General features: G+C 44.1%; 59 protein-coding genes, 9 tRNA genes, 6 rRNA genes and 1 pseudogene (2 of these 75 cut by a window edge). 65 read left to right on the top strand and 10 right to left on the bottom strand.

Translation table 11 applies throughout. The features are described from left to right. From J6836_RS16525 to birA, 7 genes are all read left to right on the top strand, one after another. Nucleotides 1-28: transfer RNA gene (locus J6836_RS16525), tRNA-Ala, on the top strand (it extends 48 nt beyond the left edge of the window). A gap of 222 nt (nt 29-250) precedes the next feature. After that, a 23S ribosomal RNA gene (locus tag J6836_RS16520) occupies nt 251-3159 on the top strand. Between the two features lie 142 nt (nt 3160-3301). Further along, nucleotides 3302-3417 (top strand): 5S ribosomal RNA (gene rrf / locus J6836_RS16515). 45 nt (nt 3418-3462) lie between these two features. Then, nucleotides 3463-3538, top strand: a tRNA-Thr gene (locus J6836_RS16510). Between the two features lie 26 nt (nt 3539-3564). Then, nucleotides 3565-3680 (top strand): 5S ribosomal RNA (gene rrf, locus J6836_RS16505). A 176-nt stretch (nt 3681-3856) separates the two neighbouring features. Continuing rightward, nucleotides 3857-4891: a UDP-N-acetylmuramate dehydrogenase gene (gene murB, locus J6836_RS16500; RefSeq protein ID WP_219245010.1), complete on the top strand. Its 1035-nt coding sequence runs from the start codon at nt 3857-3859 to the stop codon at nt 4889-4891. Then, nucleotides 4888-5862, top strand: a complete 975-nt coding sequence (gene birA / locus J6836_RS16495; protein ID WP_219245009.1) for a bifunctional biotin--[acetyl-CoA-carboxylase] ligase/biotin operon repressor BirA — start codon at nt 4888-4890, stop codon at nt 5860-5862. The genes murB and birA overlap by 4 nt, the downstream gene beginning before the upstream one ends. A gap of 37 nt (nt 5863-5899) precedes the next feature. On the opposite strand, the gene coaA is transcribed toward birA, so the two are convergent. Further along, nucleotides 5900-6850 (bottom strand): type I pantothenate kinase, encoded by a 951-nt coding sequence (coaA, locus tag J6836_RS16490; protein WP_219245008.1) that lies wholly within the window; start codon nt 6848-6850, stop codon nt 5900-5902. Nucleotides 6851-7277: 427 nt separating this feature from the next. Between coaA and J6836_RS16485 the strand changes: the two genes are divergently transcribed. The 38 genes and pseudogenes from J6836_RS16485 to J6836_RS16300 form a co-directional block, all read left to right on the top strand. Further along, a tRNA-Thr gene (locus J6836_RS16485) sits at nt 7278-7353 on the top strand. Between the two features lie 15 nt (nt 7354-7368). Further along, nucleotides 7369-7453: transfer RNA gene (locus tag J6836_RS16480), tRNA-Tyr, on the top strand. Between the two features lie 74 nt (nt 7454-7527). Beyond that, nucleotides 7528-7602, top strand: a tRNA-Gly gene (locus J6836_RS16475). A gap of 6 nt (nt 7603-7608) precedes the next feature. Beyond that, nucleotides 7609-7684 (top strand) — tRNA-Thr (locus J6836_RS16470). A 118-nt stretch (nt 7685-7802) separates the two neighbouring features. Beyond that, nucleotides 7803-8987: an elongation factor Tu gene (gene tuf / locus J6836_RS16465; RefSeq protein ID WP_219245007.1), complete on the top strand. Its 1185-nt coding sequence runs from the start codon at nt 7803-7805 to the stop codon at nt 8985-8987. A 240-nt stretch (nt 8988-9227) separates the two neighbouring features. Continuing rightward, nucleotides 9228-9971, top strand: a complete 744-nt coding sequence (locus tag J6836_RS16460; protein WP_219245006.1) for an SDR family NAD(P)-dependent oxidoreductase — start codon at nt 9228-9230, stop codon at nt 9969-9971. Nucleotides 9972-10064: 93 nt separating this feature from the next. Beyond that, nucleotides 10065-10265, top strand: a complete 201-nt coding sequence (gene bfd, locus J6836_RS16455; protein ID WP_219245005.1) for a bacterioferritin-associated ferredoxin — start codon at nt 10065-10067, stop codon at nt 10263-10265. A gap of 125 nt (nt 10266-10390) precedes the next feature. Continuing rightward, entirely contained in the window at nt 10391-10864 is a 474-nt protein-coding gene (bfr, locus tag J6836_RS16450) for a bacterioferritin (RefSeq protein ID WP_219245004.1), read from the top strand. Nucleotides 10865-11210: 346 nt separating this feature from the next. Then, on the top strand, nt 11211-11522 hold the full coding sequence (gene rpsJ, locus J6836_RS16445; protein WP_001181005.1) for a 30S ribosomal protein S10: 312 nt from the start codon (nt 11211-11213) through the stop codon (nt 11520-11522). Nucleotides 11523-11554: 32 nt separating this feature from the next. Beyond that, complete coding sequence (rplC, locus tag J6836_RS16440; RefSeq protein ID WP_219245003.1) at nt 11555-12184, top strand: 50S ribosomal protein L3; 630 nt, start codon at nt 11555-11557, stop codon at nt 12182-12184. A 16-nt stretch (nt 12185-12200) separates the two neighbouring features. Further along, nucleotides 12201-12806, top strand: coding sequence for a 50S ribosomal protein L4 (gene rplD, locus J6836_RS16435; protein WP_219245002.1), 606 nt, complete (start codon nt 12201-12203; stop codon nt 12804-12806). Beyond that, a complete protein-coding gene (gene rplW, locus J6836_RS16430; protein WP_219245001.1) occupies nt 12803-13105 on the top strand; it encodes a 50S ribosomal protein L23 in 303 nt (100 codons plus the stop codon). Before rplD ends, rplW begins: the two co-directional genes overlap by 4 nt. A gap of 19 nt (nt 13106-13124) precedes the next feature. Beyond that, complete coding sequence (gene rplB, locus J6836_RS16425; protein WP_219245000.1) at nt 13125-13949, top strand: 50S ribosomal protein L2; 825 nt, start codon at nt 13125-13127, stop codon at nt 13947-13949. Nucleotides 13950-13963: 14 nt separating this feature from the next. After that, nucleotides 13964-14242, top strand: a complete 279-nt coding sequence (rpsS, locus tag J6836_RS16420) for a 30S ribosomal protein S19 (RefSeq protein ID WP_004265426.1) — start codon at nt 13964-13966, stop codon at nt 14240-14242. Between the two features lie 15 nt (nt 14243-14257). Continuing rightward, the gene (gene rplV, locus J6836_RS16415; protein WP_206086916.1) at nt 14258-14590 is read left to right on the top strand and encodes a 50S ribosomal protein L22; all 333 of its coding nucleotides are present in this window, start codon (nt 14258-14260) and stop codon (nt 14588-14590) included. Nucleotides 14591-14607: 17 nt separating this feature from the next. Then, the gene (gene rpsC / locus J6836_RS16410) at nt 14608-15309 is read left to right on the top strand and encodes a 30S ribosomal protein S3 (protein ID WP_004907131.1); all 702 of its coding nucleotides are present in this window, start codon (nt 14608-14610) and stop codon (nt 15307-15309) included. Nucleotides 15310-15321: 12 nt separating this feature from the next. Further along, complete coding sequence (rplP, locus tag J6836_RS16405; RefSeq protein ID WP_004265436.1) at nt 15322-15732, top strand: 50S ribosomal protein L16; 411 nt, start codon at nt 15322-15324, stop codon at nt 15730-15732. After that, on the top strand, nt 15732-15923 hold the full coding sequence (gene rpmC / locus J6836_RS16400) for a 50S ribosomal protein L29 (RefSeq protein WP_206086917.1): 192 nt from the start codon (nt 15732-15734) through the stop codon (nt 15921-15923). Before rplP ends, rpmC begins: the two co-directional genes overlap by 1 nt. After that, the gene (rpsQ, locus tag J6836_RS16395; RefSeq protein WP_042847566.1) at nt 15923-16177 is read left to right on the top strand and encodes a 30S ribosomal protein S17; all 255 of its coding nucleotides are present in this window, start codon (nt 15923-15925) and stop codon (nt 16175-16177) included. Before rpmC ends, rpsQ begins: the two co-directional genes overlap by 1 nt. A 176-nt stretch (nt 16178-16353) precedes the next feature. Further along, nucleotides 16354-16725 (top strand): 50S ribosomal protein L14, encoded by a 372-nt coding sequence (gene rplN, locus J6836_RS16390; RefSeq protein WP_004265449.1) that lies wholly within the window; start codon nt 16354-16356, stop codon nt 16723-16725. A 10-nt stretch (nt 16726-16735) separates the two neighbouring features. After that, nucleotides 16736-17050: a 50S ribosomal protein L24 gene (rplX, locus tag J6836_RS16385; RefSeq protein ID WP_047756683.1), complete on the top strand. Its 315-nt coding sequence runs from the start codon at nt 16736-16738 to the stop codon at nt 17048-17050. A gap of 15 nt (nt 17051-17065) precedes the next feature. After that, nucleotides 17066-17605 (top strand): 50S ribosomal protein L5, encoded by a 540-nt coding sequence (gene rplE, locus J6836_RS16380; protein WP_206086918.1) that lies wholly within the window; start codon nt 17066-17068, stop codon nt 17603-17605. 12 nt (nt 17606-17617) lie between these two features. Next, entirely contained in the window at nt 17618-17923 is a 306-nt protein-coding gene (gene rpsN / locus J6836_RS16375) for a 30S ribosomal protein S14 (protein WP_004265458.1), read from the top strand. 29 nt (nt 17924-17952) lie between these two features. Continuing rightward, nucleotides 17953-18345, top strand: a complete 393-nt coding sequence (rpsH, locus tag J6836_RS16370) for a 30S ribosomal protein S8 (protein WP_004907134.1) — start codon at nt 17953-17955, stop codon at nt 18343-18345. 14 nt (nt 18346-18359) lie between these two features. Beyond that, the gene (rplF, locus tag J6836_RS16365; protein ID WP_219244999.1) at nt 18360-18893 is read left to right on the top strand and encodes a 50S ribosomal protein L6; all 534 of its coding nucleotides are present in this window, start codon (nt 18360-18362) and stop codon (nt 18891-18893) included. 9 nt (nt 18894-18902) lie between these two features. Further along, nucleotides 18903-19256: a 50S ribosomal protein L18 gene (gene rplR / locus J6836_RS16360; protein ID WP_006657021.1), complete on the top strand. Its 354-nt coding sequence runs from the start codon at nt 18903-18905 to the stop codon at nt 19254-19256. Between the two features lie 14 nt (nt 19257-19270). Further along, nucleotides 19271-19771 (top strand): 30S ribosomal protein S5, encoded by a 501-nt coding sequence (rpsE, locus tag J6836_RS16355; RefSeq protein ID WP_006657022.1) that lies wholly within the window; start codon nt 19271-19273, stop codon nt 19769-19771. Nucleotides 19772-19777: 6 nt separating this feature from the next. Then, complete coding sequence (gene rpmD, locus J6836_RS16350) at nt 19778-19957, top strand: 50S ribosomal protein L30 (protein ID WP_004265475.1); 180 nt, start codon at nt 19778-19780, stop codon at nt 19955-19957. Nucleotides 19958-19960: 3 nt separating this feature from the next. After that, nucleotides 19961-20395 carry a 50S ribosomal protein L15 gene (gene rplO, locus J6836_RS16345; protein WP_206086920.1) on the top strand — a complete coding sequence of 145 codons (435 nt, stop codon included), beginning with the start codon at nt 19961-19963 and terminating at the stop codon, nt 20393-20395. A 7-nt stretch (nt 20396-20402) separates the two neighbouring features. Then, entirely contained in the window at nt 20403-21728 is a 1326-nt protein-coding gene (gene secY, locus J6836_RS16340; RefSeq protein ID WP_004265481.1) for a preprotein translocase subunit SecY, read from the top strand. A 45-nt stretch (nt 21729-21773) separates the two neighbouring features. Further along, nucleotides 21774-21890, top strand: coding sequence for a 50S ribosomal protein L36 (gene rpmJ / locus J6836_RS16335; RefSeq protein ID WP_206086922.1), 117 nt, complete (start codon nt 21774-21776; stop codon nt 21888-21890). Nucleotides 21891-22035: 145 nt separating this feature from the next. Beyond that, complete coding sequence (rpsM, locus tag J6836_RS16330) at nt 22036-22392, top strand: 30S ribosomal protein S13 (protein WP_004907144.1); 357 nt, start codon at nt 22036-22038, stop codon at nt 22390-22392. Between the two features lie 16 nt (nt 22393-22408). Then, a complete protein-coding gene (gene rpsK / locus J6836_RS16325) occupies nt 22409-22798 on the top strand; it encodes a 30S ribosomal protein S11 (protein WP_004388621.1) in 390 nt (129 codons plus the stop codon). A 37-nt stretch (nt 22799-22835) separates the two neighbouring features. Further along, entirely contained in the window at nt 22836-23456 is a 621-nt protein-coding gene (gene rpsD / locus J6836_RS16320; RefSeq protein ID WP_004265487.1) for a 30S ribosomal protein S4, read from the top strand. A gap of 25 nt (nt 23457-23481) precedes the next feature. Continuing rightward, complete coding sequence (locus J6836_RS16315) at nt 23482-24471, top strand: DNA-directed RNA polymerase subunit alpha (RefSeq protein WP_206086923.1); 990 nt, start codon at nt 23482-23484, stop codon at nt 24469-24471. 37 nt (nt 24472-24508) lie between these two features. Next, nucleotides 24509-24895 carry a 50S ribosomal protein L17 gene (gene rplQ / locus J6836_RS16310; RefSeq protein ID WP_014657271.1) on the top strand — a complete coding sequence of 129 codons (387 nt, stop codon included), beginning with the start codon at nt 24509-24511 and terminating at the stop codon, nt 24893-24895. Nucleotides 24896-25030: 135 nt separating this feature from the next. Continuing rightward, a complete protein-coding gene (zntR, locus tag J6836_RS16305; RefSeq protein WP_219249538.1) occupies nt 25031-25447 on the top strand; it encodes a Zn(2+)-responsive transcriptional regulator in 417 nt (138 codons plus the stop codon). 31 nt (nt 25448-25478) lie between these two features. Next, nucleotides 25479-25649: pseudogene (locus J6836_RS16300) on the top strand (alternative ribosome-rescue factor A); the annotation flags it as partial. Between the two features lie 30 nt (nt 25650-25679). Here J6836_RS16300 and mscL read toward each other — a convergent pair. The 5 genes from mscL to def form a co-directional block, all read right to left on the bottom strand. Further along, nucleotides 25680-26090: a large-conductance mechanosensitive channel protein MscL gene (mscL, locus tag J6836_RS16295; RefSeq protein WP_219244998.1), complete on the bottom strand. Its 411-nt coding sequence runs from the start codon at nt 26088-26090 to the stop codon at nt 25680-25682. A 110-nt stretch (nt 26091-26200) separates the two neighbouring features. Then, on the bottom strand, nt 26201-27577 hold the full coding sequence (trkA, locus tag J6836_RS16290; protein ID WP_219244997.1) for a Trk system potassium transporter TrkA: 1377 nt from the start codon (nt 27575-27577) through the stop codon (nt 26201-26203). Between the two features lie 33 nt (nt 27578-27610). Further along, entirely contained in the window at nt 27611-28897 is a 1287-nt protein-coding gene (rsmB, locus tag J6836_RS16285) for a 16S rRNA (cytosine(967)-C(5))-methyltransferase RsmB (RefSeq protein WP_219244996.1), read from the bottom strand. Nucleotides 28898-28964: 67 nt separating this feature from the next. Continuing rightward, on the bottom strand, nt 28965-29912 hold the full coding sequence (fmt, locus tag J6836_RS16280; protein ID WP_219244995.1) for a methionyl-tRNA formyltransferase: 948 nt from the start codon (nt 29910-29912) through the stop codon (nt 28965-28967). A 28-nt stretch (nt 29913-29940) separates the two neighbouring features. Then, nucleotides 29941-30462 carry a peptide deformylase gene (def, locus tag J6836_RS16275; RefSeq protein WP_219244994.1) on the bottom strand — a complete coding sequence of 174 codons (522 nt, stop codon included), beginning with the start codon at nt 30460-30462 and terminating at the stop codon, nt 29941-29943. Nucleotides 30463-30594: 132 nt separating this feature from the next. Here def and dprA point away from each other — a divergent pair, with 132 nt between their 5' ends. Genes dprA through J6836_RS16250 form a run of 5 tightly spaced genes read left to right on the top strand, consistent with a single transcriptional unit; the run spans nt 30595 to nt 33920 of the window. Next, nucleotides 30595-31686 (top strand): DNA-processing protein DprA, encoded by a 1092-nt coding sequence (dprA, locus tag J6836_RS16270; RefSeq protein WP_219244993.1) that lies wholly within the window; start codon nt 30595-30597, stop codon nt 31684-31686. Nucleotides 31687-31717: 31 nt separating this feature from the next. Next, complete coding sequence (locus J6836_RS16265) at nt 31718-32257, top strand: DNA topoisomerase family protein (RefSeq protein ID WP_219244992.1); 540 nt, start codon at nt 31718-31720, stop codon at nt 32255-32257. A gap of 12 nt (nt 32258-32269) precedes the next feature. Then, on the top strand, nt 32270-32839 hold the full coding sequence (tsaC, locus tag J6836_RS16260) for an L-threonylcarbamoyladenylate synthase type 1 TsaC (RefSeq protein WP_219244991.1): 570 nt from the start codon (nt 32270-32272) through the stop codon (nt 32837-32839). 5 nt (nt 32840-32844) lie between these two features. Beyond that, nucleotides 32845-33663: a shikimate dehydrogenase gene (aroE, locus tag J6836_RS16255; protein ID WP_219244990.1), complete on the top strand. Its 819-nt coding sequence runs from the start codon at nt 32845-32847 to the stop codon at nt 33661-33663. Beyond that, nucleotides 33660-33920 carry a DUF1488 domain-containing protein gene (locus J6836_RS16250; RefSeq protein ID WP_219244989.1) on the top strand — a complete coding sequence of 87 codons (261 nt, stop codon included), beginning with the start codon at nt 33660-33662 and terminating at the stop codon, nt 33918-33920. Before aroE ends, J6836_RS16250 begins: the two co-directional genes overlap by 4 nt. Here J6836_RS16250 and J6836_RS16245 read toward each other — a convergent pair. Continuing rightward, a complete protein-coding gene (locus J6836_RS16245) occupies nt 33896-34441 on the bottom strand; it encodes a gamma carbonic anhydrase family protein (protein ID WP_219244988.1) in 546 nt (181 codons plus the stop codon). The two genes, J6836_RS16250 and J6836_RS16245, sit on opposite strands and share 25 nt — an antisense overlap. A 603-nt stretch (nt 34442-35044) precedes the next feature. Between J6836_RS16245 and J6836_RS16240 the strand changes: the two genes are divergently transcribed. From J6836_RS16240 to J6836_RS16215, 6 genes are all read left to right on the top strand, one after another. Next, nucleotides 35045-36585: ribosomal RNA gene (locus tag J6836_RS16240) — 16S ribosomal RNA — on the top strand. A gap of 132 nt (nt 36586-36717) precedes the next feature. Further along, nucleotides 36718-36793, top strand: a tRNA-Glu gene (locus J6836_RS16235). A 245-nt stretch (nt 36794-37038) separates the two neighbouring features. Further along, nucleotides 37039-39947 (top strand): 23S ribosomal RNA (locus J6836_RS16230). 141 nt (nt 39948-40088) lie between these two features. Then, a 5S ribosomal RNA gene (rrf, locus tag J6836_RS16225) occupies nt 40089-40204 on the top strand. Together the 16S, 23S and 5S rRNA genes with 3 tRNA genes alongside form the textbook arrangement of a ribosomal RNA operon. 62 nt (nt 40205-40266) lie before the next feature. Continuing rightward, nucleotides 40267-40343, top strand: a tRNA-Asp gene (locus J6836_RS16220). Nucleotides 40344-40351: 8 nt separating this feature from the next. Further along, a tRNA-Trp gene (locus tag J6836_RS16215) sits at nt 40352-40427 on the top strand. Between the two features lie 453 nt (nt 40428-40880). Here J6836_RS16215 and hdfR read toward each other — a convergent pair. Further along, complete coding sequence (gene hdfR / locus J6836_RS16210) at nt 40881-41726, bottom strand: HTH-type transcriptional regulator HdfR (RefSeq protein ID WP_219244987.1); 846 nt, start codon at nt 41724-41726, stop codon at nt 40881-40883. Between the two features lie 112 nt (nt 41727-41838). Between hdfR and J6836_RS16205 the strand changes: the two genes are divergently transcribed. Next, nucleotides 41839-42177 (top strand): DUF413 domain-containing protein, encoded by a 339-nt coding sequence (locus J6836_RS16205; RefSeq protein WP_206083048.1) that lies wholly within the window; start codon nt 41839-41841, stop codon nt 42175-42177. A 75-nt stretch (nt 42178-42252) separates the two neighbouring features. On the opposite strand, the gene J6836_RS16200 is transcribed toward J6836_RS16205, so the two are convergent. Continuing rightward, nucleotides 42253-43779, bottom strand: a complete 1527-nt coding sequence (locus J6836_RS16200) for a YifB family Mg chelatase-like AAA ATPase (RefSeq protein ID WP_219244986.1) — start codon at nt 43777-43779, stop codon at nt 42253-42255. A gap of 480 nt (nt 43780-44259) precedes the next feature. Between J6836_RS16200 and ilvL the strand changes: the two genes are divergently transcribed. The 6 genes from ilvL (at nt 44260) to ilvA (ending at nt 50837) form a co-directional block, all read left to right on the top strand. Beyond that, a complete protein-coding gene (gene ilvL / locus J6836_RS16195) occupies nt 44260-44361 on the top strand; it encodes an ilv operon leader peptide (protein WP_071524553.1) in 102 nt (33 codons plus the stop codon). Between the two features lie 131 nt (nt 44362-44492). Beyond that, nucleotides 44493-46139 carry an acetolactate synthase 2 catalytic subunit gene (gene ilvG / locus J6836_RS16190; protein ID WP_219244985.1) on the top strand — a complete coding sequence of 549 codons (1647 nt, stop codon included), beginning with the start codon at nt 44493-44495 and terminating at the stop codon, nt 46137-46139. Beyond that, entirely contained in the window at nt 46136-46405 is a 270-nt protein-coding gene (gene ilvM, locus J6836_RS16185) for an acetolactate synthase 2 small subunit (protein WP_219244984.1), read from the top strand. Before ilvG ends, ilvM begins: the two co-directional genes overlap by 4 nt. Nucleotides 46406-46416: 11 nt before the next feature. Then, entirely contained in the window at nt 46417-47343 is a 927-nt protein-coding gene (locus J6836_RS16180; RefSeq protein WP_219244983.1) for a branched-chain amino acid transaminase, read from the top strand. Between the two features lie 67 nt (nt 47344-47410). Then, complete coding sequence (gene ilvD / locus J6836_RS16175; RefSeq protein WP_219244982.1) at nt 47411-49261, top strand: dihydroxy-acid dehydratase; 1851 nt, start codon at nt 47411-47413, stop codon at nt 49259-49261. 1 nt (nt 49262) lies between these two features. Further along, on the top strand, nt 49263-50837 hold the full coding sequence (ilvA, locus tag J6836_RS16170; RefSeq protein WP_219244981.1) for a threonine ammonia-lyase, biosynthetic: 1575 nt from the start codon (nt 49263-49265) through the stop codon (nt 50835-50837). Here ilvA and ilvY read toward each other — a convergent pair. Further along, the gene (gene ilvY, locus J6836_RS16165) at nt 50829-51725 is read right to left on the bottom strand and encodes an HTH-type transcriptional activator IlvY (RefSeq protein ID WP_219244980.1); all 897 of its coding nucleotides are present in this window, start codon (nt 51723-51725) and stop codon (nt 50829-50831) included. The genes ilvA and ilvY overlap by 9 nt on opposite strands. Before the next feature lie 177 nt (nt 51726-51902). On the opposite strand from ilvY, the gene ilvC reads away from it, so the two are divergent. Further along, a complete protein-coding gene (gene ilvC / locus J6836_RS16160) occupies nt 51903-53378 on the top strand; it encodes a ketol-acid reductoisomerase (RefSeq protein ID WP_219244979.1) in 1476 nt (491 codons plus the stop codon). 667 nt (nt 53379-54045) lie between these two features. Next, nucleotides 54046-55831: the 5' portion of a DNA helicase Rep gene (gene rep / locus J6836_RS16155; protein ID WP_219244978.1), read on the top strand. It continues 239 nt past the right edge of the window; the window shows 1786 of its 2025 coding nt (coding positions 1-1786); its start codon is at nt 54046-54048; the stop codon falls past the right edge of the window.

The following is a 55831-nucleotide window of genomic DNA, read 5'->3' as shown; positions in this document are numbered from 1 at the left end:
AGCGGTTCGATCCCGCTTAGCTCCACCATAAATTTTCTGATTATTCAGAATAGATTAGTCAACTAGTCTATTGCGAATAATTATGCTCTTTAACAATCTGGAACAAGCTGAAAATTGAAAACAACACACATTGTTTATCGCTTAAACAATGTGAGAGTCTCTCAAAAATCTCAACTTGAAGATGTTGTCAACAGACACGAAACCGTCGGGTTTTGCGTCGACCGACATAAAAGACACCTTCGGGTTGTGAGGTTAAGCGACTAAGCGTACACGGTGGATGCCTAGGCAATCAGAGGCGATGAAGGACGTGCTAATCTGCGAAAAGCGTCGGTAAGGTGATATGAACCGTTATAACCGACGATGTCCGAATGGGGAAACCCAGTGCAATTCGTTGCACTATCGTTTGATGAATACATAGTCAAACGAGGCGAACCGAGGGAACTGAAACATCTCAGTACCTCGAGGAAAAGAAATCAACCGAGATTCCCCTAGTAGCGGCGAGCGAACGGGGAGCAGCCCAGAGTCTTAATCAGCATTAGCATCAGGAGAACGGTCTGGAAAGGCCGGCAGTAAAGGGTGATAGCCCCGTATCCGAAGGTGTTAGTGTTGTGAACTCGACGAGTAGGGCGGGACACGTGTTATCCTGTCTGAATATGGGGGGACCATCCTCCAAGGCTAAATACTCCTGATTGACCGATAGTGAACCAGTACCGTGAGGGAAAGGCGAAAAGAACCCCGGCGAGGGGAGTGAAATAGAACCTGAAACCGTGTACGTACAAGCAGTGGGAGCCTTGATTTATCAGGGTGACTGCGTACCTTTTGTATAATGGGTCAGCGACTTATATTCTGTAGCAAGGTTAACCGTATAGGGGAGCCGTAGGGAAACCGAGTCTTAACTGGGCGAATGAGTTGCAGGGTATAGACCCGAAACCCGGTGATCTAGCCATGGGCAGGTTGAAGGTTGGGTAACACTAACTGGAGGACCGAACCGACTAATGTTGAAAAATTAGCGGATGACTTGTGGCTGGGGGTGAAAGGCCAATCAAACCGGGAGATAGCTGGTTCTCCCCGAAAGCTATTTAGGTAGCGCCTCGTGAACTCATCTTCGGGGGTAGAGCACTGTTTCGACTAGGGGGTCATCCCGACTTACCAACTCGATGCAAACTACGAATACCGAAGAATGTTATCACGGGAGACACACGGCGGGTGCTAACGTTCGTCGTGAAGAGGGAAACAACCCAGACCGCCAGCTAAGGTCCCAAAGTCATAGTTAAGTGGGAAACGAAGTGGGAAGGCTCAGACAGCCAGGATGTTGGCTTAGAAGCAGCCATCATTTAAAGAAAGCGTAATAGCTCACTGGTCGAGTCGGCCTGCGCGGAAGATGTAACGGGGCTAAACTATGCACCGAAGCTGCGGCAGCGATATGTAAATATTGTTGGGTAGGGGAGCGTTCTGTAAGCCTGTGAAGGTGTGCTGTGAGACATGCTGGAGGTATCAGAAGTGCGAATGCTGACATAAGTAACGATAATGCGGGTGAAAAACCCGCACGCCGGAAGACCAAGGGTTCCTGTCCAACGTTAATCGGGGCAGGGTGAGTCGACCCCTAAGGCGAGGCAGAAATGCGTAGTCGATGGGAAACGGGTTAATATTCCCGTACTGGTGATAATTGCGATGGGGGGACGGAGAAGGTTAGGCTGGCCGGGCGACGGTTGTCCCGGTTTAAGGATGTAGGCAGGTGAATTAGGCAAATCCGGTTCACTATATGCTGAGGTCTGATGACGAGTCACTACGGTGGCGAAGTAGCTCATACCCCGCTTCCAGGAAAAGCCTCTAAGCTCTAGATTATCATTAATCGTACCCCAAACCGACACAGGTGGTCAGGTAGAGAATACTCAGGCGCTTGAGAGAACTCGGGTGAAGGAACTAGGCAAAATGGTGCCGTAACTTCGGGAGAAGGCACGCTGGCATTAGGTGAAGTGGTTTACCCATGGAGCTGAAGCCAGTCGCAGATACCAGCTGGCTGCAACTGTTTATTAAAAACACAGCACTGTGCAAACACGAAAGTGGACGTATACGGTGTGACGCCTGCCCGGTGCTGGAAGGTTAATTGATGGGGTTATCCGTAAGGAGAAGCTCTTGATCGAAGCCCCAGTAAACGGCGGCCGTAACTATAACGGTCCTAAGGTAGCGAAATTCCTTGTCGGGTAAGTTCCGACCTGCACGAATGGCGTAATGATGGCCAGGCTGTCTCCACCCGAGACTCAGTGAAATTGAACTCGCTGTGAAGATGCAGTGTACCCGCGGCAAGACGGAAAGACCCCGTGAACCTTTACTATAGCTTGACACTGAACATTGAGCCTTGATGTGTAGGATAGGTGGGAGGCTTCGAAGCGTGGACGCCAGTCTGCGTGGAGCCAACCTTGAAATACCACCCTTTAATGTTTGATGTTCTAACGTTGCCCCGTTATCCGGGGTGCGGACAGTGTCTGGTGGGTAGTTTGACTGGGGCGGTCTCCTCCCAAAGAGTAACGGAGGAGCACGAAGGTTGGCTAAGCATGGTCGGACATCATGCGGTTAGTGCAAAGGCATAAGCCAGCTTGACTGCGAGAGTGACGGCTCGAGCAGGTACGAAAGTAGGTCTTAGTGATCCGGTGGTTCTGAATGGAAGGGCCATCGCTCAACGGATAAAAGGTACTCCGGGGATAACAGGCTGATACCGCCCAAGAGTTCATATCGACGGCGGTGTTTGGCACCTCGATGTCGGCTCATCACATCCTGGGGCTGAAGTAGGTCCCAAGGGTACGGCTGTTCGCCGTTTAAAGTGGTACGCGAGCTGGGTTTAGAACGTCGTGAGACAGTTCGGTCCCTATCTGCCGTGGGCGTTGGAAGATTGAAAGGGGCTGCTCCTAGTACGAGAGGACCGGAGTGGACGCACCACTGGTGTTCGGGTTGTCATGCCAATGGCATTGCCCGGTAGCTAAGTGCGGAAAAGATAACCGCTGAAAGCATCTAAGCGGGAAACTTGCCTTGAGATGAGTCTTCCCTGACCCTTTAAGGGTCCTAAAGGAACGTTTAAGACTAAGACGTTGATAGGTTGGGTGTGTAAGCGTAGCGATACGTTGAGCTAACCAATACTAATGAACCGTGAGGCTTAACCTGACAACACCGAAGGTGTTTTAGAGAGATTGAGTTGATTTTCAAAGAACGTGAGAAGCCGAAAGGCGAAGGACACACAGCTTGTTCAAGATTGAAGTTCTGGTTTAGTGAGAAATGATGCTAAACGGGAACGAAACCGAATTTGTCTGGCGGCAATAGCGCGGTGGTCCCACCTGACCCCATGCCGAACTCAGCAGTGAAACGCCGTAGCGCCGATGGTAGTGTGGGGTCTCCCCATGTGAGAGTAGGGAACTGCCAGACATTAAATTTAAAGGTTGTGTCAGTACTAACTGACCGCACCATATTGCTGATATGGCTCAGTTGGTAGAGCACACCCTTGGTAAGGGTGAGGTCCCCAGTTCGAATCTGGGTATCAGCACCATATAATCGGCATTTAAAAAGAATTTACCTAGCGGCAATAGCGCGGTGGTCCCACCTGACCCCATGCCGAACTCAGTAGTGAAACGCCGTAGCGCCGATGGTAGTGTGGGGTCTCCCCATGTGAGAGTAGGGAACTGCTAGGTTTTAAATATAAGAAGCCACCCATTGGGTGGCTTTTTGCTTTTCAGCATTTGTAAAAAACAAATAAAACCTTCCATAATAAGTCTGAAATTATCTTATTTTATTATTCTTGCTACCCACGATTAAGTCTGGCTGATAGACTTACTTCATTATCGTTATATTTTCCCTGAAGGTAGTAATGAACCCAACTTCTGAACTCAAACCATTCAATAGTTTTGGTATTGATGCAAAAGCATTGTCAGTTTTTATAGCAGAGAATAAACAATCTCTTCACCAACAATGGATTAAAGCAAAAAATAATAATCTGCCTATATTGCTACTTGGTGGGGGCAGTAATGTTTTATTTGTAGAAAATTTCGAAGGGGTCGTTATCGTTAATCAGTTAAAAGGAATTGAAATTACTGAGTGTGACGATTATTGGTATGTGCACGTTCAAGCCGGTGAAAATTGGCATCGGCTTCTAGAAACGTTATTACAAAAAGGCATCCATGGTGCAGAAAATCTTGCTTTGATCCCAGGGTGTGCGGGATCTGCACCAATTCAAAATATCGGCGCTTATGGTGTTGAGCTGAAAGATATTTGTGATTATGTAGACATTCTGTCACTTGAAACTAATCAGGATTCACGTATTGCGGCGAGTGATTGCCAATTTGGTTATCGCGACAGTATTTTTAAACACAAGTATCAGCATGGCTATGCGATTGTTAGTGTGGGGTTGAAATTTGCTAAAAAATGGCAGCCTAAGCTTACCTACGGTGACTTAATACAATTTAATCCTGAAACAGTAACACCTAAGCAGGTTTTTGATGCGGTTTGTCAAACTCGTAGAAGCAAGTTACCTGACCCTACAGTAACTGGCAATGCAGGGAGCTTCTTTAAAAACCCAGTTATTTCGGCTGAAAAGGCGGCAAAAATTAAGCAGGAAAACCCAAGTTGTCCTCAATATACCCAATCTGACGGTAGTGTTAAATTGGCGGCTGGCTGGCTTATTGACCAGTGTGGCTTGAAAGGACATGAAATAGGTGGTGCAGCCGTTCATACTCAGCAGGCACTTGTTTTAATTAATAAACATAGAGCGACAGGGCTTGATGTTGTTAACTTAGCAAAATACGTTAGCCAAAGTGTAGCGAAGCGTTTTGATATTATTTTAGAACCGGAAGTTCGATTTATTGGCCGTCATGGCGAGGTTAACGCAATGGATTATATTCGATGAAAGAGACATCAACTCCTTTACAGCTAATAGATATTTTAGCGGATGCCCAAATACACTCTGGCGAACAGCTTGGTGAAAAGCTTGGAATGAGCCGAGCTGCAATCAATAAGCACATTAAAACGTTGCGTTCATGGGGTTTGAGCATCGAAACGGTGACGAGTAAGGGATATAAGCTGCCTTACCAAATAAACTTACTGAATAAAGATAGCATCAAACAACACGTTAATGACGTCAATATCATTGTGGAACCTGTCATTGATTCTACGAATCAATATATGCTCGAACGAATCCCAAGCTTAACATCGGGGGATACTTGCCTTGCTGAATATCAAAGTGCAGGTCGAGGTAGAAGAGGCCGCCAATGGATCTCTCCCTTTGGCTGTAATTTGTATTTATCTATGTATTGGAAGTTAGACCAAGGCCCAGCGGCTGCGGTTGGTTTGAGTCTCGTAGTTGGAATAGTGATTGCAGAAACTTTAAATAAAATAAGTAAAGAAAAAGTAAAAGTGAAATGGCCAAACGACCTGTATATGAATGATAAAAAACTTGCGGGTATTTTGGTTGAATTAACGGGTAAAACAGGCGACGCAGCTCATATTATTATTGGTATGGGCATTAATATTGGAATGAATAAAACTAATATTGAGAATACGAATACAATAACACAAGAGTGGGCGTCATTGAGAGATGAGGTTGAAGATATAGAGCGAAATGAATTATCGGCTAATATCATTCAAGCACTAAAAGAGTCATTGATTTTATTTGAAAAAGAAGGATTAAAACCGTTTTTAGATAGATGGTTTAAACTTGATAACTTTTTAAATCGTAAGGTTAAGTTGCTGATTGGTAATGATATTATATCTGGTGTGGAACGTGGGATTAATGACCAAGGTGCTTTGCTATTACAAAAAGATAATGGCGAGATAATTCCTTATATTGGTGGTGAAATATCACTACGACCAAACGAATAATATATATTGGCCGAGAGTTATTCGGCCAATATGATTTTTATTTTCTTAGTCTGACATTTTGAATTGAGTGGTTTTCACCTTTAGTCATTATTAAACTAGCTCGCTCCTTGGTTGGTAAAATATTCTCTTCAAGATTTAGTCCATTTATTTCATCCCAAATAGAGCCAGCAATGTTTATCGCTTCCTCTTCGCTCAATTTAGAATAACTATGAAAATATGAATCGGGGTCAGAGAATGCGCCTTGTCTAAACTTAAGAAAACGACCAATATACCACTGTTTTAACAAAGCAGGAGCGGCATCGACATAAATTGAAAAATCAACAAAGTCAGAGACAAACACATGGTGTGGATCTTGTGGGTAATCCATGTCGCTCTGTAGGACATTAAGTCCTTCAAGAATCAAAATATCTGGTTGATCAATAATTTGCTCTTGGTCAGGAACAATATCGTAGGTTAAATGGGAATAGACAGGCGCATGCACATTTCGCGCTCCTGACTTAATTTGAGAAACAAAGTTAACCAGCTTTCTCATATCATAAGACTGTGGAAAACCTTTTTTCTTCATAATATTCCGATCCTTTAATACTTGGTTCGGATGAAGAAAGCCATCTGTTGTAATTAAATCAACTTTACGGTGTTCAGGCCAACGGGTTAGCAGAGCTTGTAATAAACGTGCTGTTGTACTCTTGCCTACAGCGACGCTACCAGCGATACCGATGATATAAGGTACTTTTGCTTCATTAGTCCCTAAAAACTGCTCTAGGACAGCCTGACGACGTAAGTTAGAACTAATATAAAAATTCAATAATCGCGATAAAGGTAGATAAATTTCAATAACATCTTCCATTGAAAGCTCTTCGTTAATCCCTTTTAACTCGAGAAGCTCACTTGATGTTAATGTCAAAGGGACGGAATCACGTAATGTTGCCCAATGCTCTCTATCAAATTCTAAATATGGCGTAGTAATAAAATTTTCGTTCTTTTTCATAAACCAACATCTGCCTATTTTGTGCAGGTTGGACAGGTTGCCTAAACACCCGTATCCAAAAAATTTGCTAGCATCATAGCGAGTGATGGGGGGGAGGCGTAGGTTTTTTTATAATATTTGTGAATTTTTTTTGAATTACATAAAAAAAATATCCATTTTTGCTGGAAAAATAACCGATTAATCAGAGTGCTAAAACTGTGATAGGGGCTAAAAAATAATATTTAATATGAATTGTATAGATTATCGGGCTTTACGGAACGAAGAATAATGGATTATAGTTAACAGCTGTTGTTGATGTTTTAATCTTAAAACAGTTAAAAAATCAACAAAATTACAAAAAACGAACAAAATGTAAGCAAACGAACAAAAAATTAAATTTTTTTGTTGCAACATGCGCTCACTCTTCCTAGAATGCGCAGCACTTGATGCCGGCATAGCTCAGTTGGTAGAGCAACTGACTTGTAATCAGTAGGTCCCGAGTTCGACTCTTGGTGCCGGCACCATTAAAAATTTGGATAGGTGGGATACCCAAGCGGCCAAAGGGAGCAGACTGTAAATCTGCCGTCACAGACTTCGAAGGTTCGAATCCTTCTCCCACCACCATTCCCAAGAAGCTTTCCTTTAGGAAACTTCAAGGAAAAGTTTTACAGCTGATAACTCAGGTAGCCGAGTTCATTGCGGGCATCGTATAATGGCTATTACCTCAGCCTTCCAAGCTGATGATGCGGGTTCGATTCCCGCTGCCCGCTCCAAGATGTGCTGATATGGCTCAGTTGGTAGAGCACACCCTTGGTAAGGGTGAGGTCGGCAGTTCGAATCTGCCTATCAGCACCACTTCCCTTATGTTCTCAATTATCTCCCTGATTTGTCTCCTGAAAAAAACAAGCGAAATAATTTCTTGCTTGGTTGATGTGGTTTAACCACCGATTCCGTGTCTTAGAGGGACAATCTAATGTCTAAAGAAAAATTTGAACGTTCAAAACCGCACGTTAACGTTGGTACTATCGGCCACGTTGACCACGGTAAAACTACTCTGACAGCAGCTATCACTACTGTTCTGGCTAAAACTTACGGCGGTTCTGCTCGTGCATTCGACCAAATCGATAACGCACCAGAAGAAAAAGCGCGTGGTATCACCATCTCTACTTCTCACGTAGAGTACGATACTCCAACTCGCCACTACGCACACGTAGACTGCCCAGGACACGCCGACTATGTTAAAAACATGATCACTGGTGCTGCACAGATGGACGGTGCAATTCTGGTTGTTGCTGCGACTGATGGCCCAATGCCACAAACTCGTGAGCACATCCTGTTAGGTCGTCAGGTTGGCGTTCCTTACATCATCGTGTTCCTGAACAAATGTGACATGGTTGATGACGAAGAACTGTTAGAATTAGTTGAAATGGAAGTTCGTGAGTTACTGTCTCAGTACGACTTCCCAGGCGACGACACTCCAGTTGTTCGCGGTTCAGCTCTGAAAGCGCTGGAAGGCAACCCAGAGTGGGAAGCGAAAATTGTTGAATTAGCAGGTTACCTGGATTCTTACATCCCAGAACCAGAGCGTGCAATTGACCGTCCGTTCCTGCTGCCAATCGAAGACGTATTCTCAATCTCAGGTCGTGGTACAGTAGTAACAGGCCGTGTTGAGCGTGGTATCGTTAAAGTTGGTGAAGAAGTTGAAATCGTTGGTATCAAAGAAACGGTTAAAACAACTTGTACTGGCGTTGAAATGTTCCGTAAATTACTGGACGAAGGCCGTGCGGGTGAGAACGTTGGTGTTCTTCTGCGTGGTACTAAACGTGAAGAAATCGAACGTGGTCAAGTTCTTGCTAAACCAGGTTCAATCAAGCCACACACTAAATTTGAATCAGAAGTATATATTCTGAGCAAAGATGAAGGTGGTCGTCACACTCCATTCTTCAAAGGTTACCGTCCACAGTTCTACTTCCGTACAACTGACGTAACAGGTACTATCGAACTGCCAGAAGGCGTAGAGATGGTAATGCCAGGTGATAACATCAACATGATCGTTACCCTGATCCACCCAATCGCGATGGACGACGGTTTACGTTTCGCAATCCGTGAAGGTGGCCGTACTGTAGGTGCGGGTGTTGTTGCAAAAATCATTGCATAATACATAGCATCACAAAGTTTTAAAGAAGGGCACCAGTTTGGTGCCCTTTTTACATCCTCTGGCATCCCTCTTCTAATGATTTAACTTCCCTGTAGAAATTGTTCCCCATAGAAAAAATTACAATTAGTTATTAAATATCAATCTGTTGCGCTCATCACAAAATGGAAACTTATGTGTCGGTAAATACACCATAAGTTGGAATAAGACTATCCTTAAATCAAATTAGATAAGGAGAATAAAATGATTTCATTTGTGAACAAGGTTGGAATTGTGACTGGAGGAACGAGTGGGATAGGTCTTGCCGCTGCTGAGAAATTTTTATCTCTAGGTGCATCTCTAATAATTACAGGCACAAATATACAGCGGGGAATTGAAACCGAAAGAATGTTTAAAGCGAAAGGTTATGCAGTCAAGTTTATTAAAGCTGATACGTCAAGAGAAAGTGATAACGATGAACTTATACAACAAGCACTTAATGAATATAGTTCTATTGATTTTCTCTTTGCAAATGCAGCTATCATAATGGCTGAACTAGCAGATAAATTATCTTTAGATAATTGGCAAAAGCAGTTGGATACCAACCTTACTGGCCTTTTTTTAAGTAACCGAACAGTTATTAGGTATTGGTTGAAAAACAAACAAGCTGGAGCAATTGTTAATTGTAGTTCAATTGTTTCTTTTGTTGGCCAACCTCAATTAGCGGCTTATAGTGCTACAAAGGGTGGCGTTAAATTACTTACCCAAACGCTAGCGCTTGATTATGCAGAGCATAATATTCGTGTAAATGCAGTTTGCCCAGGTTACATTGATACTCCTCTTCTCGACTCTGATGTTTTTGATAAAGCAAAATTGGCCTTACTTCACCCAATGAAAAGATTAGGGACGCCCGAAGAAGTTGCTAATGTTGTTGCTTTTCTTGCAAGTGATGCTGCTTCCTTTGTAACTGGGTCATCGTACCTTGTAGATGGCGGATTTACAGCATAGACAGAAGGCGGTGTAAATAATCTGTAATGGCAATTGAAATACGAATCATTTTTATTTAAAGTATGTGTATATAATTTACACAGGCTAAAAAATATGTACGTTTGTCTTTGTGAAGCCATTACAGATAAGCAAATCAGAAATGCGGTAAGGAAATACCAAGTTACCTCATTAAAAGGGTTGCGCCAAGTATTGCCTGTCGGTCGTGAATGTGGAAAGTGCATTCGGCAAACCAGAGCGATTTTGCAACAAGAGCTCGTTCATCTAGAAGAGATTTGCGCTATTGAAGTTGCATAGTCACGAGCCCTCCAAATTATCTTCCAATTAGTTTATTACCTTTTGTATAAATGATTGTGTAAAAATTACTCTGCTAATCAATTTCAGTACTACACTTATAAGACTGGAAGCGATGGAGGGTAAAAATGAAAGGCGATAAAAAAATGATAGCCCACCTTAATAAATTGTTGGGCAATGAGCTAGTCGCAATTAACCAATATTTTTTACATGCACGTATGTTTAAAAATTGGGGGCTTACTCGTCTTAATGAGATGGAATATCATGAATCAATTGATGAAATGAAACATGCCGATAAATATATCGAACGTATTCTTTTCCTTGAAGGTATTCCTAACTTACAAGACTTAGGTAAGCTAAATATCGGCGAAGATGTGGAAGAAATGCTTAAGTCAGATTTAGAGCTTGAACTTGATGGCGCAAAAAATTTAAAAGAGGCAATTAAGTACGCAGATTCTATTCATGATTATGTCAGTCGAGATTTGATGATTGAAATCTTATCTGATGAAGAAAATCATATCGATTGGATAGAAACACAGTTAGATTTAATTGTTCGTTTAGGTATTCAAAATTATCTGCAAGCCCAAGTTATCGAAGAGTAGGGGTTGTAAGTTCAACCTTATATGAAATTTTTTGATTTATACAAGCGCCTAATTTCTGTTCTTATCAGAGTTGGGCGTTTTTTCGTTATAATGAGCAGAAAATTCGCACATATTTTCCCCGATTGCTTGCGTTTCACAATAATTTACGTATAATGCGCGGGCTTACTGATGAGTAAGCCCTAATTTATTAGGACTGAAATATCAGTATTGAGTTAACGATTTGTTGCTCATTTAGACAATACTCCCGATATGGGGGTTACACCAAGACGATTACACTCTCCCATCAATCGAAATGGGTACGAGGAGTAATCATTTACGTTTATAAAATAGTTGGAGCTCTGGTCTCATGCAGAACCAAAGAATCCGTATCCGCCTTAAAGCTTTTGATCATCGTTTAATCGATCAATCAACTGCGGAAATCGTAGAGACTGCTAAGCGCACTGGTGCGCAGGTACGTGGTCCTATCCCGCTGCCGACACGTAAAGAGCGTTTTACCGTTCTGATTTCTCCGCACGTTAATAAAGACGCGCGTGATCAGTACGAAATTCGCACTCACAAACGTCTGGTTGACATCGTTGAGCCAACCGAGAAGACCGTTGATGCTCTGATGCGTCTGGACCTGGCTGCCGGCGTTGACGTGCAGATCAGCCTGGGTTAATCAGGTCGTCGAACGATTGAGAGGTTGAAACAATGATTGGTTTAGTCGGTAAGAAAGTGGGAATGACTCGTATCTTCACTGAAGATGGCGTTTCTATCCCTGTAACTGTTATCGAAATTGAAAATAACCGCGTTACTCAGGTTAAAACTGCAGAAACCGACGGTTACAATGCAATTCAGGTTACTACTGGTAGCAAAAAAGCTAACCGTGTAACTAAACCTGAAGCAGGTCATTTCGCTAAAGCTGGCGTTGAAGCTGGCCGTATTCTGCGCGAATTCCGTACCGAAGAAGGTACTGAGTTTACTGCAGGTCAAAGCATTAGCGTTGAAATTTTCGCTGACGTTAAAAAAGTCGACGTTACTGGTACATCTAAAGGTAAAGGTTTTGCCGGCACAGTTAAGCGCTGGAATTTCCGTACTCAAGATGCTACTCACGGTAACTCCTTGTCACACCGTGTTCCGGGTTCTATCGGTCAGAACCAGACTCCGGGCAAAGTGTTCAAAGGCAAGAAAATGGCAGGCCAACTGGGTAATGAACGTGTAACTGTTCAAAGCTTAGATGTAGTACGTGTTGACGCTGAGCGCAACCTGCTGCTGGTCAAAGGTGCTGTTCCAGGAGCAACTGGTAGCAACCTGATCGTAAAACCGGCTGTCAAGGCTTAACGTCGAGGAGATAGGAATGGAATTGGTAATGAAAGACGCGCAAAGCGCGCTGACTGTTTCCGAAACTACCTTCGGGCGTGATTTCAATGAAGCGCTTGTTCACCAAGTAGTTGTTGCGTATGCAGCTGGTGCTCGTCAAGGTACTCGTGCTCAGAAAACTCGTGCTGAAGTTTCTGGTTCAGGTAAAAAACCATGGCGTCAAAAAGGCACAGGCCGTGCACGTTCTGGTTCAGTTAAGAGCCCAATCTGGCGCTCTGGTGGTGTTAGCTTCGCAGCTAAACCACAGGACCACAGTCAAAAAGTTAATAAAAAGATGTACCGTGGTGCTTTAAAAAGCATCCTCTCTGAGTTGGTACGTCAAGATCGTCTGATCGTTGTCGAACAGTTCTCTGTTGAAGCACCTAAAACTAAGTTGCTGGCACAGAAATTGAAAGATATGGCTCTGCAAGATGTTCTGATCATCACTGCTGAATTAGATGAAAATCTGTTCTTAGCAGCACGTAACCTGTACAAGGTTGACGTTCGTGATGCAGCAGGTATCGACCCAGTTAGCCTGATCGCTTTCGACAAAGTGGTTATGACTGCTGATGCTGTGAAGCAAGTTGAGGAGATGCTGGCATGATCCGTGAAGAACGTCTGCTGAAAGTACTGCGCGCGCCGCATGTATCTGAAAAAGCTTCTACAGCGATGGAAAAAAGCAACACCATCGTTCTCAAAGTTGCAAAAGACGCAACTAAAGCAGAAATCAAAGCTGCTGTACAGAAACTGTTTGAAGTTGAAGTTGAAGGTGTTAACACTTTGCTGGTTAAAGGCAAAACTAAACGCCACGGTCAGCGCTCTGGTCGTCGTAGTGACTGGAAAAAAGCTTACGTTACGCTGAAAGAAGGCCAGAATCTGGACTTCATTAGCGGCGCAGAGTAAGTCGGAGGAGTAAAGAACAATGGCAGTTGTTAAATGTAAACCTACGTCTCCGGGCCGTCGCCACGTAGTTAAAGTGGTTAACCCAGAGCTGCATAAGGGAAAACCTTATGCACCACTGTTAGAAAAAATGAGCAAGTCCGGTGGTCGTAACAACAATGGCCGTATCACTACCCGTCACATCGGTGGTGGCCACAAGCAGCATTATCGTTTAGTTGACTTTAAACGCAACAAAGACGGTATCCCTGCAGTTGTTGAACGTTTGGAATATGATCCAAACCGTTCTGCGAACATCGCACTGGTTTTATATAAAGACGGTGAACGTCGTTATATTCTTGCACCAAAAGGCCTGAAAGCTGGTGACCAGATTCAATCTGGTGTTGATTCAGCAATCAAAGCTGGTAATGCAATGCCAATGCGCAACATCCCTGTTGGTTCTACAGTTCATAATATCGAACTGAAACCAGGTAAAGGTGGTCAGTTAGCGCGTTCAGCAGGTACTTACGCTCAAATCGTTGCTCGTGATGGTGCTTATGTAACATTACGTCTGCGTTCTGGTGAAATGCGTAAAGTATTAGCAGATTGCCGTGCAACCTTAGGTGAAGTTGGTAACGCTGAACATATGTTACGTGTTCTCGGTAAAGCTGGTGCTAGCCGCTGGCGTGGTGTTCGTCCTACCGTTCGCGGTACTGCGATGAACCCAGTAGACCATCCACATGGTGGTGGTGAAGGCCGTAACTTTGGTAAACACCCAGTAACACCATGGGGCGTTCAGACCAAAGGTAAGAAAACTCGTAGCAACAAGCGTACTGATCAATTCATCGTACGTCATCGTTCTAAAAAATAATTAGAGGATAAGCCATGCCACGTTCTCTCAAGAAAGGTCCTTTCATTGACCTGCACTTGCTGAAGAAGGTAGAGAAAGCGGTGGAAAGCGGAGACAAGAAGCCTCTCAAGACTTGGTCCCGTCGTTCAACGATCTTTCCTAATATGATCGGATTGACCATCGCTGTCCATAATGGTCGTCAGCATGTTCCAGTTTTCGTAACCGACGAAATGGTTGGTCACAAACTGGGTGAATTCGCACCGACTCGCACTTATCGCGGCCATGCGGCAGATAAGAAAGCTAAGAAACGTTAAGGATAGGAGGAAGAGATGGAAACTTTAGCTATACATCGCCACGCTCGTTCTTCTGCCCAGAAGGTTCGCTTAGTCGCCGACCTGATTCGCGGTAAGAAAGTGTCGCAAGCTCTGGAAATTCTGACCTACACCAACAAGAAAGCTGCTGGTTTAGTGAAGAAAGTACTTGAATCTGCAATTGCTAACGCAGAGCAAAACGATGGCGCTGACATTGATGACCTGAAAGTTGCGAAAATTTTCGTAGACGATGGTCCAACTATGAAACGCATCATGCCGCGTGCGAAAGGCCGTGCAGATCGTATTCTTAAGCGCACCAGCCACATTACTGTGGTTGTGTCCGATCGCTGAGACTCTGGAGACTAGCAATGGGTCAGAAAGTACATCCTAATGGTATTCGCCTGGGTATTGTCAAACCTTGGAACTCTACTTGGTATGCGAATACTAATGAATTCGCTGACAACCTAGACAGCGATTTTAAAGTACGTCAGTACTTGAATAAAGAACTGGCAAAAGCGTCAATCTCTCGCATCGTTATCGAGCGTCCTGCGAAAAGCATCCGTGTGACTATTCACACTGCTCGCCCAGGTATCGTTATCGGTAAGAAAGGTGAAGACGTTGAAAAACTGCGTAAAACAGTAGCGGATATCGCTGGTGTTCCTGCGCAAATCAATATCGCCGAAGTTCGTAAACCAGAACTAGACGCAAAATTAGTTGCTGACAGCATCTCTTCACAGCTGGAACGTCGTGTTATGTTCCGTCGTGCTATGAAGCGTGCAGTACAGAACGCAATGCGTCTGGGCGCTAAAGGTATCAAAGTTGAAGTCAGTGGCCGTTTAGGCGGTGCTGAAATCGCTCGTACCGAGTGGTATCGTGAAGGCCGTGTGCCACTGCACACATTACGTGCTGATATCGATTACAACACTTCAGAAGCGCACACCACATATGGTGTTCTCGGCGTTAAGGTATGGATCTTCAAAGGTGAGATTCTGGGTGGTATGGCTGCTGTTGAACAAGCTGAGAAACCAGCTGCTCAACCTAAAAAGCAGCAGCGTAAAGGCCGCAAGTAAGGAGAGTCGCTGATGTTACAACCAAAGCGTACAAAATTCCGTAAGGTGCACAAGGGCCGCAACCGTGGTCTAGCGCAAGGTACGGATGTTAGCTTCGGCACTTTCGGTCTTAAAGCTGTTGGCCGTGGTCGTCTGACTGCACGTCAGATCGAAGCGGCACGTCGTGCTATGACCCGTGCTATTAAGCGTCAAGGTAAAATCTGGATCCGTGTGTTCCCAGACAAACCAATCACTGAGAAACCACTCGAAGTTCGTATGGGTAAAGGTAAAGGTAACGTAGAATATTGGGTTGCCTTAATTCAGCCTGGAAAAGTCCTGTACGAAATGGACGGTGTGCCTGAAGAGCTGGCTCGTGAGGCATTCTCTCTGGCAGCAGCGAAACTGCCTATCAAAACCACCTTTGTAACTAAGACGGTGATGTAATGAAAGCACAAGAGCTGCGCGTAAAAAGCGTTGAAGAGCTGAATGCTGAACTGCTGAATCTGCTGCGTGAACAATTTAATTTACGTATGCAAGCTGCAAGCGGTCAGCTGCAACAGTCTCATCTGTTGAAACAAGTGCGTCGCGATATCGCACGTGTGAAGACTTTACTGACTGAGAAGGCAGGTGCGTAATGAGCGATAAAATCCGTACTCTGCAAGGTCGTGTAGTTAGCGATAAAATGGAGAAATCTATTGTTGTTGCTATCGAGCGTATGGTGAAACACCCTCTGTATGGTAAATTCATCCGTCGTACGACTAAATTGCACGTACATGACGAGAACAATGAATGTGGAATTGGTGACGTGGTAGAAATCCGCGAAACTCGTCCACTGTCTAAGACTAAGTCTTGGGCCTTAGTTCGCGTTGTAGAAAAAGCTGTTCTGTAATAGAATAGATTTTTCGTGATGAATAAACGGCTCTTTTTGACTGAGCCGTTTATTTTTTTCTGTCCATCGCGTTGATGTGGTGTTATAATGCCGCGCCCTCGTAGTATGGGTATATTTGAACGGCCTCTTCATAATGAGGTGGCTCAGTAGTAGTTGACATTTAGCGGAGCACTAAAATGATCCAAGAACAGACTATGCTGAACGTGGCCGACAACTCCGGTGCACGTCGCGTAATGTGTATCAAGGTTCTAGGTGGCTCGCACCGTCGCTATGCACATGTAGGCGACATCATTAAAATTACTGTTAAAGAAGCAATTCCACGCGGTAAAGTTAAAAAGGGTGATGTCCTGAAAGCGGTAGTGGTGCGCACCAAGAAGGGTGTACGTCGCCCTGACGGTTCTGTCATTCGCTTCGATGGTAATGCTTGTGTGTTATTAAACAATAACAGCGAGCAAGTAATCGGTACGCGTATTTTTGGGCCGGTAACTCGTGAACTTCGTAATGAGAAGTTTATGAAAATTATCTCTCTGGCACCTGAAGTACTCTAAGGAGCGAACTATGGCAGCGAAAATCCGTCGTGATGACGAAGTTATCGTGCTAACTGGTAAAGACAAAGGTAAGCGCGGTAAAGTAAAACAGGTTCTTTCTTCTGGTAAAGTTATCGTTGAAGGTATCAATCTGGTTAAAAAACATCAGAAGCCAGTTCCGGCTCTGAATCAACCAGGTGGCATCGTTGAAAAAGAAACGGCTATTCAAGTTTCTAACGTTGCAATCTTTAACGCGGCAACTGGTAAGGCAGACCGTGTAGGCTTTAGATTCGAAGACGGCAAAAAAGTCCGTTTCTTCAAATCTAACAGTGAAACTATCAAGTAATTTTTGGAGTATACGATGGCGAAACTGCATGATTACTATAAAGACGAAGTTGTTAATAAACTCATGACTGAGTTTAGTTACTCTTCTGTCATGCAAGTCCCTCGGGTCGAGAAGATCACCCTGAATATGGGTGTTGGTGAAGCGATTGCTGATAAAAAACTGCTGGATAACGCAGCAGCTGATTTAACAGCTATCTCTGGTCAAAAACCATTGATCACCAAAGCACGCAAATCTGTTGCAGGCTTCAAAATCCGTCAGGGCTATCCAATCGGCTGTAAAGTAACCCTGCGTGGCGAACGCATGTGGGAGTTCCTTGAGCGTCTGATTTCTATTGCTGTACCACGTATTCGTGACTTCCGTGGCTTGTCCGCTAAGTCTTTCGATGGTCGCGGTAACTACAGCATGGGTGTTCGTGAACAAATCATCTTCCCTGAAATCGATTACGATAAAGTGGATCGCGTACGTGGTTTAGATATTACTATCACCACTACTGCGAAATCAGATGACGAAGGTCGCGCACTGTTAGCAGCGTTCAACTTCCCGTTCCGCAAGTAAGGCAGGGTACTCATGGCTAAGAAATCTATGAAAGCGCGTGATGTTAAACGTGCTAAATTAGCTGAGAAGTTCTTCGCAAAACGCGTTGAATTAAAAGCTATCATCTCTGATGTTAAAGCATCCGATGAAGATCGCTGGGACGCTGTTCTCAAGCTGCAAACACTGCCACGTGATTCAAGTCCTTCTCGTCAGCGTAACCGCTGCCGTCAAACAGGGCGTCCGCACGGTTTCCTGCGGAAGTTTGGTCTGAGCCGTATTAAAGTCCGTGAAGCCGCTATGCGTGGTGAAATCCCGGGCCTTAAAAAGGCAAGTTGGTAATTCCATTTGAATCACGGGAGTAAAGACAGATGAGCATGCAAGATCCCATCGCGGATATGCTGACCCGTATCCGTAACGGTCAGGCCGCGAACAAAGTTGCGGTCACCATGCCTTCCTCCAAGCTGAAAGTGGCGATTGCCAAAGTGCTGAAGGAAGAAGGTTATATCGAAGATTTTAAAATTGAAGGCGACATCAAGCCAGAACTGGAACTGACTTTACGTTATTTCCAAGGTAAGGCTGTCGTAGAAAGCATTCAGCGTGTAAGCCGCCCAAGTCTGCGCATCTATAAGAAAAAAGATGAGCTGCCACAAGTTATGGCTGGCTTAGGTATCGCTGTTGTTTCTACCTCTAAAGGTGTCATGACTGATCGTGCAGCTCGCCAAGCTGGTCTTGGTGGCGAGATTCTCTGCTACGTAGCTTAATTCGGGAGGAAAGAATGTCTCGTGTTGCAAAAGCACCCGTCGTCATTCCTGCCGGCGTAGAGGTAAAACTCAACGGTCAGGTTATTTCGATTAAGGGTAAAAACGGCGAGCTTACTCGTACTATCCATAATGCAGTTGAAGTTAAACATGAAGATGGCCATTTATCTTTCGGACCACGTGATGGTTTTGAAGATGCATGGGCACAAGCGGGTACTACTCGTTCACTGTGCAATGCAATGGTTATTGGTGTTACCGATGGCTTCACTAAAAAGCTTCAACTGGTTGGTGTTGGTTACCGTGCAGCAATCAAAGGCAACGCTGTTAGCTTGTCTTTAGGTTTCTCGCATCCGGTTGAACACGCACTACCAGCAGGCATTACTGCTGAATGTCCAACACAAACTGAAATCGTACTGAAAGGTGCGGATAAGCAAGTGATTGGTCAAGTTGCAGCAGAACTGCGTGCTTACCGTCGTCCTGAACCTTACAAAGGTAAAGGTGTTCGTTACGCCGATGAAATCGTGCGTACCAAAGAGGCTAAGAAGAAGTAAGGTAACACTATGGATAAGAAAGCAGCTCGTATCCGTCGTGCGACCCGCGCACGCCGTAAGATCCAAGAGTTGGGTGCGACTCGCCTGGTGGTACATCGTACTCCACGCCATATTTATGCGCAGGTTATCGCACCAAACGGTTCTGAAACATTGGTTGCAGCTTCTACTACAGAAAAAGCTATCAATGAACAAGTTAAGTTTACTGGAAACAAAGACGCAGCAGCAGCAGTTGGTAAATTAGTTGCTGAACGCGCACTGGAAAAAGGCATCACTGTTGTTGCTTTTGACCGTTCTGGTTTCCAATATCATGGTAGAGTCCAGGCACTGGCAGATGCTGCCCGTGAAGCTGGCCTTCAGTTCTAAGGTAGAGGTGTAAGATGTCTCACATCGAAAAACAAGCTGGCGAACTGCAGGAAAAGCTGATCGCGGTAAACCGCGTAGCAAAAACCGTTAAAGGTGGCCGTATTTTCAGCTTTACCGCACTAACAGTAGTTGGTGATGGTAACGGTCGCGTTGGTTTTGGCTACGGCAAAGCGCGCGAAGTTCCGGCAGCAATCCAGAAAGCGATGGAAAAAGCCCGTCGCAGTATGAAAACCGTTGCTCTTAACAACGGCACATTATTCCACCCAGTGAAAGGTACACACACCGGTTCTCGCGTGTTTATGCAACCTGCTCACGAAGGTACCGGTATCATTGCCGGTGGTGCAATGCGTGCAGTGTTAGAAGTAGCTGGAGTTCGCAACGTACTGGCTAAAACCTACGGTTCCACAAACCCAATCAACGTGGTTCGTGCAACACTGGATGCTTTAGACAGCATGAAGTCTCCAGAAATGGTCGCAGCTAAGCGTGGAAAATCCGTCGAAGAAATTCTGGGGTAATCGGCCATGGCTAAGACTATTAAAATTACACAAGTTCGCAGTTCAATCGGTCGTCTGCCTAAGCATAAGGCAACACTGGTCGGTTTAGGTCTGCGTCGCATTGGTCATACTGTAGAGCGTGAGGATACTCCTGCTGTTCGTGGTATGGTCAACTTGGTTTCCTACATGGTTAAAGTTGAGGAGTAAGAGATGCGTTTAAATACTCTGTCTCCGGCTGAAGGTGCCAAGCACGCGCCTAAACGCGTAGGTCGTGGTATCGGTTCTGGTCTGGGTAAAACCGGCGGCCGTGGTCACAAAGGTCAGAAATCTCGTTCTGGCGGTGGCGTACGTCGTGGTTTCGAAGGCGGCCAGATGCCTTTATACCGTCGTTTGCCGAAATTCGGCTTCACTTCACGTAAAGCAATGATCACTGCAGAGATTCGTCTGTCTGATTTTGCTGCTGTTGAAGGCGATGTTATTGATCTGAACGCACTGAAAGCCGCGAACGTTGTTGGCATCCAGATTGAATTTGCGAAAGTTATTCTGTCTGGCGAAGTGAACCGTGCAGTTACTGTACGTGGCCTTCGTGTTACTAAAGGTGCTCGCGCTGCAATCGAAGCTGCCGGCGGTAAAATTGAGGAATAAGTGACAGATGGCTAAACAACCAGGATTAGATTTTCAAAGTGCCAAAGGTGGAGCTGGCGAACTTAAACGCAGACTTTTGTTTGTAATTGGTGCGCTAATTGTTTTCCGAATTGGTTCTTTTATTCCAATCCCTGGTATTGATGCCACTGTGCTTGCCAAATTGCTCGAACAGCAACAAGGCACCATCATTGAAATGTTTAACATGTTCTCTGGTGGTGCTCTTAGCCGTGCTTCTATCTTTGCTTTGGGTATCATGCCGTATATTTCGGCATCGATCATAATCCAATTATTATCAGTGGTTAATCCACGGTTAGCAGAGATCAAGAAGGAAGGAGAAGCAGGTCGTCGGAAGATAAGCCAATATACTCGCTGGGGTACTCTGGTATTAGCAATATTCCAATCTATTGGTATTGCAATGGGTCTACCGAATATGCCAGGGATGCAAGGATTAGTGATTGATCCAGGCCTCCCGTTCTACTTTACGGCAGTTGTTAGCTTAGTCACAGGAACTATGTTCCTGATGTGGTTAGGTGAACAGATAACTGAAAGAGGTATCGGTAACGGTATTTCAATCATTATCTTCGCTGGTATTGTTGCGGGATTACCGCCGGCCATTGGCCATACCATCGAGCAAGCTCGGCAAGGCGATCTGCACTTCCTCCTGTTGCTGTTGGTTGCGGTATTAGTATTCGCGGTAACTTTCTTTGTTGTATTTATGGAACGTGGTCAGCGTCGTATCGTCGTTAATTACGCCAAACGTCAGCAAGGGCGCCGTGTTTATGCAGCACAAAGTACACATTTACCGTTAAAAGTGAATATGGCGGGTGTAATTCCTGCAATTTTTGCTTCCAGTATCATACTATTCCCGGGTACAATAGCATCTTGGTTTGGTGATGGAACTGGCTGGGACTGGCTGACTACAATTTCTATGTATTTACAGCCTGGTCAACCGTTATATGTGTTGCTTTATGCTTCTGCGATCATCTTCTTCTGTTTCTTCTATACGGCGTTGGTTTTCAACCCAAGAGAAACAGCAGATAACCTGAAGAAGTCCGGTGCATTTGTACCAGGAATTCGTCCGGGAGAGCAAACGGCCAAGTACATTGATAAGGTAATGACTCGTCTGACATTAGTTGGCGCGTTATACATCACCTTTATCTGCCTAATCCCGGAGTTCATGCGTGACGCAATGAAAGTACCTTTCTACTTTGGTGGTACTTCCCTCTTAATCGTGGTTGTCGTTATCATGGACTTTATGGCTCAAGTGCAAACTCTGATGATGTCAAGTCAGTATGAGTCTGCATTGAAGAAAGCAAACCTTAAAGGTAAATAATCACTTAGTGTGATTATGGTTTGCTAGAAGTTACGGAGAGTAAAAATGAAAGTTCGTGCTTCCGTCAAGAAATTATGCCGTAACTGTAAAGTTATCCGTCGCCATGGTAGCGTTCGTGTAATTTGCAGTGTTGAACCAAGACATAAACAACGTCAAGGTTAAGAAAAAGCATTTTTTTCTTGCAAAGTTGGGTTGAGCTGGCTAAATTAGCCAGCCAATCTTTTTTATCTAAGATACATTATTGTTTGAGTATCCTGAAAACGGGCTTTTCAGCACAGTAATGTATATTTTAACTTAGGAGTGCATAGTGGCCCGTATAGCAGGCATTAACATTCCTGATCATAAACATACCGTAATCGCTTTAACATCGATTTTCGGAATCGGCAAAACACGTTCACAGGCTATCTGTGAAGCAACTGGTATTGCTGAAAATGTTAAGATCAGTGAGCTGTCTGAAGAACAAATCGACAAGCTGCGTGACGAAGTTGCCAAGTATGTGGTAGAAGGTGACCTACGTCGTGAAATTACCCTGAGCATCAAGCGTCTGATGGACCTTGGATGTTACCGTGGTTTACGTCATCGTCGTGGTCTTCCTGTGCGCGGACAGCGTACTAAGACTAACGCTCGTACCCGCAAGGGTCCGCGTAAGCCGATCAAGAAATAAGTCGGGGTATTGAATAATGGCAAAGGCACCAGTTCGTGCACGTAAGCGTGTAAGAAAACAAGTCTCAGACGGTGTGGCTCATATCCATGCTTCTTTCAACAACACAATCGTTACAATTACTGACCGTCAGGGTAACGCATTAGGTTGGGCAACTGCCGGTGGTTCCGGTTTCCGTGGTTCTCGCAAATCAACTCCGTTCGCAGCTCAGGTTGCAGCAGAGCGTTGCGCAGAAGCTGTGAAAGAATACGGAATCAAAAACCTGGAAGTTATGGTTAAGGGACCGGGTCCGGGTCGCGAATCAACAATTCGTGCTCTGAACGCCGCTGGTTTCCGCATCACTAATATTACTGATGTGACTCCTATCCCTCATAACGGTTGTCGCCCACCGAAAAAACGTCGCGTTTAATACGTTTCGTTTTTTTTAGGACTGTTGGAGAAAGAAAATGGCTAGATATTTGGGTCCTAAGCTCAAGCTGAGCCGTCGCGAAGGAACAGACCTCTTTCTGAAGTCTGGTGTTCGCGCGATTGACACCAAGTGTAAATTAGAACAGGCACCAGGCCAGCACGGAGCGCGTAAACCGCGTCTGTCTGACTACGGTGTTCAGTTACGTGAAAAACAAAAAGTTCGTCGTATCTACGGTGTTCTGGAACGTCAATTCCGTAACTATTACAAAGAAGCAACACGCCTGAAAGGCAACACAGGTGAAAACCTGCTGACTCTGCTGGAAGGTCGTCTTGATAACGTCGTTTACCGTATGGGCTTTGGCGCAACTCGCGCGGAAGCACGTCAAATGGTTAGCCACAAAGCTATCATGGTAAATGGTCGTGTTGTTAATATCGCTTCTTATCAGGTTTCCCCGAATGACGTTATCAGCGTTCGTGAGAAAGCTAAAAAACAGTCTCGTATTAAGGCTGCTTTAGAGCTGGCTGAACAGCGTGAGAAGCCAACTTGGCTGGAAGTTGATGCTGCTAAAATGGAAGGTGTGTTCAAACGTATTCCTGAACGTACTGACTTGTCTGCGGACATTAACGAACACCTGATCGTCGAGCTTTACTCCAAGTAAAGCTTAGCACCAAAGAGAGGACACAATGCAGGGTTCTGTGACAGAGTTTCTAAAACCGCGCCTGGTAGATATCGAGCAAGTGAGTTCGACGCACGCTAAGGTGACCCTTGAGCCTTTAGAGCGTGGCTTTGGCCATACTCTTGGTAACGCACTGCGCCGTATTCTGCTTTCGTCTATGCCGGGTTGTGCGGTGACAGAGGTTGAGATTGATGGTGTACTGCATGAGTACAGCACCAAAGAAGGTGTACAGGAAGATATCCTGGAGATTCTCCTCAACCTGAAAGGGCTGGCGGTAAAAGTTCAGGGGAAAGATGAAGTTATTTTAACCTTGAATAAATCTGGCATTGGCCCTGTGACTGCAGCCGACATCATCCATGATGGTGATGTCGAAATCGTCAAGCCACAGCACATCATCTGCCACCTGACTGACGAAAACGCATCTATTAATATGCGTATTAAAGTTCAGCGTGGTCGTGGTTATGTGCCGGCTTCTGCCCGAGTTCATTCGGAAGAAGATGAGCGCCCAATCGGTCGTTTGTTAGTCGATGCTTGCTACAGCCCTGTAGAGCGTATTGCCTACAATGTTGAAGCAGCTCGTGTTGAGCAACGTACTGACTTGGATAAGTTAGTAATCGAAATGGAAACTAATGGTACAATCGATCCTGAAGAGGCGATTCGCCGTGCAGCGACCATTCTGGCTGAACAACTTGAAGCTTTTGTTGATTTACGTGATGTACGTCAACCAGAAGTTAAAGAAGAAAAACCAGAATTCGATCCTATCTTACTGCGCCCAGTTGACGATCTGGAATTGACTGTCCGCTCTGCTAACTGCCTCAAAGCAGAAGCTATCCACTACATCGGTGATCTGGTACAGCGTACAGAAGTTGAGTTGCTTAAAACGCCTAACCTTGGTAAGAAATCTCTTACTGAAATTAAGGACGTCTTGGCATCTCGTGGTCTTTCTCTGGGCATGCGCTTAGAAAATTGGCCACCAGCAAGTATTGCTGATGATTAAGATCACAGGTTAAGGTTTTACTGAGAAGGATAAGGTCATGCGCCATCGTAAGAGTGGTCGTCAATTGAACCGCAACAGCAGCCACCGCCAAGCTATGTTCCGTAACATGGCTGGTTCTTTAGTTCGTCATGAGATTATCAAGACGACTCTGCCTAAAGCGAAAGAACTGCGTCGCGTCGTTGAGCCGCTGATTACTCTTGCCAAGACCGACAGCGTAGCTAATCGTCGTCTGGCATTCGCACGTACTCGTGATAACGAGATCGTTGCAAAATTATTTAATGAACTGGGACCTCGTTTCGCAGCTCGTGCAGGTGGTTACACTCGTATTCTTAAGTGTGGCTTCCGTACAGGCGACAACGCTCCGATGGCTTACATCGAGCTTGTTGACCGTGCTGTTGAGTCTCAAGAAGCAGCTGCAGAGTAATCTACAGTCGCTTTCAAGAAAACCGGGTATATTTGCCCGGTTTTTTTGTACCTGCTATTCTTACCTTTCGAGTTACCTGTTCTCCTCTTGAATTTCCTACAATCAATCCATATCTATAGGTAAAGTATTATGAGCATGTATAAGATAGGTGAAATTGCTAAGTTAGCGGATGTGACGCCAGATACGATTCGTTTTTATGAAAAGCAGGGGTTGATGGGGCACAAAGTACGTACTGAAGGTGGTTATCGGTTATTTACAGAACAAGACCTTCAGAGGTTACGTTTTATCCGTTATGCAAAGCAATTGGGTTTTACTTTAGAAGCGATTGCTGAATTGTTGTCTATTCGAGTTGACCCGGAACACCATACTTGTCAGGAATCTAAACATATTGTTGATATCAGATTACTGGAAGTTGAAAAAAAGATTCAAGAGCTTATTATTATGCGCGATTCACTGAAGATGCTGAGTTCTGCATGTTGTGGTGATGAGCATGCGACAACATACTGCTCTATTATGGAAATTTTAGAGCGAGGGGCATCTAAGGTTTATTAAGGCTATTAACTGAAACTAATGAAGGTATATTATGAGTAAATATCAGCACAAACGTGGTGAGATAAAAGATAATGCAATTGAGGCATTACTTCACGACCCATTATTTCGTCAACGAGTAGAAAAAAATAAAAAAGGAAAAGGAAGTTATACAAGAAAAGGGAAAAATAATAAGGCAAGTAACTGGGAGGCCAGCGGTAATAGGTTTATTTACTTATTACCACTGGCTTTTTAGTTATTTTTTGTTTTGTTCTTTTAATAAATCACGAATTTCTGATAATAAAACTTCTTCAGTAGATGGCGGCGTTGGTTCAGCAGGTGCAGCTTCTTTTTCACGACGAACTTTATTCATGACTTTAATTGCCATAAAGATTGCAAAAGCGACAATAACAAAGTCAAATACAGTTTGTATAAACATTCCGTAATTAAGTACAACAGCTGGTAAATCACCTTGTGCTTCTTTTAGAACAACACTGAATGATTTAAAGTCAACCCCACCAATGATTAGACCTAGTGGTGGCATGATGACATCGGCAACCAATGAAGAAACAATCTTACCAAATGCCGCACCGATAATAATACCAACAGCCATATCTACTACATTGCCTTTCATGGCAAATTCGCGAAAATCTTTTAAAAAACTCATCGACGGCCCCTTAATAAGTAACTCAATTGAAACAAAATGTGTGTTAGGTTAACAAATTATAGCCGCTAGATTTATTAAGCTGCAAATATTTACTCTCTTTTTTTATTATTTTATAAAAAGAATGGGCTTGGCTGGAATAATTTTTCCACGTCAGGAACATGTTTTTTATCTGTAATAAACATAATGACATGGTCACCTTGTTCAATAATATTGTAATCGCTAGCAATAATAACTTCGTCTTCTCTAACTATTGCACCAATAATTGTACCTGGAGGAAGCTTAATTTCAGATATTTTTTTACCAACCACTTTTGATGTATTCTCATCACCGTGGGCAATGGCTTCAATAGCTTCAGCAACTCCTCTTCTTAAAGAAGATACACTGACAATATCAGCTTTTCTTACATGGCTTAATAAAGCAGAAATCGTGGCTTGTTGAGGAGAGACAGCAATATCAATGACCCCGCCTTGAACAAGTTCAACATAAGCTGAGCGTTGAATAAGCACCATTGCTTTTTTAGCCCCCATTTTTTTCGCTAACATTGCAGACATAATATTAGCTTCATCGTCATTTGTGAGGGCGATAAAGACATCCATTTGCTCAATATGTTCTTCAGTGAGCAACTCTTGATCAGAAGCATCACCATAAAACACAATAGTATCGTGTAATAATTGGGCTAATTCGGTTGCACGTTGTTGATTTCTTTCAATAAGTTTAACGCTATAATCTTTTTCTAAACGACGAGCAAGACCTGCACCAACATTACCTCCGCCCACAATCATTAAACGTTTATAGGGTTTCTCTAACCGTTGTAGTTCACTCATTACTGCACGGATATGCTGCGTTGAAGCGACAAAGAACACTTCATCACCCGCCTCAATAACGGTTGAGCCTTGAGGGCGAATAGGGCGATCTTGTCGAAATATCGCAACAACTCGCGTATCGATATGTGGCATGTGTTCACGTAAGCTAGATAAAGCATTCCCTACCAGTGAACCACCATAGTAAGCTTTTACAGCAACAATACTGATTTTACCTTCCGCAAAATTAACAACCTGAAGAGCACCAGGATATTGAATCAGTTTATAGATATAGTCGATAACCAGTTGCTCAGGTGATATCAGGTAGTCAATAGGGATTTGCTCTGGAAGAAAAAGTTTATCTGCCTCACGGATATATTCGGTGGCTCTGATCCGTGCAATTTTATTCGGCGTATTAAATAGGCTATATGCAATTTGGCAAGCAATCATATTTGTTTCGTCAGAGTTAGTGACTGCGACTAACATATCGGCATCTTCAGCCCCCGCATCACGAAGTACGCGAGGATGTGAGCCATGACCATTGACGACGCGTAGATCGAATTGATCTTGTAGTTGACGTAGTCGATCGCCATCTGTATCAACAACGGTAATATCATTGTTCTCATCAACTAAATTTTCAGCAAGTGTGCCACCGACTTGCCCAGCGCCTAGAATAATGATTTTCATTGCATATTCCTATATTAGGTAACTAACGACTTATTATTGTGCTTGTTTTATTAAACGTGCATAAAAGAAGCCATCACCGCCTTCGGCACTTGGCAATATTTGTAGCCCTGCCTCTGTTCCATCATTTAGATGTGCATTGGTATGTTTAGCAAGGAACTTTTGTATTTGCTGGTAGTTCTCTTCAGGCATGATAGAACAGGTTGCATACAATAAGGTACCACCTGTTTTTAGATAGGGCCAAACGGCCTCTAATATTTTCGCCTGTAATTCTGCCAGTTCATTGATATCGGAGTCACGACGTAGCCATTTTATGTCAGGATGGCGGCGGATAACCCCTGTAGCAGAACATGGCGCATCAAGTAAAATTCGATCAAACTGTTGCCCATCAGCCCATTTTTCGGGTTGTGTTCCATCCCCTTGAACTACGGTAGCATGCTGCTTAAGGCGAATTAAATTCTCTTTCACTCGTTTCAGGCGAGTTTCATCAATATCAACCGCAAGTACATTCGCTTTTGGAGCGAGCTCTAAAATATGCGTTGTTTTACCACCAGGAGCTGCGCATAAATCTAAAATATTTTCACCATTTTGTGGTTCAAGTAACTCCGCACAACCTTGAGCTGAGACATCTTGTACTGTGGACCAACCCGCATCGAAGCCTGGTAATTTTGTTACTGCGGTGGGTTCCTCTAAGCGGATAGCACTAGGATGAGTTGGGTGCAAATATGCAGATATTTCCGCTTGCTCTAACAAGGCAAGATATTGTTCAGCAGTATGATGTTGGGAATTAGCTCTTAACCACATAGGTGGTCGTTGGTTATTCGCTTCGACAATAACTTGCCATTCATTAGGATAAGCAGCTTGTAAGCGTTTGAGTAACCAGCTTGGGTGCAGGTACTGGCTGTTGTTATTTGCGATCCGCTCTTCCAACTGAACCTGTTGGCGTTGAAAAGAACGCAAAACACCATTGATTAAGCCTTTTAGCTGTGGACGCTTGAGCGCGACAGCACCATTTACGGTTTCAGCTAATGCGGCATGAGCTGGGATACGAGTATAAAGCAGCTGATAGATACCCACCATAATCAGATAGTGCAAGGTTCTTTGTTTGCCTGTGAGTGGTTTTTCCATTAGTTGACTAATAAACCATTCAAGCTTTGGTAAGTAGCGCAGAACACCAAAGCAAATCTCTTGTAATAATGCTTTATCTTTGTCATTGATATTACGTTGTAAATCAGGCAAAACAGTACTTAATGATTGCCCATTATCGATAACTTGATAAATTGCAGTCGCAGCGAGACTGCGCAAATTGTATGTGTTTTTCATAAATGAAGATGGGTCTTTTAGTTACTGAAATAAAACTGCCTGATATTTCAGGCAGTTTACAGATTCGTTAATCGAGAATTTGCTCTGGGGTAAACCATTCACGGCGAGAGTTTAGTATATCCTGCGCACTCATGGCTTTTTTGCCAGGCGGTTGTAACTGGGTAATATTTAGTATGCCATTCCCCGTGGCAATGCATATTCCATTTTTATCTGCGCTAATGATTGTTCCGGGTTGTTTGCCTTGCGAGTCATCAATCACTTCAGCTTGCCAAACCTTAATCAGTTGTTCCTGAACCATAAAGTAGCTCATCGGCCACGGATTAAATGCACGAATACAACGTTCAATATGAGCCGCATCTTGTTGCCAATCAATACGAGCTTCTTCTTTAGAGAGTTTTTCTGCGTAATTGGCAAGAGTATCATCTTGTTTTTCAGGTGTGCATTGACCCGAGGACAACATATCAACAGTATGGATTAAAGCTTTAGGCCCAGTGACCGCCAGTTTTTCATACAGAGTTGCGCTGGTATCATCCGCCGTGATGGGACATACGGCTTTATACAGCATGTCTCCCGTATCTAACCCAGCATCCATCTGCATAATTGTCACCCCTGTTTCAGCGTCTCCCGCCCAAATCGAACGTTGAATTGGTGCGGCTCCGCGCCAACGAGGCAGCAAAGAACCATGTACATTCAGGCAGCCTAAGCGAGGAATATCTAAAACAGCTTGGGGTAAAATCAATCCATATGCGACAACTATCATCAGGTCGGCATTTCTATCTTTGAGCCACTGCTGATTTTCAGCGTCCCTTAGAGATACTGGTTGAAAAACAGGGATATCATGTTCCTGCGCCAAAACTTTTACAGGGCTTGGCGTCAGTTTTTTTCCTCTACCCGCAGGTTTATCATGGCGAGTAAGTACGCCAACGATTTGGTGTTGGGTTTCAAGGAGCGCAGCTAAATGTTTTGCCGCAAAATCGGGTGTCCCCGCAAAGATAATTTTTAATGGTTCTGACACGTTAATTTCCCTGTTTCTATTTACTAAACTAGCTATTTTTTGTTTCTTTCGCTCTTAATCTATCCAGCTTTTCAACTTTCTGACGGATACGCTGGCGCTTTAAAGGGGACAAGTAATCAACAAATAGCTTCCCAACAAGGTGATCCATTTCATGTTGGATGCAAATAGCCAATAAGCCATCGGCTTCAAGTTCAAAAGACTCACCGTTATAGCCTAATGCACGAATTTTGACTTGCTCTGCTCGTGGAACAAACCCTTGCTGCTCAGGGATAGAGAGGCATCCTTCTTCAATACCAGTTTCACCTGATTTATCTAATAATTCAGGATTGATAATCACTAAGCGTTGGTCACGTGTTTCAGACACATCGATAACAATGATCCGCTGGTGGATATCCACTTGCGTAGCAGCAAGCCCAATACCTTCTTCTTCATACATGGTATCGAACATATCATCTACAATGCGTTGAATTTGTGCATCAACTTTTTCGACTGGCTTAGCAATTGTGCGTAAGCGCTCGTCTGGATAATGTAATACGTTTAAGACTGACATAAATTTTTCGAGCGGTTTCCAAAAAGTGAATGGGAATTAATGCCTATTCTAGACATTTATCCGCCATATTGACAGTATTGGTTATGATTTGTTCACTGAAGAGCGTATCCAATAATTAGTCAGGATGACGAAATGAATCCCCAAGAAATATGGTTAAGAATGTCTCTGGTAAGTCGGTTATTGCCTATTCATGCGGTAAACATGATCAATGAGCTAAAACAACTCAATAAAATCAGTAACCGGGCTTTGCAACACTGCGGTTTAAACGAAATACAGAGATTACAATTTCTTAATGTGCCAAAGTACCGATTAGAGAAAGTACAGCAATGGTTGATGGATAAAGGTAATCAAATGATTACCTTCATTGATCCTTCCTATCCCTTTTTATTAAAGCAGATCCATCACCCACCGCTTTTACTTTTTGTGGTGGGAAAAAAAGAAATTCTTACAACACCACAAATCGCTTTAGTTGGAAGCCGGCAAGCGAGTGAGTATGGACGAAAGTGGGCGACTGAGTTTGTAAAGCACTTTGTGCAATACGGGGCTTCAATTACGAGTGGACTTGCTTTAGGAATTGATGGAATAAGTCATAAGGCAGCGCTCGATAATAACGGTGTGACTATTGCTGTTTTGGGGAGTGGTCTAGCAAACACTTATCCAAAGCAACATGCTGCACTTGCTGAGCAAATAAAAGAAAAGGGGGTATTAGTATCTGAATATTGGCCAGATACGCCACCATTACCCAAACAATTTCCAAGACGAAATAGAATTATTAGTGGGCTAAGTAAAGCGGTAGTTGTAATAGAAGCGGGAATGAAAAGTGGCTCTTTAATTACAGCACGTTATGCTATTGAGCAAAATCGTGATCTTTTTACACTTCCAGCGCCTCTTGGCAATCCTGCGTTTGGTGGTAACCTTTGGTTATTACAACAAGGTGCTTATTTATTGGTGGATGCTGTGGATATTTTACAGCACCTTGGGGATGGGCTAAATTGGGTTCAATCCGAGCTTCCCATCGGTTCGCATAGAGATAATGAAATATATCCCAAGCTTAGTTTGGTAGAAAATAAAATTTTTGATGTAGTGGGCTACCAAGTTACACCCGTGGATATTATCGCTGCTCAAGTGCAGATGCCGATTACTCAAGTTATTTCAATACTAACGGAAATGGAAATTGATGGTGTGATTCGTTCCTGTGCTGGCGGATATGTCAGATTAAGCTAATTAAGTGATTGATTAAAATTAAGAGAAAAAAATGTCGAAACAATTGCCTTTTGATACAGATAAAAACGAATATTGCCCAGAGTGCGATTCTCTGCTGGTGATCCGTAATAGTACTCATGGGCCTTTTCTTGGGTGTTCTAGTTACCCAGAATGTCACTACATGCGCCCATTAAGACCAAGTGTTGAAAGCCATATTGTCAAAGTTTTGGATGGACAGCATTGCCCTAAGTGTGGGCATGATCTGGTATTGAAGCAAGGCCGATTTGGTATGTTCATTGGTTGCAGCCATTACCCAGAATGTGAACATATTGAGCTGATAGATAAGCCAGATGAAACAAAAGTTCCTTGCCCACAATGTCAAAAAGGTAATTTACTCCAAAGAAAATCCCGTTTTGGGAAGACTTTTTATGCCTGCGATAACTACCCTAACTGTCAGTTTATTCTCAATAATAAGCCTATTGTTGGCCAATGTATGTTTTGTGAATATCCATTATTGATGGAAAAAAGGGGGGGACAGGGAGTAAGATTATTTTGTGCCAGCAAACGCTGTGCTAAGCAACAAGAAGAATAATGAGTTAAAACTATGCCAAATGAATCTACACCTGCAATTGAAAGTATTATTGTTTCGTTAAAACAAGAAAAAGTGATCGCCTATCCAACTGAAGCCGTTTTTGGTTTAGGTTGTGACCCTGATAGTGAAAAAGCGGTTCATCAACTTTTAGATCTTAAACAGCGCCCTTGGGAAAAAGGGTTGATTCTTATTGCTGATAATTATGAGCAATTAAAAGATTACATCGATGATGAACAATTAACGGAAGAACAAAAACAAGCAATGTTCGCGTCATGGCCAGGGCCGGTAACATGGGTGATCCCAGCTAAAGCGACAACACCTAAATGGTTAACTGGGCGGTTTGATACATTAGCCGTGAGAGTCACCGACCATGAACTTGTCAAAAAACTTTGTCGCCACTATGGTAAACCATTGGTATCAACAAGTGCCAATCTTAGTGGTTTTGAGCCATGCAGAACCACTGAAGAGGTAATTGCTCAGTTTAATGATAGAGTGCCTGTTCTTGATGGTTCGGTTGGTGGCCGTCAAAACCCATCTGAAATTAGGGATGCCAAAACAGGCGAATTGTATCGTAAAGGGTAAAATTAATGGAAATGTTTGCAGTTTTTGGAAATCCGATTCAACACAGTAAGTCTCCGTTTATACATAAAATGTTTGCAGAACAAATGGGGATCGTGCTTGAGTATGAAAAAATTTTAGCACCAATAGAAAACTTTGAAGAAAGTTTGGGCAGTTTTTTTTCACAAGGTGGAAAAGGTGCAAACATCACATTGCCATTTAAGGAGCGGGCTTTTTTAGCGGTTTCTGAGTTAACTGAACGGGCTCAAACTTGTGGTGCGGTCAACACAGTGATGAAACTCGATGACAACCGCCTACTGGGTGATAACACTGATGGTATGGGGTTATTGCTAGACCTACAACGTTTAGAGTTTGTGCATCCAAATAGCCGGGTACTTATCATCGGGGCTGGTGGAGCAACTCGAGGCGCGCTACTACCGCTTTTAGAGTTTGGTTGTGATATCACACTGACAAATAGAACATTTTCTAAAGTAGAAACTATAGTTAATGAATTCTTCTCATTAGGTAAGATCAGCGGAAGTGCGATCGAGCAGATCAGCTCAGCAAATTTTGATCTAATCATAAATGCAACATCATCGGGTGTTAGCGGAGAAATTCCTACAATTAACCCAAAGGTTTTTACGAAGGAAGTTGCTTGTTATGACATGTTTTATCAAGCGACATTAACGCCTTTCCTTGCGTTTGCGAGTCAACATCAGGTAACAAAGATTGCTGATGGGCTTGGAATGCTAGTTGGGCAAGCTGCATTTTCGTTTAAATTGTGGCACGGCGTTCTTCCTGAAATTACACCTGTTTTATCTGCTTTATATAAGGAATTAAAAGGGTGAATCAATTGATCCAATTCCCTGATAGGGAGGAATGGGATGAATCATCTGAGGTAGTGCGTTTTCCTGTGCTAATTAGCGGTTTATTAGCGGAATGCACTATTTCACAAACTCTTTTATTTCAACGATATGGAGAACAAGACGCGGCATTAGTGCTTTTCCAACAAAATCGCTGGGACATAGAAGAAGAGTTCGAAGCCTTAGTAGCCCAAGGCCTCGATGATGAAAATGGCGTTTACGTATTATCAGAGGATAGGTAATTATTTTTCCATTCAACATAATTATTGGCGGAATAACGTAAATGCGCGAGTTCAGCATCAGTCAGCTTCCTAATGGCTTTTGCTGGGCTTCCTGTATATAGATAGCCAGATTCTAAACGTTTTCCTTGGGTAACTAGACTGTTCGCACCAATCACAACATCATCTTCTATTATAGCTCCATCAATTACGATTGAACCCATTCCGACTAGTACTCTATTACCAATAGTACAGCCATGAAGCATAACTTTGTGCCCAACAGTGACATCTTCACCAATAATTAGTGGGTTTCCTTGTGGATTGCTGGCGGATTTATGGGTCACATGTAAGACAGAGCCATCTTGAATATTCGTACGAGCGCCAATAGCAATATAGTTAACATCTCCGCGTAAAACGGAAAGAGGCCAAATACTGACATCTTCAGCTAATCGTACATCGCCAATAATAACTGAAGATGGATCAATAAAGACCCGCGATTCAATTGAAGGATAGATGCCTAAGTAAGGTCGTAAAGGTTTGTTCATATCAATAACCATAAGAATGTAAAATAGAGAATAACAAGCAAATCATTAGCTCATTATGAGTCAATGTACTAAATAAGTAAGTCAAAGAAAGAATTATAGGTGCAAAACTGCTCTTTTTATAACCATTGTGAGGTTAAAAAAGGCAGAGTGGCTATTTTATCCCCAAACGGTGTTTTTTTTTTGAAAAAAAGGTTGTGTAATTCTGCGACCTCCCTATAATGCGCATCCGTTGTCACGGCAAACCGCTTCGGTGGTGAGGTTAGAAAAAGAAAGCCTTAAGCCAAACTTGAAAAAGTAAGTGATAACACGGTGTGAAGAAAGAAAAAGTTGAAAATAAATACTTGACTTTCTAAAAGAAAAACGTAATATACGTCACCTCGCAGCAACGACCCAGAAGGTCAAATTTCAATACGAAATGCTGCAACGCTCTTTAACAATTTATCAGACAATCTGTGTGGGCACTCACAGGACACTATCAAAAAAATATTTGATTTTAAGTCTTGAAGAGTGACTAACACGTTAATTCATATATATGAACTAATAGGTAATATGTTTTCGTAAGAAGACATACGACAGTAAACATTCTTTGAGCATCAAGCTTTTTAATTGAAGAGTTTGATCATGGCTCAGATTGAACGCTGGCGGCAGGCCTAACACATGCAAGTCGAGCGGTAACAGGGGAAGCTTGCTTCTCGCTGACGAGCGGCGGACGGGTGAGTAATGTATGGGGATCTGCCCGATAGAGGGGGATAACTACTGGAAACGGTGGCTAATACCGCATAATCTCTCAGGAGCAAAGCAGGGGAACTTCGGTCCTTGCGCTATCGGATGAACCCATATGGGATTAGCTAGTAGGTGAGGTAATGGCTCACCTAGGCGACGATCCCTAGCTGGTCTGAGAGGATGATCAGCCACACTGGGACTGAGACACGGCCCAGACTCCTACGGGAGGCAGCAGTGGGGAATATTGCACAATGGGCGCAAGCCTGATGCAGCCATGCCGCGTGTATGAAGAAGGCCCTAGGGTTGTAAAGTACTTTCAGTCGGGAGGAAGGCGTTGATGCTAATATCATCAACGATTGACGTTACCGACAGAAGAAGCACCGGCTAACTCCGTGCCAGCAGCCGCGGTAATACGGAGGGTGCAAGCGTTAATCGGAATTACTGGGCGTAAAGCGCACGCAGGCGGTTAATTAAGTTAGATGTGAAATCCCCGGGCTTAACCTGGGAATGGCATCTAAAACTGGTTAGCTAGAGTCTTGTAGAGGGGGGTAGAATTCCATGTGTAGCGGTGAAATGCGTAGAGATGTGGAGGAATACCGGTGGCGAAGGCGGCCCCCTGGACAAAGACTGACGCTCAGGTGCGAAAGCGTGGGGAGCAAACAGGATTAGATACCCTGGTAGTCCACGCTGTAAACGATGTCGATTTGAAGGTTGTTCCCTTGAGGAGTGGCTTTCGGAGCTAACGCGTTAAATCGACCGCCTGGGGAGTACGGCCGCAAGGTTAAAACTCAAATGAATTGACGGGGGCCCGCACAAGCGGTGGAGCATGTGGTTTAATTCGATGCAACGCGAAGAACCTTACCTACTCTTGACATCCAGAGAATTTAGCAGAGATGCTTTAGTGCCTTCGGGAACTCTGAGACAGGTGCTGCATGGCTGTCGTCAGCTCGTGTTGTGAAATGTTGGGTTAAGTCCCGCAACGAGCGCAACCCTTATCCTTTGTTGCCAGCACGTCATGGTGGGAACTCAAAGGAGACTGCCGGTGATAAACCGGAGGAAGGTGGGGATGACGTCAAGTCATCATGGCCCTTACGAGTAGGGCTACACACGTGCTACAATGGCGTATACAAAGAGAAGCGACCTCGCGAGAGCAAGCGGAACTCATAAAGTACGTCGTAGTCCGGATTGGAGTCTGCAACTCGACTCCATGAAGTCGGAATCGCTAGTAATCGTAGATCAGAATGCTACGGTGAATACGTTCCCGGGCCTTGTACACACCGCCCGTCACACCATGGGAGTGGGTTGCAAAAGAAGTAGGTAGCTTAACCTTCGGGAGGGCGCTTACCACTTTGTGATTCATGACTGGGGTGAAGTCGTAACAAGGTAACCGTAGGGGAACCTGCGGTTGGATCACCTCCTTACCATTGAAGTGTTTTTGTGAAGTGCTCACACAGATTGTCTGATAGAAAGTAGAGCAATAGGCTATACGTGGGAGACTTATTCGAGAGAATAGGACTTACATGAGATACCGCATGTTTTGTGCAATATCTTGTGTCCCCTTCGTCTAGAGGCCTAGGACACCGCCCTTTCACGGCGGTAACAGGGGTTCGAATCCCCTAGGGGACGCCAATTGCGCCGATATCGAGTGAAAGACGATGTCCCCAATAATGATTAAGCCAATTATGTAAATAGTTGGTTTAACAATTATGCTCTTTAACAATCTGGAACAAGCTGAAAATTGAAAACAACGCACATTGTTTATCGCTTAAACAATGTGAGAGTCTCTCAAAAATCTCAACTTGAAGATGTTGTCAACAGACACAAAGCCGTCGGGTTTTGCGTCGACCGACATAAAAGACACCTTCGGGTTGTGAGGTTAAGCGACTAAGCGTACACGGTGGATGCCTAGGCAATCAGAGGCGATGAAGGACGTGCTAATCTGCGAAAAGCGTCGGTAAGGTGATATGAACCGTTATAACCGACGATGTCCGAATGGGGAAACCCAGTGCAATTCGTTGCACTATCGTTTGATGAATACATAGTCAAACGAGGCGAACCGAGGGAACTGAAACATCTCAGTACCTCGAGGAAAAGAAATCAACCGAGATTCCCCTAGTAGCGGCGAGCGAACGGGGAGCAGCCCAGAGTCTTAATCAGCATTAGCATCAGGAGAACGGTCTGGAAAGGCCGGCAGTAAAGGGTGATAGCCCCGTATCCGAAGGTGTTAGTGTTGTGAACTCGACGAGTAGGGCGGGACACGTGTTATCCTGTCTGAATATGGGGGGACCATCCTCCAAGGCTAAATACTCCTGATTGACCGATAGTGAACCAGTACCGTGAGGGAAAGGCGAAAAGAACCCCGGCGAGGGGAGTGAAATAGAACCTGAAACCGTGTACGTACAAGCAGTGGGAGCCTTGATTTATCAGGGTGACTGCGTACCTTTTGTATAATGGGTCAGCGACTTATATTCTGTAGCAAGGTTAACCGTATAGGGGAGCCGTAGGGAAACCGAGTCTTAACTGGGCGAATGAGTTGCAGGGTATAGACCCGAAACCCGGTGATCTAGCCATGGGCAGGTTGAAGGTTGGGTAACACTAACTGGAGGACCGAACCGACTAATGTTGAAAAATTAGCGGATGACTTGTGGCTGGGGGTGAAAGGCCAATCAAACCGGGAGATAGCTGGTTCTCCCCGAAAGCTATTTAGGTAGCGCCTCGTGAACTCATCTTCGGGGGTAGAGCACTGTTTCGACTAGGGGGTCATCCCGACTTACCAACTCGATGCAAACTACGAATACCGAAGAATGTTATCACGGGAGACACACGGCGGGTGCTAACGTTCGTCGTGAAGAGGGAAACAACCCAGACCGCCAGCTAAGGTCCCAAAGTCATAGTTAAGTGGGAAACGAAGTGGGAAGGCTCAGACAGCCAGGATGTTGGCTTAGAAGCAGCCATCATTTAAAGAAAGCGTAATAGCTCACTGGTCGAGTCGGCCTGCGCGGAAGATGTAACGGGGCTAAACTATGCACCGAAGCTGCGGCAGCGATATGTAAATATTGTTGGGTAGGGGAGCGTTCTGTAAGCCTGTGAAGGTGTGCTGTGAGGCATGCTGGAGGTATCAGAAGTGCGAATGCTGACATAAGTAACGATAATGCGGGTGAAAAACCCGCACGCCGGAAGACCAAGGGTTCCTGTCCAACGTTAATCGGGGCAGGGTGAGTCGACCCCTAAGGCGAGGCAGAAATGCGTAGTCGATGGGAAACGGGTTAATATTCCCGTACTGGTGATAATTGCGATGGGGGGACGGAGAAGGTTAGGCTGGCCGGGCGACGGTTGTCCCGGTTTAAGGATGTAGGCAGGTGAATTAGGCAAATCCGGTTCACTATATGCTGAGGTCTGATGACGAGTCACTACGGTGGCGAAGTAGCTCATACCCCGCTTCCAGGAAAAGCCTCTAAGCTCTAGATTATCATTAATCGTACCCCAAACCGACACAGGTGGTCAGGTAGAGAATACTCAGGCGCTTGAGAGAACTCGGGTGAAGGAACTAGGCAAAATGGTGCCGTAACTTCGGGAGAAGGCACGCTGGCATTAGGTGAAGTGGTTTACCCATGGAGCTGAAGCCAGTCGCAGATACCAGCTGGCTGCAACTGTTTATTAAAAACACAGCACTGTGCAAACACGAAAGTGGACGTATACGGTGTGACGCCTGCCCGGTGCTGGAAGGTTAATTGATGGGGTTATCCGTAAGGAGAAGCTCTTGATCGAAGCCCCAGTAAACGGCGGCCGTAACTATAACGGTCCTAAGGTAGCGAAATTCCTTGTCGGGTAAGTTCCGACCTGCACGAATGGCGTAATGATGGCCAGGCTGTCTCCACCCGAGACTCAGTGAAATTGAACTCGCTGTGAAGATGCAGTGTACCCGCGGCAAGACGGAAAGACCCCGTGAACCTTTACTATAGCTTGACACTGAACATTGAGCCTTGATGTGTAGGATAGGTGGGAGGCTTCGAAGCGTGGACGCCAGTCTGCGTGGAGCCAACCTTGAAATACCACCCTTTAATGTTTGATGTTCTAACGTTGCCCCGTTATCCGGGGTGCGGACAGTGTCTGGTGGGTAGTTTGACTGGGGCGGTCTCCTCCCAAAGAGTAACGGAGGAGCACGAAGGTTGGCTAAGCATGGTCGGACATCATGCGGTTAGTGCAAAGGCATAAGCCAGCTTGACTGCGAGAGTGACGGCTCGAGCAGGTACGAAAGTAGGTCTTAGTGATCCGGTGGTTCTGAATGGAAGGGCCATCGCTCAACGGATAAAAGGTACTCCGGGGATAACAGGCTGATACCGCCCAAGAGTTCATATCGACGGCGGTGTTTGGCACCTCGATGTCGGCTCATCACATCCTGGGGCTGAAGTAGGTCCCAAGGGTACGGCTGTTCGCCGTTTAAAGTGGTACGCGAGCTGGGTTTAGAACGTCGTGAGACAGTTCGGTCCCTATCTGCCGTGGGCGTTGGAAGATTGAAAGGGGCTGCTCCTAGTACGAGAGGACCGGAGTGGACGCACCACTGGTGTTCGGGTTGTCATGCCAATGGCATTGCCCGGTAGCTAAGTGCGGAAAAGATAACCGCTGAAAGCATCTAAGCGGGAAACTTGCCTTGAGATGAGTCTTCCCTGACCCTTTAAGGGTCCTAAAGGAACGTTTAAGACTAAGACGTTGATAGGTTGGGTGTGTAAGCGTAGCGATACGTTGAGCTAACCAATACTAATGAACCGTGAGGCTTAACCTGACAACACCGAAGGTGTTTTAGAGAGATTGAGTTGATTTTCAAAGAACGTGAGAAGCCGAAAGGCGAAGGACACACAGCTTGTTCAAGATTGAAGTTCTGGTTTAGTGAGAAATAACGCTAAACGGGAACGAACCGAATTTGTCTGGCGGCAATAGCGCGGTGGTCCCACCTGACCCCATGCCGAACTCAGCAGTGAAACGCCGTAGCGCCGATGGTAGTGTGGGGTCTCCCCATGTGAGAGTAGGGAACTGCCAGACATTAAATTAAAGTCTTATTGTGAGTGATTCATGATAAGCAGCCGAAAGGCGAAAGAATAAGTGGAGCGGTAGTTCAGTTGGTTAGAATACCTGCCTGTCACGCAGGGGGTCGCGGGTTCGAGTCCCGTCCGTTCCGCCACTTAATTTAGGGGCGTAGTTCAATTGGTAGAGCACCGGTCTCCAAAACCGGGTGTTGGGAGTTCGAGTCTCTCCGCCCCTGCCAGTTACCAATTAAGTAATAATAAAAGAAGTATCTATTGATAACCCGGTTATATTAATCGGGTTTTTCTTTATCTAAATTTTGTGAATATCCTTGTAATATTTCTCCTCATTTATAATAGCCCATCTTGTATACTGAAAATTCATTTCAAAGTAACATCTAACAGCCCCTTGTGTTTAGTCCTTTAATTAGATAATTCCATTACGTTATTATACGATTCTACTCTTGCTTACTTCACTTTTGATATATTTACGTTGGTATATTTTTTGCTAAAAGGATTCAGAAACTAAAATTAAGAGGATGAGATGATTACAGTTAATTTGCTTTTATTTTTGAATAAAACAGATTTTAGGCTCTATTCTAAGCATTTTTGATCCCACCTCAAGCGGGGGAATATATCTTAGTATGTTTAATACAATCAGCACTAAACAGAACGAGAATGCTTTCTCATCCAGTTTAGTTAGCTATGTGTAATAGCGCATTTTTTATTGGTGTTTTAATCAATTGATTAATAAGAGCCTGCTGATCATTTTTTTGTAGCCATACTGCATATAGAGGCTTGCTTATAGGGGATTCTGACAGCGTTTTAAGTGCTGGATACTGATGTATCCAATGAGCGGGTAAAAATGCCGCTGAAAGAGATACAGGAAGTAATTGACGTGTAATATGGGCCGAGGTTGTGATCATCACGGGTGTATCATCTTGAGTTAGTGCGGATTCATTTTTTGGATGGAAATCAGCTCCCCACTCTAGTTTTATATAATTGTAATTTGTCAGAGCAATATTTTTTTGCGAAGCCATTAGTTGAAGCTCGATAGTTCCAATAATCGTACTTTCGAATTCATCCATTTTTGGTGGTTCGGTGGCGATGAGTAAATCTAGTTCTCTTGAGTGTAATTGTTTTACGAGTGACTGGCGGGTAGAAACGCGAGCCTCTAATCGTAATTCATCATGTTGAGTATAAAGATCTTCCACCCAATCAGTGAGGTAGCCTTCCCATAAGGAAGCGGTAGCACCGATTGAAAGCTCAGTATGTTGCGATGCATGAGAAATTTCTTTTTTGGCTTGTAGCCAGGTGTTCATTAAAGACTCAGCATATGGCACTAATCGCTCGCCAGCTGCAGTTAATCGAATATTATTTCTATGGCGAGTGAATAAACTGGTACCCAGTTGAGTTTCTAACTGTCGGATACGAAAGCTGACAGCAGATTGCGTTAAGTAGAGTGATTCAGCTGCTCTACCGAAGTGCCTAGTCTTGCTAACCTCTAAAAAAGTTCTCAATAACTCGCTGTCCACATACATCTCCAATTATTTTTGTCGTGATGATTTAAATGTTTTGTTTTACAGATTGTCAATGCTGTCTAATACTCCGCGCCATATAGAGTTTGACTGCAATAAGTTAGGAGTGTGTCAGATGGCAGATAGCTTCATCACGACTAATCGTTTTTTCGATAATAAGCATTACCCACGTGGCTTTTCTCGTCATGGTGATTTCACCATTAAAGAAGCTCAGTTGCTTGAGCGCCTAGGCCAAGCTTTTAATGAGCTTGATACAGGTAAACGAGCTGCACAAACTGACGAGGAAAAACTCTTCGTTGCTGTTTGCCGCGGTGAGCGCGAGCCTGTTACTCCAGAAGAAAAAGTTTGGGTAAAATACTCTAGTCGTATTAATCGTCCAAAACGCTTCCATACGTTATCTGGTGGTAAACCACAGATAGATCCATCGGAAGACTATACTGATACAGATGACTAATATTACCATCGTATAAGATAAGGGACTTCGGTCCCTTTATGTTTTACGGTAAGTAACATTTTATTTCTCCTCCGCTCAGCTTACTTGTTTTTGCAAATGAAGCAATAACTTATCCATTGCTCTGTATCCAAGAGCTTCTAATAAATGCCCTCGCTCAATATTTGAACATTCATTGAGATCCGCAATAGTTCGAGAAATTTTTAAGATCTTATGCCAAGCTCGGATTGAAAGGCCTAATTTGTTGAGCGCATGTTCTAAAAATAAAGCGTCCTTAGCATTGAGTGAGCAAAACTGTATAATTTCCTTCGATGTTAGTAAGTTATTGATTTTACCTGCCCGAGCTAACTGTTTATCCCTCGCGTAAATAACACGTTGCTGTACTTGTTCGCTGGTTTCTCCTTGATAGTTTGGGTTACTGAGTGAACCGATAGGCAATAGAGGGATTTCAATGGAGAGGTCAAAGCGGTCTAATAATGGCCCAGAAAGGCGGGAAAGATAGCGTAAAATACATATTGGTGAGGAACGGCTTGCTTCCCCTTGATAGTGCCCTGTCGGGCTTGGGTTTAATGCGGCGATAAGTTGAAAATTAGCGGGATAGCAGACTTTTGCTTTCGTTCTAGAGATACAGACTTCCCTTGATTCGAGAGGCTCCCTCAAAGAATCTAAAACAGCGCGACTAAATTCAGGTAATTCATCTAAAAATAAAATACCGTGATGTGCGAGAGATATTTCGCCTGGTTTTGGAAGAGAGCCTCCACCAATTAGCGCTGCGACAGATGCGCTATGATGAGGGGCTCTAAACGGCCTCGTTGGCCAATCTATAGCACTTTGAGTAATCTGACTTAAACTATGCAGTGAAGCGACATCTAGCGCTTCCTGAGGTGTAAGAGCGGGTAATAATGTAATGAGCCGACTCGCTAACATGGTTTTACCTGTTCCAGGTGGACCTAAAAGTAGTAAATGGTGCCCTCCTGCAGCGCAAATTTCGAGTGCTCGCTTTCCTTGTTCCTGCCCAATAATATCGTTGATATCATCGTCATTTTTCATTGATGGATTTGGTTGATTTATTTGGCAGTTAAATTCGAGTTCATTGCCCCCATTAAAATAATGGCAAAGCTCTAATAGAGAGCTTGCAAACTGAACGCTATTATCTGGTAATAAATTTAATTGGTGTTGATTTTTAGCCGAAATAATTAATGTTCGTTGTTGTTTTAATGCGGCTTGAGCAGCTGAAATTGCGCTGTTGACGTAACGTATATCGCCGGAAAGTGCGAGTTCACCTAAAAATTCATGCTTTTTTAAAGCCTCGTGTGAAATCTGCCCTGATGATGCGAGTATAGCAATCGCAATTGCAAGGTCGTAGCGGCCGCTCTCTTTTGGTAAATCAGCTGGTGCTAAATTTACTGTTATTTTTTTTGCTGGGTATTCAAACCCACTATTTAATAATGCACTTCTGACCCTATCCCTCGATTCTTTGACCGCAGTTTCGGGCAAACCAACTAATGTTAGTCCTGGAAGCCCATTACTAATATGTGCTTCAACGGTGACAAGTGGTGCCTCCATGCCTATCGAAGCTCTAGTGTAAACAATCGCTAGTGCCATAAAACCTCCGATACAATTAACAGAGTAATATTCTGTTAAACACTGACTGATTTTTAACACATGAAAATGATATTTGCGAAGCGACTCGACAATTTACTTGTGTAGTTACTTATCTGTTTCATTTTTTTGGGAAGGGCTTTTAGAAGTTGATATATCTAGGCTTGAGGTTATTTGAGAAGTAGCACATTTTAATGGGGCTTTGGATAAGGTTAAGAAAAAATGACTAATTAGGAGAGGTGCTATCAAGTCATTTACATGAAAATGTAATGGAGGATGCAGCTGATTATGCTGTCAAAATCATAGGTAATTACTGCCTTACGGTTTATTTACTAGTGTATTATTTTGTTTTTTATTTAACTTGTTGATTTTATTAAAGACAAACATTTTGAAAATAAATAAAGTAAATAAAAGTTGTCAAAGTAATTTTAAAATGATACCTCTTAATAAGGACAACAAATAAAAGTTAAAAAAGCAAAACACATGAACGCATTTATCCAAGCAGTTAGCCTAATTATTATTAGCGTGGTGGTGATTATTATCCCACCGTGCGGGGCTGCACTTGGACGACGAAGGCTAAAATAACAGCCAGATCTTACGAGAACCCCGCACCGAAAGGCGCGGGGTTTTTTTTGACACAAAATTTGTTAATCCCAAAAAATATATAAAACATAATAAATACAAACAGATAAAAAGTAGGCAGACAGGAGAAAAGCATGAACGGAGCACAATGGTTAGTTCAAGCGTTGCGAACTCAGGGGGTTGATACTGTTTTTGGCTACCCTGGTGGCGCAATCATGCCAGTTTATGATGCATTGTATGATGGTGGCGTAGAGCATTTGCTGTGCAGGCATGAACAAGGTGCAGTCATTGCAGCAATTGGTTATGCACGCTCGACGGGTAAAACTGGGGTTTGTATCGCAACATCTGGGCCTGGTGCAACAAACGTAATCACTGGATTAGCGGATGCATTGTTAGACTCCGTCCCTGTTGTTGCTATCACAGGGCAAGTGGCTTCTGAATTTATCGGTACAGATGCTTTTCAGGAAATTGACGTTTTAGGTTTATCTCTGGCTTGTACAAAACACAGCTTTTTAGTTGAATCGATAGAAGATTTGCCTCGCATTCTTGCTGAAGCTTTCGCAATCGCAAATAGTGGGCGTCCTGGACCTGTACTGATTGATATTCCGAAAGATATTCAGCTGCAACACGCAGAGCTCTCACCTTTTTTAATGCCAGTAGAGCAAGAATTTTCATCCCCAGAAGCTGAGATACAGCAAGCAAGAACCTTGTTAGAGCAATCGGAGAAACCGATGTTGTATATCGGTGGCGGTGTTGGGATGTCAGGTGCTGTTTCTGAATTAAGGGAATTTATTACTTATACTGGGTTGCCTTCTGTTTCAACATTAAAAGGCTTAGGTGCCGTCGACCCAAAAGATGGGAATTACCTAGGAATGTTAGGAATGCATGGTACAAAAGCTGCCAACATTTCCGTTCAACGATGTGATTTGCTTATTGCCGTTGGGGCGCGTTTTGATGACCGTGTAACGGGGAAATTAAATACCTTTGCGCCGAATGCTAAAGTCATTCATATCGATATTGACCACGTCGAGTTGGATAAATTACGCCAAACCCATGTAGCCTTACACGGTGATGCAAAAGCGTTATTACCAAAATTAATGTTGAAAAAATCAATTGCGCCATGGCAATCCGAAGTCCAACAGTTAAAAGCAGAGTTTGGTTGGCGTTATGACCACCCTGGCGAGCCTATTTATGCCCCACTATTATTGAAACAACTGTCCGATAAAATGAAGCCAAACACGGTTGTGACAACGGATGTTGGGCAACATCAAATGTGGTCAGCACAGCATATTACGGTAGATGCCCCTGAAAACTTCTTAACATCAAGTGGGTTGGGTACGATGGGATTCGGTGTTCCTGCCGCGATCGGAGCGCAAGTTGCTAGGCCGGAAGATACGGTTGTTTGTGTATCGGGTGATGGCTCATTCATGATGAATGTCCAAGAATTAGGCACCATCAAGCGTAAACAATTACCTGTCAAAATTCTTTTATTGGATAACCAACGTTTAGGCATGGTTCGCCAATGGCAAGAGTTGTTCTTTGAACAACGTTATAGCGAAACGATTTTAACGGATAACCCCGATTTTGTTGCTTTAGCGAGTGCGTTCGGCATTAAAGGGCAGCGTATTACAAATAAATCGCAAGTAAATGCAGCATTAGATGAATTATTGAATAGCGAAGGTGCCTACTTATTACAGGTATCAATTAATGAATTAGAAAACGTCTGGCCGTTGGTTCCACCAGGGGCAAGTAATGAAAAAATGATGGAGAAACCATTATGATGCAACATAAACTCTCGATATTGGCCCGTTTCCGTCCTGAGGTTTTAGAGCGTATATTAAGGGTCACTCGCCATCGTGGATTTAAGATAAATGCCATGAATATGGGGCAATCACCAGATGGCGATAATGTTAATATTGAATTGACTGTAAGTAGTCAGAGGCCGTTAACCCAGCTTTGTGCTCAGTTAACTAAGCTTTCTGACATTACAGAAGTTGAAGTGCTACAACAAGAATCACGACTATTACGCACACAAAGTGCAATGTAAGGAAGATAAAAATGACTAAGAAAGCTGACTTTATTTGGTTTAACGGTGAAATGACGCCATGGGCTGATGCAAAGGTTCATGTAATGTCTCATGCTCTGCATTATGGTACATCAGTGTTTGAAGGCGTCCGTTGCTATGATTCTCACAAAGGACCTGTGGTTTTCCGCCACCGTGAGCACATGCAACGTTTGCACGATTCTGCAAAAATTTACCGTATGCCTGTCAGCTACAGCGTAGAAGAGTTAATGGAAGCTTGTCGTGCGACTTTACGCAAAAATAACTTAGTCAGCGCATACATCCGCCCATTAGTATTTATCGGTGATGTCGGTATGGGAGTTAACCCACCAGATGGTTATAACACTGATGTCATCTTAGCGGCTTTCCCTTGGGGCGCTTATTTAGGCGAAGAAGCCTTAGACCAAGGTATTGATGCGATGGTGTCTTCTTGGAACCGTGTTGCACCGAATACTATCCCTACAGGTGCAAAAGCGGGTGGTAACTACTTATCATCGTTATTAGTGGGTAGCGAAGCACGCCGTCATGGTTATCAAGAAGGTATTGCACTAGACGTTCATGGGTATCTCTCTGAAGGCGCGGGTGAAAATATTTTTGAAGTGAAAGATGGAATTTTATATACGCCTCCGTTCACATCATCAGCATTACCAGGCATTACCCGTGATGCCATTTTAACCTTAGCAAAAGATATGGGCATCGAAGTTCGTGAGCAAACATTATCACGCGAATCCCTATACCTTGCTGATGAAGTCTTTATGACAGGCACCGCAGCAGAAATTACCCCTGTACGCAGCGTTGATGGTATTCAAGTTGGTATTGGTCGTTGTGGCCCAGTTACTAAACAAATTCAGCAAGCATTCTTCGGTTTATTTAATGGTACAACGGAAGACAAATGGGGCTGGTTAGATCCAGTAAACCCTTAATAACTAAATTGAAATAGATGTTACAGGCGGACGTTCCCCGCCTGTTTTAAACACGGGAGTTAAAGATATGCCTAAGTACCGTTCAGCAACAACAACTCATGGTCGTAACATGGCGGGTGCGCGCGCATTGTGGCGTGCAACTGGAATGACCGATGCTGATTTTGGAAAACCCATTATTGCAGTTGTGAACTCATTTACTCAGTTTGTGCCTGGTCACGTACATTTACGCGATCTTGGTAAACTGGTTGCAGAGCAAATTGAAAACGCAGGTGGCGTAGCAAAAGAGTTTAATACAATTGCGGTTGATGATGGGATTGCCATGGGGCATGGCGGAATGCTGTATTCCTTACCTTCCCGTGAATTAATTGCCGATTCTGTCGAATACATGGTCAATGCACACTGTGCAGACGCCATGGTGTGTATTTCTAACTGCGATAAAATCACCCCAGGTATGTTAATGGCGTCATTACGCCTCAATATCCCAGTTATTTTTGTGTCTGGTGGCCCGATGGAAGCAGGGAAAACCAAGCTTTCAAACCAAATCATTAAATTGGATCTCGTTGATGCGATGATCCAAGGGGCAAACCCGAATGTGAGTGATGCGGATAGCGAACAAATCGAACGTTCAGCTTGCCCAACCTGTGGTTCATGTTCTGGTATGTTCACTGCAAACTCAATGAACTGTTTAACTGAAGCATTAGGTTTATCTCAGCCGGGTAATGGCTCGTTATTAGCCACTCATGCAGACCGCGAAACCTTATTTATCAACGCAGGTAAGCGTATTGTCGAGTTAACGAAACGCTATTACGAAAAAGATGACGAAAGCGCGTTGCCTCGCAATATTGCGAATAAAGCGGCGTTTGAAAATGCGATGACCCTTGATATCGCGATGGGTGGTTCGACAAATACCGTTCTTCACTTGCTGGCGGCGGCACAAGAAGCTGATATTGATTTTACGATGGAAGACATCGACCGCTTATCTCGCAAAGTCCCGCATTTATGCAAAGTGGCACCAAGTACACAGAAATACCATATGGAAGATGTTCACCGTGCAGGGGGCGTCATTGGTATTTTAGGTGAATTGAGCCGAGCAGGTTTACTGCAAGAAAATGTCACCAATATTTTAGGTCTGACTTTCCAAGAAACATTGGCGCAATATGATGTCATGTTAACGAAAGACGAAAGTGTTAAGTCTATGTTTTCCGCAGGGCCTGCGGGTATTCGTACCACCAAAGCGTTTTCACAAAATTGCCGTTGGCCGTCGCTGGATACTGACCGTGAAAATGGCTGTATTCGTAATATTGAGAATGCGTATAGCTTGGATGGTGGTCTGGCCGTACTGTCTGGAAATATTGCAGAAGATGGTTGTATCGTCAAAACGGCTGGTGTTGATGAAGGTAGTTTAACGTTCCGTGGCCCTGCAAAAGTATTTGAAAGCCAAGATGATGCGGTTGAATCAATCTTAGGTGGTAAAGTCGTTGAAGGTGATGTGGTAGTGATCCGCTACGAAGGGCCAAAAGGTGGACCAGGAATGCAGGAAATGCTGTACCCAACGTCTTACCTGAAATCAATGGGATTGGGTAAAAGCTGCGCACTTATCACTGATGGCCGTTTCTCAGGCGGTAGTTCAGGGCTGTCAATTGGGCATATTTCACCTGAAGCAGCAAGTGGCGGCTTATTAGCATTGGTTCAAGATGGCGATATTATTGATATCAATATTCCAAAAAGAACAATGGTGCTGGATGTCAGTGAAAGTGAGCTTAACCAACGCCGTGAAGCTGAATTAGCCCGTGGTGATAAAGCCTTTACACCACGTGACCGTCAGCGCGAAGTCTCTTTTGCTCTGCGTGCCTACGCTTCCTTAGCAACCAGCGCAGATAAAGGCGCTGTACGCGATAAGTCGAAATTAGGGGGCTGATGTGGCAGCGGCAAAACCATTACCCGCAGCACCGACAAGTGCTGATTATTTAAAGGCGGCGCTGAGTGCGCCAGTCTATGAGGCGGCTCAAGTTACGCCACTTCAGCAAATGGATAAAATATCTGCACGTTTAGGCAATACGATTTTGGTTAAGCGCGAAGACAGGCAGCCTGTACACAGCTTTAAGCTACGTGGGGCTTACGCCATGATTGCCACGTTGACGGAAGAGCAAAAAGCCAAAGGCGTTGTAACTGCATCGGCAGGAAACCATGCACAAGGTGTTGCGCTGTCAGCAAGCCGCGTTGGTGTTAAAGCCAAAATTGTCATGCCTGTAGCAACGGCGGATATCAAAGTGGATGCAGTTCGTAGCTTTGGTGGCGAAGCCATTTTACACGGCGCGAATTTTGATGAGGCAAAAGCCAAAGCGATCGCTATGGCGGCAGAGGAGGGCTATACCTTTGTCCCGCCTTTTGACCACCCATCGGTGATTGCTGGGCAAGCGACGATTGCGTTGGAATTATTACAGCAAGACGTACATCTAGACCGTATCTTCATCCCAGTTGGTGGTGGCGGCTTAATCGCTGGCGTGGCAGTTATCATCAAACAATTGATGCCTGAAATTAAAATCATTGGCGTTGAAGCGGAAGATGCAGCGTGTTTGAAAGCCGCGTTAGAAGCAGGCCACCCCGTTGATTTGCCGCGCGTCGGTTTATTTGCGGAAGGTGTTGCCGTTAAGCGTATCGGTGATGAAACGTTTAGACTGTGCCAACAATATGTTGATGATGTTATCACGGTAGATAGCGACTCTATCTGCGCAGCATTGAAAGATATTTTTGAAGATGTCCGTGCAATTGCCGAGCCGTCAGGCGCTTTGGCACTCGCAGGGCTGAAGAAATATGTCCAACAGCATAATATTAAAGGTGAGCGTTTAGCGCATATCCTGTCAGGCGCGAATATGAATTTCCACGGGCTGCGTTATGTCTCTGAGCGCTGTGAGATTGGTGAACAACGCGAAGCGCTGCTGGCGGTGACGATCCCTGAGCAAAAAGGCAGTTTCTTACGCTTTTGCCAGCTATTAGGGCACCGTGCTATCACTGAGTTTAATTACCGTTATACGGATGCAGACCCTGAACGCGCCTGTATTTTTGTTGGGGTGCGCTTAAGTGGTCGTGACGGTGAGCGTGCAGAAATTATTCAAGAGCTCAGAAGTAATGGCTATGACGTGGATGATTTATCTGATGATGAAATGGCGAAGCTTCATGTGCGTTATATGATTGGTGGCCGTCCATCCAAACCATTAGATGAAAGACTGTATAGTTTTGAGTTTCCGGAGTCTCCAGGGGCATTGCTGCGATTTTTAGAGACGCTCGGAACGCACTGGAATATTACGCTTTTTCATTACCGTAGCCATGGCACGGATTATGGGCGAGTGCTGGCAGCGTTTGAACTTGCAGGGCCTGAAGTGCGTTTTGATAGGCACCTTGATGCGCTAGGATATGAGTACCACGATGAGACAGGCAACCCTTCTTTTCGTTTTTTCCTAGCACCACAAGATAGCCAAAAAACCTTAGATTGAGTTGTCTGGGAGTAATTCCCAAAACGCTTTAATGAGCGGCTCACTTAGGCGTTTGCTGAGTAGGCAAACGCCGAGTTCAAAGGGTTCCACCATCGAAATATTATCTAGTTGTGAAATACGGCTACGAACAGGCTCGGGGCTGTTATCCACTACCACACTTGGGATCAAGGCGATACCACAACCAAGCGCGACCATCGATACAATCGCTTCATGGCCAGATACCGTCGCGTAAATAACAGGGTTATTGATGTGATGGCGGCGAAACCATAGTTCGATACGTTTTCGTGATGGACCGTGTTCCGGCAGAATAAACGGCACCGTTGACCAATCAGGTTCAGCTTCTGTCACCATCGACCGTACAGTGCAAGGCAATGATGGCGCAATGAGCACCAATGGAATTTCGCCAATTTTGGTGAAACGCACATTATCAGGTAAACGCTCTGGCTTGCCAGCAATACCAAGGTCTGCCTCGTGGGTCTCCACTTTTTCAACCGCATCTGCGGCATCTCCAGTGGTGAGCTTTATTTCGACTAACGGGTGTAAAGCACGGAATTTATCTAAAACTTGTGGTAAATGACTGTACGCGGCAGTGACTGAGCAAAAAAGATGCAGCTCGCCACTCAGTGATGGGCTTTGCTGATTAAGGGCATGCTGTAGTTGCTGATATTGCAACAAGGTTTGCTGTGCAAATTGTTTTAGGTGCTCCCCCGCTTGTGTGAGTTTTACCGAACGGTTATCACGGACAAACAACGGGTGACCCAGTTGCTCTTCTAGGCGCTGGATTTGCCGAGATAACGTTGAGGGGCTGACATGCATGGCTTTAGAGGTACGGCCAAAGTGGCAGCTCTGTGCTAAATGCAAAAAAAGTTTCAGATCACGAATATCCATTCTGCCCTCGGATAAAGTCATTAACTACGTTGCGAATATTGCAACATTGTATTGTTAATATATCAATTTAAGCAATGCGAAACATCGCATATAGTAAATCCATAAACGCTTAAAAATAAGCGACAGGCAAATTGATTGCCTGACATAACGAACACAACAGAACAATGGAGTATGACAATGGCGAATTATTTTAACACATTGAATTTGCGTGAGCAGTTAGCTCAGTTAGGCAAGTGCCGCTTTATGAAACGTGAAGAATTTGCGGATGAAGCTGGCTACCTGAAAGGGAAAAAAATCGTCATCGTCGGTTGTGGTGCACAAGGTCTGAACCAAGGCCTGAACATGCGTGACTCTGGTTTAGATATCGCTTATGCATTACGTGCAGAAGCTATCAGTGAAAAACGTGCTTCATGGCGCAAAGCCACTGAAAACGGCTTTAAAGTTGGCACGTATGAAGAATTGATCCCAACGGCAGACTTAGTTGTTAACTTAACGCCAGACAAACAACACTCTACCGTTGTTCGTGCTGTTCAGCCTATGATGAAACAAGGTGCAGCACTGGGTTATTCACACGGTTTCAACATTGTTGAGGTTGGTGAAGAAATCCGTAAAGATATTACTGTTGTGATGGTTGCTCCAAAATGCCCAGGTACGGAAGTTCGTGAAGAATACAAACGTGGATTTGGTGTTCCAACTCTGATTGCTGTTCACCCAGAAAATGATCCGAAAGGTGAGGGGATGGCGATTGCTAAAGCATGGGCAGCTGCCACAGGTGGCCATCGTGCAGGTGTTTTGGAATCTTCATTTGTTGCTGAAGTTAAGTCTGACCTGATGGGTGAGCAAACCATTCTGTGTGGTATGTTGCAAGCAGGCGCATTACTGAGCTACGACAAAATGGTTGCAGACGGTGTTGAGCCAGGCTATGCCGGTAAATTGATTCAGTTTGGCTGGGAAACTATCACAGAAGCGCTGAAACAAGGTGGTATCACGCTGATGATGGATCGTTTATCTAACCCTGCGAAAGTCCGCGCATATGCGTTGTCTGAGCAACTGAAAACTATCATGGCACCACTGTTCCAAAAACACATGGATGACATCATTTCAGGTGAGTTCTCATCAACCATGATGGCTGACTGGGCAAATGATGATAAAAACCTGCTGACATGGCGTGAAGAGACAGGCCAATCTGCATTTGAAAATTACCCTGAATATGCAGGAAAAATCGCAGAGCAAGAGTATTTCGACCACGGCGTTCTGTTAGTTGCGATGGTTAAAGCAGGTGTTGAATTAGCGTTCGATACTATGTTAGAAGCGGGTATCTTAGAAGAATCAGCATACTACGAGTCTCTACATGAACTGCCACTGATTGCGAACACCATTGCGCGTAAGCGTTTATATGAAATGAACGTGGTTATTTCAGACACGGCGGAATATGGTAACTACCTGTTCTCATTTGCAGCTGTGCCGATGCTGAAAGACTTCATGACCAAGTTACAAGCGGGTGATTTAGCGAAGTCAGTTGCTGATAATGGTACAGATAACGCACAGTTACGTGATATCAATGAAGCAATCCGTAATCATCCTATCGAGAAAATCGGTAAGACGTTACGTGGTTATATGACGGATATGAAGAAAATTTCAGTTGGAAGTTAATTTTTCGTCACTCTTCGCGTGATAGGTGCGTTGGCTACATGTTGCCACCCAAGTCACATACTTAATGTATGCTCCTTGGGATAACCTAATTTTTCGTCACTCTTCGCGTGATAGGTGCGTTGGCTACATGTTGCTACCCAAGTCACATACTAATGTATGCTCCTTGGGATAGCACCACTTGCCGCCTTCCTCTAACGCGAATAGCTTAGAAAAATGCATTGATGTAGTAAAAGAAAGAACAAAAAAACAAAGCAAGCCATGTCGTTCTGATGAATGATGTGGTTTTTTGTTTTGGTCTATAGGTGCGTTGGCTACATGTTGCTATCCAAGTCACATACTTAATGTATGCTCCTTGGGATAACCTAATTTTTCGTTACTCTTCGCGTGATAGGTGCGTTGGCTACATGTTGCTACCCAAGTCACATACTAATGTATGCTCCTTGGGATAGCAGCACTTGCCGCCTGTCTCTAACGCGAATAGCTTAGAAAAATGCATTGATGTAGTAAAAGAAAGAACAAAAAAACAAAGCAAGCCATGTCGTTCTGATGAATGATGTGGTTTTTTGTTTTTTATAAATAGAAGGGATCGTTGCTCAAGAGTTGGTTGGGTTTCTGCTACAATCTGTAGCGAGTTCCATTTTGAATAACTAAGTGATGTAGAGAAACCATGCGATTAAACCCAGGCCAGCAACAGGCAGTTGAATTTGTCGATGGCCCTTGTCTTGTATTGGCAGGGGCTGGATCAGGTAAAACCCGTGTTATTACCAACAAAATTGCACACTTGATCCGCCAATGTGGTTATCAACCACGGCAAATTGCCGCTGTCACTTTTACCAATAAAGCCGCACGCGAAATGAAAGAGCGTGTCGCACAAACATTAGGTAAAAAAGAGGCGCGTGGGCTTATCATTTCAACCTTCCATACATTAGGTTTGGAAATTATTAAGCGTGAATATAAAGCGCTAGGTATTAAAGCCAATTTTTCACTATTTGATGACCAAGACCAAATGGCATTGCTCAAAGAGCTAACGTTTGATTTACTTGAAGAAGATAAAGATCTGCTACAGCAGTTGATCTCTGCGATCTCAAACTGGAAAAACGATCTTATCTCGCCACAACAAGTTGTCGGGCAGGCTCGAACGGAAAAAGAGCACCATTTTGCAGAGTGTTACCGCCGTTATGAATTACATTTAAAAAGCTGCAACGTGCTGGACTTTGATGACCTGATCAGCAAGCCAACACTTCTGTTGTATCAAAATGAAGAAGTACGTGAGCGCTGGCAGCAAAAAATTCGTTATTTGCTGGTGGATGAATACCAAGATACCAACACTAGCCAATATCAACTGGTGAAATTGCTGGTGGGGCAACGTGCTCGCTTTACGGTGGTTGGGGATGACGACCAATCTATTTACTCATGGCGTGGCGCAAGGCCGCAAAACTTGGTGCTACTTAGCCAAGATTTTCCTAAGTTAAACGTGATTAAGCTTGAGCAAAATTATCGTTCTTCAGGGCGTATTTTAAAAGCGGCGAATATCTTAATTGCGAACAACCCCCATGTATTTGAAAAGAAATTGTTCTCTGAGCTGGGTTATGGCGTGCCATTAAAAGTTTTAACGGCAAATAATGAAGATCATGAAGCGGAGCGGGTGATTGGTGAACTTATCGCTCATCACTTTATCAACAAAACGGAATATAAAGATTATGCGATTTTATATCGAGGTAATCACCAGTCCCGTATTTTTGAAAAAATGTTGATGCAAAACCGTATACCATATCGTATCTCCGGCGGTACTTCATTTTTCTCACGTCCTGAAATTAAAGATTTACTGGCTTATTTGCGAGTGCTGACTAACCCTGAGGATGACAGTGCTTTTTTACGCATTGTGAACACACCACGCCGGGAAATTGGTCCAAAAACCATTCAAAAATTGGGTGAGTGGGCGAATCAACGGGGGAAAAGCTTATACCAAGCCAGTTTTGATTTAGGACTAGAGCAAACCCTAAAAGGTAAAGGATTAGAAGCACTACAGCGGTTTACTCAGTGGATGGACAGTATCGTTCGAACATCAGAGCGGGAGCCACTGATTGCGGTACGCGATTTACTGCGTGAAATGGATTACGAAAGTTGGTTGTATGAAACATCAACCAGTACCAAAGCCGCTGAAATGCGGATGAAAAACGTCAACCAATTGTTTACTTGGATGAGTGAGATGGTGGAAGGGGATGAATTAAACGACCCGATGACGCTTAGCCAAGTGGTCACTCGTTTTACATTACGCGATATGATGGAGCGCGGGGAAGATGATGAAGAATCTGACCAAGTTCAGCTAATGACTCTGCATGCATCTAAAGGCCTTGAATTCCCTTATGTTTTTTTGGTTGGTATGGAAGAAGGATTGTTACCACACCAAAGTAGTATTGACGAAAATAATATTGATGAAGAACGCCGTTTAG

It is taken from the genome of Providencia sp. R33 (assembly GCF_019343475.1).
In the GTDB taxonomy this organism is placed as follows: Bacteria; Pseudomonadota; Gammaproteobacteria; order Enterobacterales; family Enterobacteriaceae; genus Providencia.
Note: the sequence above shows the minus strand (reverse complement) of the source record. Positions and strands in the feature narration are given on the sequence as shown.

What these genes read in the sequence shown, in the direction of transcription:
- rplE (WP_206086918.1), top strand. Translation starts at nt 17,066, where the DNA reads ATGGCGAAACTGCATGATTACTATAAAGACGAAGTTGTTAATAAACTC.
- J6836_RS16205 (WP_206083048.1), top strand. Translation starts at nt 41,839, where the DNA reads ATGGCAGATAGCTTCATCACGACTAATCGTTTTTTCGATAATAAGCAT.
- rplQ (WP_014657271.1), top strand. Translation starts at nt 24,509, where the DNA reads ATGCGCCATCGTAAGAGTGGTCGTCAATTGAACCGCAACAGCAGCCAC.
- birA (WP_219245009.1), top strand. Translation starts at nt 4,888, where the DNA reads ATGAAAGAGACATCAACTCCTTTACAGCTAATAGATATTTTAGCGGAT.
- J6836_RS16315 (WP_206086923.1), top strand. Translation starts at nt 23,482, where the DNA reads ATGCAGGGTTCTGTGACAGAGTTTCTAAAACCGCGCCTGGTAGATATC.
- rplF (WP_219244999.1), top strand. Translation starts at nt 18,360, where the DNA reads ATGTCTCGTGTTGCAAAAGCACCCGTCGTCATTCCTGCCGGCGTAGAG.
- rpsJ (WP_001181005.1), top strand. Translation starts at nt 11,211, where the DNA reads ATGCAGAACCAAAGAATCCGTATCCGCCTTAAAGCTTTTGATCATCGT.
- J6836_RS16180 (WP_219244983.1), top strand. Translation starts at nt 46,417, where the DNA reads ATGACTAAGAAAGCTGACTTTATTTGGTTTAACGGTGAAATGACGCCA.
- zntR (WP_219249538.1), top strand. Translation starts at nt 25,031, where the DNA reads ATGTATAAGATAGGTGAAATTGCTAAGTTAGCGGATGTGACGCCAGAT.
- J6836_RS16200 (WP_219244986.1), bottom strand. Translation starts at nt 43,779, where the DNA reads ATGGCACTAGCGATTGTTTACACTAGAGCTTCGATAGGCATGGAGGCA.
- rplV (WP_206086916.1), top strand. Translation starts at nt 14,258, where the DNA reads ATGGAAACTTTAGCTATACATCGCCACGCTCGTTCTTCTGCCCAGAAG.
- dprA (WP_219244993.1), top strand. Translation starts at nt 30,595, where the DNA reads ATGAATCCCCAAGAAATATGGTTAAGAATGTCTCTGGTAAGTCGGTTA.
- rplX (WP_047756683.1), top strand. Translation starts at nt 16,736, where the DNA reads ATGGCAGCGAAAATCCGTCGTGATGACGAAGTTATCGTGCTAACTGGT.
- rpsC (WP_004907131.1), top strand. Translation starts at nt 14,608, where the DNA reads ATGGGTCAGAAAGTACATCCTAATGGTATTCGCCTGGGTATTGTCAAA.
- J6836_RS16460 (WP_219245006.1), top strand. Translation starts at nt 9,228, where the DNA reads ATGATTTCATTTGTGAACAAGGTTGGAATTGTGACTGGAGGAACGAGT.
- J6836_RS16265 (WP_219244992.1), top strand. Translation starts at nt 31,718, where the DNA reads ATGTCGAAACAATTGCCTTTTGATACAGATAAAAACGAATATTGCCCA.
- rpsS (WP_004265426.1), top strand. Translation starts at nt 13,964, where the DNA reads ATGCCACGTTCTCTCAAGAAAGGTCCTTTCATTGACCTGCACTTGCTG.
- ilvL (WP_071524553.1), top strand. Translation starts at nt 44,260, where the DNA reads ATGAACGCATTTATCCAAGCAGTTAGCCTAATTATTATTAGCGTGGTG.
- mscL (WP_219244998.1), bottom strand. Translation starts at nt 26,090, where the DNA reads ATGAGTTTTTTAAAAGATTTTCGCGAATTTGCCATGAAAGGCAATGTA.
- def (WP_219244994.1), bottom strand. Translation starts at nt 30,462, where the DNA reads ATGTCAGTCTTAAACGTATTACATTATCCAGACGAGCGCTTACGCACA.
- rpmJ (WP_206086922.1), top strand. Translation starts at nt 21,774, where the DNA reads ATGAAAGTTCGTGCTTCCGTCAAGAAATTATGCCGTAACTGTAAAGTT.
- rpsH (WP_004907134.1), top strand. Translation starts at nt 17,953, where the DNA reads ATGAGCATGCAAGATCCCATCGCGGATATGCTGACCCGTATCCGTAAC.
- tuf (WP_219245007.1), top strand. Translation starts at nt 7,803, where the DNA reads ATGTCTAAAGAAAAATTTGAACGTTCAAAACCGCACGTTAACGTTGGT.
- tsaC (WP_219244991.1), top strand. Translation starts at nt 32,270, where the DNA reads ATGCCAAATGAATCTACACCTGCAATTGAAAGTATTATTGTTTCGTTA.
- rplD (WP_219245002.1), top strand. Translation starts at nt 12,201, where the DNA reads ATGGAATTGGTAATGAAAGACGCGCAAAGCGCGCTGACTGTTTCCGAA.
- rplN (WP_004265449.1), top strand. Translation starts at nt 16,354, where the DNA reads ATGATCCAAGAACAGACTATGCTGAACGTGGCCGACAACTCCGGTGCA.
- trkA (WP_219244997.1), bottom strand. Translation starts at nt 27,577, where the DNA reads ATGAAAATCATTATTCTAGGCGCTGGGCAAGTCGGTGGCACACTTGCT.
- rpsE (WP_006657022.1), top strand. Translation starts at nt 19,271, where the DNA reads ATGTCTCACATCGAAAAACAAGCTGGCGAACTGCAGGAAAAGCTGATC.
- ilvC (WP_219244979.1), top strand. Translation starts at nt 51,903, where the DNA reads ATGGCGAATTATTTTAACACATTGAATTTGCGTGAGCAGTTAGCTCAG.
- rpsD (WP_004265487.1), top strand. Translation starts at nt 22,836, where the DNA reads ATGGCTAGATATTTGGGTCCTAAGCTCAAGCTGAGCCGTCGCGAAGGA.
- rplC (WP_219245003.1), top strand. Translation starts at nt 11,555, where the DNA reads ATGATTGGTTTAGTCGGTAAGAAAGTGGGAATGACTCGTATCTTCACT.
- rplR (WP_006657021.1), top strand. Translation starts at nt 18,903, where the DNA reads ATGGATAAGAAAGCAGCTCGTATCCGTCGTGCGACCCGCGCACGCCGT.
- rpsN (WP_004265458.1), top strand. Translation starts at nt 17,618, where the DNA reads ATGGCTAAGAAATCTATGAAAGCGCGTGATGTTAAACGTGCTAAATTA.
- ilvG (WP_219244985.1), top strand. Translation starts at nt 44,493, where the DNA reads ATGAACGGAGCACAATGGTTAGTTCAAGCGTTGCGAACTCAGGGGGTT.
- ilvD (WP_219244982.1), top strand. Translation starts at nt 47,411, where the DNA reads ATGCCTAAGTACCGTTCAGCAACAACAACTCATGGTCGTAACATGGCG.
- rpmC (WP_206086917.1), top strand. Translation starts at nt 15,732, where the DNA reads ATGAAAGCACAAGAGCTGCGCGTAAAAAGCGTTGAAGAGCTGAATGCT.
- hdfR (WP_219244987.1), bottom strand. Translation starts at nt 41,726, where the DNA reads ATGTATGTGGACAGCGAGTTATTGAGAACTTTTTTAGAGGTTAGCAAG.
- J6836_RS16245 (WP_219244988.1), bottom strand. Translation starts at nt 34,441, where the DNA reads ATGAACAAACCTTTACGACCTTACTTAGGCATCTATCCTTCAATTGAA.
- rplO (WP_206086920.1), top strand. Translation starts at nt 19,961, where the DNA reads ATGCGTTTAAATACTCTGTCTCCGGCTGAAGGTGCCAAGCACGCGCCT.
- bfd (WP_219245005.1), top strand. Translation starts at nt 10,065, where the DNA reads ATGTACGTTTGTCTTTGTGAAGCCATTACAGATAAGCAAATCAGAAAT.
- murB (WP_219245010.1), top strand. Translation starts at nt 3,857, where the DNA reads ATGAACCCAACTTCTGAACTCAAACCATTCAATAGTTTTGGTATTGAT.
- rplP (WP_004265436.1), top strand. Translation starts at nt 15,322, where the DNA reads ATGTTACAACCAAAGCGTACAAAATTCCGTAAGGTGCACAAGGGCCGC.
- rpsK (WP_004388621.1), top strand. Translation starts at nt 22,409, where the DNA reads ATGGCAAAGGCACCAGTTCGTGCACGTAAGCGTGTAAGAAAACAAGTC.
- rpsQ (WP_042847566.1), top strand. Translation starts at nt 15,923, where the DNA reads ATGAGCGATAAAATCCGTACTCTGCAAGGTCGTGTAGTTAGCGATAAA.
- rpmD (WP_004265475.1), top strand. Translation starts at nt 19,778, where the DNA reads ATGGCTAAGACTATTAAAATTACACAAGTTCGCAGTTCAATCGGTCGT.
- aroE (WP_219244990.1), top strand. Translation starts at nt 32,845, where the DNA reads ATGGAAATGTTTGCAGTTTTTGGAAATCCGATTCAACACAGTAAGTCT.
- bfr (WP_219245004.1), top strand. Translation starts at nt 10,391, where the DNA reads ATGAAAGGCGATAAAAAAATGATAGCCCACCTTAATAAATTGTTGGGC.
- ilvY (WP_219244980.1), bottom strand. Translation starts at nt 51,725, where the DNA reads ATGGATATTCGTGATCTGAAACTTTTTTTGCATTTAGCACAGAGCTGC.
- rplB (WP_219245000.1), top strand. Translation starts at nt 13,125, where the DNA reads ATGGCAGTTGTTAAATGTAAACCTACGTCTCCGGGCCGTCGCCACGTA.
- rsmB (WP_219244996.1), bottom strand. Translation starts at nt 28,897, where the DNA reads ATGAAAAACACATACAATTTGCGCAGTCTCGCTGCGACTGCAATTTAT.
- ilvM (WP_219244984.1), top strand. Translation starts at nt 46,136, where the DNA reads ATGATGCAACATAAACTCTCGATATTGGCCCGTTTCCGTCCTGAGGTT.
- secY (WP_004265481.1), top strand. Translation starts at nt 20,403, where the DNA reads ATGGCTAAACAACCAGGATTAGATTTTCAAAGTGCCAAAGGTGGAGCT.
- coaA (WP_219245008.1), bottom strand. Translation starts at nt 6,850, where the DNA reads ATGAAAAAGAACGAAAATTTTATTACTACGCCATATTTAGAATTTGAT.
- rplW (WP_219245001.1), top strand. Translation starts at nt 12,803, where the DNA reads ATGATCCGTGAAGAACGTCTGCTGAAAGTACTGCGCGCGCCGCATGTA.